The organism is Pseudomonas sp. JY-Q (assembly GCF_001655295.1).
Lineage (GTDB): Bacteria > Pseudomonadota > Gammaproteobacteria > Pseudomonadales > Pseudomonadaceae > Aquipseudomonas > Aquipseudomonas alloputida.
The window spans coordinates 628,941-685,959 of the sequence record NZ_CP011525.1 but is presented as its reverse complement, the minus strand read 5'-3'; the positions used below and the strand labels follow the sequence as shown (position 1 = coordinate 685,959).

Annotated in this window: 54 protein-coding genes and 1 pseudogene (2 of these 55 only partly in view); 35 read left to right on the top strand and 20 right to left on the bottom strand. The window is 62.8% G+C overall.

Features of this window, described 5'->3' with window-relative positions:
• From AA098_RS03005 to AA098_RS02975, 7 genes are all read left to right on the top strand, one after another.
• Positions 1–252, top strand: partial view of a DUF3426 domain-containing protein gene (locus AA098_RS03005; RefSeq protein WP_054889024.1) — the 3' portion only. The gene continues 1,104 nt to the left of window position 1, outside the view; the window shows 252 of its 1,356 coding nt (coding positions 1,105–1,356); its start codon lies beyond the left edge, outside the window; the stop codon is at positions 250–252.
• Between the two features lie 207 nt (positions 253–459).
• Positions 460–1,473: a tRNA dihydrouridine synthase DusB gene (gene dusB / locus AA098_RS03000; protein WP_047604682.1), complete on the top strand. Its 1,014-nt coding sequence runs from the start codon at positions 460–462 to the stop codon at positions 1,471–1,473.
• Positions 1,470–1,790 (top strand): DNA-binding transcriptional regulator Fis, encoded by a 321-nt coding sequence (fis, locus tag AA098_RS02995; RefSeq protein ID WP_064613819.1) that lies wholly within the window; start codon positions 1,470–1,472, stop codon positions 1,788–1,790. Before dusB ends, fis begins: the two co-directional genes overlap by 4 nt.
• An 81-nt stretch (positions 1,791–1,871) precedes the next feature.
• Positions 1,872–3,479, top strand: a complete 1,608-nt coding sequence (gene purH / locus AA098_RS02990; RefSeq protein WP_003249687.1) for a bifunctional phosphoribosylaminoimidazolecarboxamide formyltransferase/IMP cyclohydrolase — start codon at positions 1,872–1,874, stop codon at positions 3,477–3,479.
• 146 nt (positions 3,480–3,625) lie between these two features.
• On the top strand, positions 3,626–4,921 hold the full coding sequence (gene purD, locus AA098_RS02985; protein WP_003249685.1) for a phosphoribosylamine--glycine ligase: 1,296 nt from the start codon (positions 3,626–3,628) through the stop codon (positions 4,919–4,921).
• Positions 4,922–5,056: 135 nt separating this feature from the next.
• Entirely contained in the window at positions 5,057–7,828 is a 2,772-nt protein-coding gene (locus AA098_RS02980) for a hybrid sensor histidine kinase/response regulator (RefSeq protein ID WP_004577053.1), read from the top strand.
• A gap of 75 nt (positions 7,829–7,903) precedes the next feature.
• Entirely contained in the window at positions 7,904–8,500 is a 597-nt protein-coding gene (locus AA098_RS02975) for a MarC family protein (RefSeq protein ID WP_003249681.1), read from the top strand.
• Between the two features lie 18 nt (positions 8,501–8,518).
• Here AA098_RS02975 and AA098_RS02970 read toward each other — a convergent pair whose 3' ends face one another.
• The 7 genes from AA098_RS02970 to cobG form a co-directional block, all read right to left on the bottom strand.
• On the bottom strand, positions 8,519–9,175 hold the full coding sequence (locus AA098_RS02970; protein ID WP_003249679.1) for a hypothetical protein: 657 nt from the start codon (positions 9,173–9,175) through the stop codon (positions 8,519–8,521).
• On the bottom strand, positions 9,168–9,857 hold the full coding sequence (locus AA098_RS02965; RefSeq protein WP_064613818.1) for a hypothetical protein: 690 nt from the start codon (positions 9,855–9,857) through the stop codon (positions 9,168–9,170). Before AA098_RS02965 ends, AA098_RS02970 begins: the two co-directional genes overlap by 8 nt.
• 51 nt (positions 9,858–9,908) lie before the next feature.
• Entirely contained in the window at positions 9,909–10,592 is a 684-nt protein-coding gene (locus tag AA098_RS02960; RefSeq protein WP_003249674.1) for a hypothetical protein, read from the bottom strand.
• Between the two features lie 118 nt (positions 10,593–10,710).
• Positions 10,711–12,408 carry a precorrin-3B C(17)-methyltransferase gene (gene cobJ / locus AA098_RS02955; protein WP_064613817.1) on the bottom strand — a complete coding sequence of 566 codons (1,698 nt, stop codon included), beginning with the start codon at positions 12,406–12,408 and terminating at the stop codon, positions 10,711–10,713.
• Positions 12,396–13,130: a precorrin-2 C(20)-methyltransferase gene (locus tag AA098_RS02950; RefSeq protein WP_176393456.1), complete on the bottom strand. Its 735-nt coding sequence runs from the start codon at positions 13,128–13,130 to the stop codon at positions 12,396–12,398. The genes cobJ and AA098_RS02950 overlap by 13 nt, the downstream gene beginning before the upstream one ends.
• Positions 13,127–13,753: a precorrin-8X methylmutase gene (locus AA098_RS02945; protein ID WP_003249670.1), complete on the bottom strand. Its 627-nt coding sequence runs from the start codon at positions 13,751–13,753 to the stop codon at positions 13,127–13,129. Before AA098_RS02945 ends, AA098_RS02950 begins: the two co-directional genes overlap by 4 nt.
• A complete protein-coding gene (gene cobG / locus AA098_RS02940; protein WP_082916837.1) occupies positions 13,746–15,077 on the bottom strand; it encodes a precorrin-3B synthase in 1,332 nt (443 codons plus the stop codon). Before cobG ends, AA098_RS02945 begins: the two co-directional genes overlap by 8 nt.
• Positions 15,078–15,320: 243 nt before the next feature.
• Between cobG and AA098_RS02935 the strand changes: the two genes are divergently transcribed.
• From AA098_RS02935 to AA098_RS02845, 18 genes are all read left to right on the top strand, one after another.
• The gene (locus tag AA098_RS02935) at positions 15,321–16,532 is read left to right on the top strand and encodes a bifunctional cobalt-precorrin-7 (C(5))-methyltransferase/cobalt-precorrin-6B (C(15))-methyltransferase (protein ID WP_064613815.1); all 1,212 of its coding nucleotides are present in this window, start codon (positions 15,321–15,323) and stop codon (positions 16,530–16,532) included.
• Complete coding sequence (locus tag AA098_RS02930) at positions 16,525–17,619, top strand: cobalt-precorrin-5B (C(1))-methyltransferase (protein ID WP_004577047.1); 1,095 nt, start codon at positions 16,525–16,527, stop codon at positions 17,617–17,619. Before AA098_RS02935 ends, AA098_RS02930 begins: the two co-directional genes overlap by 8 nt.
• The gene (locus tag AA098_RS02925) at positions 17,616–18,335 is read left to right on the top strand and encodes a cobalt-precorrin-6A reductase (protein ID WP_003249661.1); all 720 of its coding nucleotides are present in this window, start codon (positions 17,616–17,618) and stop codon (positions 18,333–18,335) included. The genes AA098_RS02930 and AA098_RS02925 overlap by 4 nt, the downstream gene beginning before the upstream one ends.
• A gap of 128 nt (positions 18,336–18,463) precedes the next feature.
• Positions 18,464–18,901, top strand: a complete 438-nt coding sequence (locus AA098_RS02920) for an NfeD family protein (RefSeq protein ID WP_003249659.1) — start codon at positions 18,464–18,466, stop codon at positions 18,899–18,901.
• Between the two features lie 26 nt (positions 18,902–18,927).
• Positions 18,928–19,782: an SPFH domain-containing protein gene (locus tag AA098_RS02915; protein WP_003249658.1), complete on the top strand. Its 855-nt coding sequence runs from the start codon at positions 18,928–18,930 to the stop codon at positions 19,780–19,782.
• Positions 19,783–20,004: 222 nt separating this feature from the next.
• On the top strand, positions 20,005–20,394 hold the full coding sequence (locus AA098_RS02910) for a DUF2946 domain-containing protein (RefSeq protein WP_003249655.1): 390 nt from the start codon (positions 20,005–20,007) through the stop codon (positions 20,392–20,394).
• A 47-nt stretch (positions 20,395–20,441) separates the two neighbouring features.
• The gene (locus AA098_RS02905) at positions 20,442–20,927 is read left to right on the top strand and encodes a copper chaperone PCu(A)C (RefSeq protein ID WP_003249653.1); all 486 of its coding nucleotides are present in this window, start codon (positions 20,442–20,444) and stop codon (positions 20,925–20,927) included.
• 22 nt (positions 20,928–20,949) lie between these two features.
• Positions 20,950–21,381 carry a DUF2946 domain-containing protein gene (locus AA098_RS02900; protein ID WP_003249651.1) on the top strand — a complete coding sequence of 144 codons (432 nt, stop codon included), beginning with the start codon at positions 20,950–20,952 and terminating at the stop codon, positions 21,379–21,381.
• Between the two features lie 66 nt (positions 21,382–21,447).
• Positions 21,448–23,514: a TonB-dependent copper receptor gene (locus AA098_RS02895; protein WP_064613814.1), complete on the top strand. Its 2,067-nt coding sequence runs from the start codon at positions 21,448–21,450 to the stop codon at positions 23,512–23,514.
• 56 nt (positions 23,515–23,570) lie between these two features.
• On the top strand, positions 23,571–24,938 hold the full coding sequence (locus AA098_RS02890; protein ID WP_064613813.1) for a PepSY domain-containing protein: 1,368 nt from the start codon (positions 23,571–23,573) through the stop codon (positions 24,936–24,938).
• Positions 24,939–25,159: 221 nt separating this feature from the next.
• The gene (gene cycA, locus AA098_RS02885) at positions 25,160–26,566 is read left to right on the top strand and encodes a D-serine/D-alanine/glycine transporter (protein WP_003249645.1); all 1,407 of its coding nucleotides are present in this window, start codon (positions 25,160–25,162) and stop codon (positions 26,564–26,566) included.
• 165 nt (positions 26,567–26,731) lie between these two features.
• Positions 26,732–28,086, top strand: a protein-coding gene (locus AA098_RS27835) for an IS3 family transposase (RefSeq protein ID WP_085983016.1) whose coding sequence is annotated in 2 segments (ribosomal slippage) — positions 26,732–27,205 and positions 27,208–28,086 — 1,353 coding nt in all. Because the reading frame shifts where the segments join, the coding sequence is not laid out codon by codon here.
• Between the two features lie 234 nt (positions 28,087–28,320).
• A complete protein-coding gene (gene urtA, locus AA098_RS02870) occupies positions 28,321–29,586 on the top strand; it encodes an urea ABC transporter substrate-binding protein (RefSeq protein WP_003249642.1) in 1,266 nt (421 codons plus the stop codon).
• 140 nt (positions 29,587–29,726) lie between these two features.
• Positions 29,727–31,214 (top strand): urea ABC transporter permease subunit UrtB, encoded by a 1,488-nt coding sequence (urtB, locus tag AA098_RS02865; RefSeq protein WP_004576469.1) that lies wholly within the window; start codon positions 29,727–29,729, stop codon positions 31,212–31,214.
• Positions 31,214–32,293: an urea ABC transporter permease subunit UrtC gene (gene urtC, locus AA098_RS02860; protein ID WP_004576470.1), complete on the top strand. Its 1,080-nt coding sequence runs from the start codon at positions 31,214–31,216 to the stop codon at positions 32,291–32,293. Before urtB ends, urtC begins: the two co-directional genes overlap by 1 nt.
• Complete coding sequence (urtD, locus tag AA098_RS02855) at positions 32,290–33,147, top strand: urea ABC transporter ATP-binding protein UrtD (RefSeq protein WP_003249637.1); 858 nt, start codon at positions 32,290–32,292, stop codon at positions 33,145–33,147. Before urtC ends, urtD begins: the two co-directional genes overlap by 4 nt.
• A gap of 153 nt (positions 33,148–33,300) precedes the next feature.
• On the top strand, positions 33,301–33,999 hold the full coding sequence (gene urtE / locus AA098_RS02850; protein WP_003249634.1) for an urea ABC transporter ATP-binding subunit UrtE: 699 nt from the start codon (positions 33,301–33,303) through the stop codon (positions 33,997–33,999).
• Between the two features lie 31 nt (positions 34,000–34,030).
• Entirely contained in the window at positions 34,031–34,546 is a 516-nt protein-coding gene (locus AA098_RS02845) for a GNAT family N-acetyltransferase (RefSeq protein ID WP_003249631.1), read from the top strand.
• A gap of 143 nt (positions 34,547–34,689) precedes the next feature.
• Here AA098_RS02845 and AA098_RS02840 read toward each other — a convergent pair whose 3' ends face one another.
• On the bottom strand, positions 34,690–34,995 hold the full coding sequence (locus tag AA098_RS02840) for a chaperone modulator CbpM (protein ID WP_003249630.1): 306 nt from the start codon (positions 34,993–34,995) through the stop codon (positions 34,690–34,692).
• Positions 34,996–34,997: 2 nt separating this feature from the next.
• A complete protein-coding gene (gene cbpA / locus AA098_RS02835; RefSeq protein WP_003249627.1) occupies positions 34,998–35,957 on the bottom strand; it encodes a curved DNA-binding protein in 960 nt (319 codons plus the stop codon).
• A gap of 164 nt (positions 35,958–36,121) precedes the next feature.
• Here cbpA and AA098_RS02830 point away from each other — a divergent pair, with 164 nt between their 5' ends.
• The gene (locus tag AA098_RS02830; protein WP_012053839.1) at positions 36,122–37,393 is read left to right on the top strand and encodes an Hsp70 family protein; all 1,272 of its coding nucleotides are present in this window, start codon (positions 36,122–36,124) and stop codon (positions 37,391–37,393) included.
• Positions 37,394–37,897: 504 nt separating this feature from the next.
• Here the strand turns inward: AA098_RS02830 and AA098_RS02825 are convergent.
• The 3 genes from AA098_RS02825 to AA098_RS02815 all read right to left on the bottom strand — a co-directional run bounded on the left by AA098_RS02825 (position 37,898) and on the right by AA098_RS02815 (position 40,114).
• Positions 37,898–38,905, bottom strand: a complete 1,008-nt coding sequence (locus AA098_RS02825) for an AI-2E family transporter (RefSeq protein WP_064613812.1) — start codon at positions 38,903–38,905, stop codon at positions 37,898–37,900.
• Between the two features lie 69 nt (positions 38,906–38,974).
• The gene (locus AA098_RS02820) at positions 38,975–39,262 is read right to left on the bottom strand and encodes a PsiF family protein (protein ID WP_064613811.1); all 288 of its coding nucleotides are present in this window, start codon (positions 39,260–39,262) and stop codon (positions 38,975–38,977) included.
• A gap of 63 nt (positions 39,263–39,325) precedes the next feature.
• The gene (locus AA098_RS02815) at positions 39,326–40,114 is read right to left on the bottom strand and encodes a helix-turn-helix transcriptional regulator (RefSeq protein ID WP_003249619.1); all 789 of its coding nucleotides are present in this window, start codon (positions 40,112–40,114) and stop codon (positions 39,326–39,328) included.
• Positions 40,115–40,338: 224 nt separating this feature from the next.
• Between AA098_RS02815 and AA098_RS02810 the strand changes: the two genes are divergently transcribed.
• On the top strand, positions 40,339–41,220 hold the full coding sequence (locus AA098_RS02810; RefSeq protein WP_004576960.1) for a DMT family transporter: 882 nt from the start codon (positions 40,339–40,341) through the stop codon (positions 41,218–41,220).
• A gap of 1 nt (position 41,221) precedes the next feature.
• Here the strand turns inward: AA098_RS02810 and AA098_RS02805 are convergent, their stop codons facing one another.
• Positions 41,222–42,112, bottom strand: a complete 891-nt coding sequence (locus AA098_RS02805) for a triacylglycerol lipase (protein WP_003249615.1) — start codon at positions 42,110–42,112, stop codon at positions 41,222–41,224.
• A gap of 123 nt (positions 42,113–42,235) precedes the next feature.
• On the opposite strand from AA098_RS02805, the gene osmE reads away from it, so the two are divergent.
• Together osmE and AA098_RS02795 are read left to right on the top strand one after the other, a co-directional pair.
• Complete coding sequence (osmE, locus tag AA098_RS02800; RefSeq protein WP_003249613.1) at positions 42,236–42,577, top strand: osmotically-inducible lipoprotein OsmE; 342 nt, start codon at positions 42,236–42,238, stop codon at positions 42,575–42,577.
• A 42-nt stretch (positions 42,578–42,619) separates the two neighbouring features.
• Positions 42,620–43,150, top strand: a complete 531-nt coding sequence (locus AA098_RS02795; protein ID WP_004576962.1) for a bacterioferritin — start codon at positions 42,620–42,622, stop codon at positions 43,148–43,150.
• 38 nt (positions 43,151–43,188) lie between these two features.
• Here AA098_RS02795 and AA098_RS02790 read toward each other — a convergent pair whose 3' ends face one another.
• Positions 43,189–45,255, bottom strand: a complete 2,067-nt coding sequence (locus AA098_RS02790) for an AsmA family protein (protein ID WP_060545173.1) — start codon at positions 45,253–45,255, stop codon at positions 43,189–43,191.
• 340 nt (positions 45,256–45,595) lie between these two features.
• Between AA098_RS02790 and AA098_RS02785 the strand changes: the two genes are divergently transcribed.
• The 4 genes from AA098_RS02785 to AA098_RS02770 all read left to right on the top strand — a co-directional run bounded on the left by AA098_RS02785 (position 45,596) and on the right by AA098_RS02770 (position 48,302).
• Positions 45,596–46,048, top strand: a complete 453-nt coding sequence (locus tag AA098_RS02785) for a hypothetical protein (RefSeq protein WP_060538783.1) — start codon at positions 45,596–45,598, stop codon at positions 46,046–46,048.
• Positions 46,049–46,170: 122 nt separating this feature from the next.
• Positions 46,171–46,806: a TetR family transcriptional regulator gene (locus AA098_RS02780; protein WP_003249603.1), complete on the top strand. Its 636-nt coding sequence runs from the start codon at positions 46,171–46,173 to the stop codon at positions 46,804–46,806.
• Between the two features lie 52 nt (positions 46,807–46,858).
• Positions 46,859–47,959: an AGE family epimerase/isomerase gene (locus AA098_RS02775; protein ID WP_004576966.1), complete on the top strand. Its 1,101-nt coding sequence runs from the start codon at positions 46,859–46,861 to the stop codon at positions 47,957–47,959.
• 94 nt (positions 47,960–48,053) lie between these two features.
• On the top strand, positions 48,054–48,302 hold the full coding sequence (locus AA098_RS02770; RefSeq protein WP_004576967.1) for a hypothetical protein: 249 nt from the start codon (positions 48,054–48,056) through the stop codon (positions 48,300–48,302).
• Between the two features lie 49 nt (positions 48,303–48,351).
• Here the strand turns inward: AA098_RS02770 and AA098_RS02765 are convergent, their stop codons facing one another.
• The 6 genes from AA098_RS02765 to AA098_RS02740 all read right to left on the bottom strand — a co-directional run bounded on the left by AA098_RS02765 (position 48,352) and on the right by AA098_RS02740 (position 54,804).
• Positions 48,352–49,116: an SDR family oxidoreductase gene (locus AA098_RS02765; RefSeq protein ID WP_003249597.1), complete on the bottom strand. Its 765-nt coding sequence runs from the start codon at positions 49,114–49,116 to the stop codon at positions 48,352–48,354.
• 593 nt (positions 49,117–49,709) lie between these two features.
• Positions 49,710–50,426: an ABC transporter ATP-binding protein gene (locus tag AA098_RS02760; RefSeq protein ID WP_004576969.1), complete on the bottom strand. Its 717-nt coding sequence runs from the start codon at positions 50,424–50,426 to the stop codon at positions 49,710–49,712.
• Complete coding sequence (locus AA098_RS02755; RefSeq protein ID WP_003249594.1) at positions 50,423–51,298, bottom strand: ATP-binding cassette domain-containing protein; 876 nt, start codon at positions 51,296–51,298, stop codon at positions 50,423–50,425. The genes AA098_RS02760 and AA098_RS02755 overlap by 4 nt, the downstream gene beginning before the upstream one ends.
• Positions 51,295–52,596, bottom strand: a complete 1,302-nt coding sequence (livM, locus tag AA098_RS02750) for a high-affinity branched-chain amino acid ABC transporter permease LivM (RefSeq protein ID WP_003249592.1) — start codon at positions 52,594–52,596, stop codon at positions 51,295–51,297. The genes AA098_RS02755 and livM overlap by 4 nt, the downstream gene beginning before the upstream one ends.
• Before the next feature lie 2 nt (positions 52,597–52,598).
• Positions 52,599–53,513, bottom strand: a complete 915-nt coding sequence (locus AA098_RS02745; protein WP_003249590.1) for a branched-chain amino acid ABC transporter permease — start codon at positions 53,511–53,513, stop codon at positions 52,599–52,601.
• Between the two features lie 154 nt (positions 53,514–53,667).
• Entirely contained in the window at positions 53,668–54,804 is a 1,137-nt protein-coding gene (locus AA098_RS02740; RefSeq protein ID WP_003249588.1) for a branched-chain amino acid ABC transporter substrate-binding protein, read from the bottom strand.
• Between the two features lie 512 nt (positions 54,805–55,316).
• On the opposite strand from AA098_RS02740, the gene pncB reads away from it, so the two are divergent.
• Positions 55,317–56,522, top strand: a complete 1,206-nt coding sequence (gene pncB / locus AA098_RS02735; RefSeq protein ID WP_064613810.1) for a nicotinate phosphoribosyltransferase — start codon at positions 55,317–55,319, stop codon at positions 56,520–56,522.
• A 3-nt stretch (positions 56,523–56,525) separates the two neighbouring features.
• Positions 56,526–57,019: pseudogene (gene nadE / locus AA098_RS02730) on the top strand (NAD(+) synthase); its annotated part runs 31 nt beyond the window's last position; the annotation flags it as partial.

The following is a 57,019-nucleotide window of genomic DNA, read 5'->3' as shown; positions in this document are numbered from 1 at the left end:
CTCATTGTCGACGCGATCATCTACAACCGCGCACCGTTCGCCCAGCCATTCCCATTGCTGGAGCTGCGCTTCGCCGATCTCAATGGCCAACTGATCGCCAGCCGTCGCTTCAAGCCCAGCGAGTACCTGTCGGGGGAACTGGCAGGGCGTGGCGAAATGCCCAGCCAGACGCCAATCCACATTGCCCTGGACATCCTCGACCCTGGGCCGAAGGCCGTGAATTACAGCCTGAGCTTCCGTTCGCCGGAGTAGGCGACAAGCGGCCAGCAGCAAGCGACAAGACAAGAAGCCCCAACCGCGACCGCTTTTTGTCCTGTCGCTTGCTGCTTGAAGCACAAAGGCATAAGCCGACAACTGTTCAGATTTTATCCAAATCCATCTTTATCCAGTCATCGAGAGCGGGTATCATGCCAACCCTTTTTCGAACTCCAAGATTCGGCCCCACAACAGGGATCACCTATGTCGGCGGTACGCATCGGCCAATACACACTACGTAACAACCTGATCCTCGCGCCCATGGCCGGGGTCACGGACCAGCCTTTCCGTACACTTTGCCAGCGCCTGGGCGCCGGCATGGTGGTGTCGGAAATGGTAAGCAGCGACATGAGCCTGTGGAACAGCCGCAAGTCGAGCCTGCGCCGCATCCATGAAGGTGATCCCGAGCCACGCTCGGTGCAGATCGCCGGCGGTGATGCGCAGATGATGGCAGCGGCGGCAAAGGCCAATGTCGAAGCGGGTGCCCAGATCATCGACATCAACATGGGCTGTCCGGCAAAAAAAGTCTGCAACAAAGCCGCAGGCTCTGCTTTATTGAGAGATGAAGCCTTGGTCAGCGAGATCCTCCACGCCGTGGTCAGCGCTGTGGACGTACCGGTGACCCTGAAAATCCGCACCGGCTGGGACCGGGCGAACAAGAACGGCCTGAACGTGGCGAAGATCGCCGAACAGGCTGGCATCCAGGCGCTGGCGGTGCATGGCCGCACACGTGCCGACCTGTACACCGGCGAAGCCGAATACGACACCATCGCGGCCATCAAGCAGGCGGTGTCAATCCCGGTTTTTGCCAACGGCGATATCACCTCGCCAGAAAAGGCCCGGGCGGTGCTGGAAACCACCGGGGTCGATGGCCTGTTGATTGGCCGGGCTGCCCAAGGGCGGCCATGGATCTTTCGCGAGATCGAGCATTACCTGCGCACTGGCGAACATCTGCCAGCGCCGCAACTGGACGAAGTGGAACGCATCCTGCTGGAGCATCTGGCCGCGCTGCATGCCTTCTATGGCGATGTGATGGGCGTACGTATCGCCCGCAAGCACGTTGGCTGGTACCTGGCAACACGACCCGGCGGCAAGGAGTTTCGCTCCCGGTTCAACGCTTTGGAAGACACACAAGCGCAGTGCGCCAACGTTCGCGCGTTTTTCAGCGAACGTCGACAGAGCCTTGAGACAGAGGACGGACAAGGGGTGGCCGCATGATGATGATGACCGAGAATTTTGTGAGTGGAACAACGCCCGTGAGCGACAACGCCAACCTGAAACAGCACCTCAACACGCCGAGCGAAGAGGGCCAGACCCTTCGCGACAGCGTCGAGAAGGCGCTGCACAACTACTTCGCCCACCTGGAAGGCGCGACCGTGACGGACGTGTACAACCTGGTGCTCTCCGAAGTCGAGGCGCCCCTGCTCGAAAGCGTGATGAACTACGTGAAGGGCAACCAGACCAAGGCCAGCGAGATGCTCGGGCTGAACCGAGGCACCCTGCGCAAGAAGCTCAAGCAGTACGACTTGTTGTAAGCCAGAATCCCATCCAGAAAAGGCGACTCCCTGAACAGAGGCGCCTTTTTTGCTGACTCCACCGCGTTATTGGAACCCGAAATGACCGACCAGACTACCCGCCTGCCAGTCCGCCGCGCCCTGATCAGCGTCTCCGACAAGACCGGTATCCTCGAATTCGCCCGTGAGCTGCAGCAGCTCGGTGTCGAGATCCTGTCCACCGGCGGCACCTACAAGCTGCTCAAGGACAACGGCGTAAACGCGGTGGAAGTGGCCGACTACACCGGCTTCGCCGAAATGATGGATGGCCGGGTCAAAACCCTGCACCCGAAGATCCACGGCGGTATCCTCGGCCGTCGTGGCACCGACGACGCCATCATGAACGAGCACGGCATCAAGCCGATCGACCTGGTTGCGGTCAACCTGTACCCGTTCGAAGCCACCATTTCCAAGCCTGGCTGTGACCTGCCGACCGCCATCGAGAACATCGACATCGGCGGCCCGACCATGGTCCGTTCGGCAGCCAAGAACCACAAGGACGTGGCCATCGTGGTCAACGCCAGCGACTACGCCGGCATCGTCGAAGGCCTCAAGGCCGGTGGCCTGACCTATGCCCAGCGCTTCGATCTGATGCTCAAGGCGTTCGAGCACACTGCCGCCTACGACGGCATGATCGCCAACTACATGGGCACCATCGACCAGGCCAAGGACACCCTGAGCACCGAGGCGCGCAGCGAATTCCCGCGCACCTTCAACAGCCAGTTCGTCAAGGCACAGGAAATGCGTTATGGCGAGAACCCGCACCAGAGCGCGGCGTTCTATGTCGAAGCCAAGAAAGGCGAAGCCAGCATTTCCACCGCTGTCCAGCTGCAAGGCAAGGAACTGTCATTCAACAACGTGGCCGACACTGACGCCGCGCTGGAATGCGTAAAGAGCTTCGTCAAGCCGGCCTGCGTCATCGTCAAGCACGCCAACCCGTGCGGCGTGGCGGTAGTACCGGAAGACGAAGGCGGCATCCGCAAAGCCTACGACCTGGCTTACGCGACCGACACCGAATCGGCGTTCGGCGGCATCATCGCATTCAACCGTGAACTGGACGGCGAAACCGCCAAGGCCATTGTCGACCGCCAGTTCGTCGAAGTGATCATCGCCCCGAAAATCTCCCAGGCCGCCCGCGACGTGGTGGCTGCCAAACAGAACGTACGTCTGCTGGAGTGCGGCGAGTGGCCAGCCGAGCGCGCTGCCGGTTGGGACTTCAAGCGCGTCAACGGTGGCCTGCTGGTGCAAAGCCGCGATATCGGCATGATCACCGCCGATGACCTGAAGATCGTCACCAAGCGTGCCCCGACCGAGCAAGAGATCCACGACCTGGTATTCGCCTGGAAAGTGGCCAAGTTCGTCAAGTCCAACGCCATTGTCTACGCCAAGCAGCGCCAGACCATCGGCGTCGGCGCCGGCCAGATGAGCCGCGTCAACTCCGCCCGCATCGCTGCAATCAAGGCCGAGCACGCTGGCCTGCAGGTGCAGGGCGCGGTCATGGCGTCGGATGCATTCTTCCCGTTCCGTGACGGTATCGACAATGCAGCTAAAGTGGGTATCAGCGCCGTGATCCAGCCGGGTGGTTCGATGCGTGATGCTGAAGTCATCGCTGCTGCCGACGAGGCCGGCATCGCGATGGTCTTCACTGGCATGCGCCACTTCCGCCACTAATTACGCGGATCCCGAGGCGAGTCGAGATCCTGTGGGAGCGGGCTTGCCCGCGAATACGATGGTGGATTCACCGCCGCATTCGCGGGCAAGCCCGCTCCCACAGTGTTCGGCGCAAGCCACGGGATCACTTGAATCGAGGTTTTGACATGAAAGTTTTGATCATCGGCAGCGGCGGCCGTGAGCACGCCCTGGCCTGGAAAGTCGCCCAGGACCCACGCGTCGAGAAAGTCTTCGTTGCCCCGGGCAACGCCGGTACCGCCATTGAAGCCAAGTGCGAGAACGTCGCCATCGACGTGTGTGCCCTGGAGCAACTGGCCGACTTCGCCGAGAAAAACGTCGACCTGACCATCGTCGGCCCGGAAGCACCGCTGGTTATCGGCGTGGTCGACCTGTTCCGCAGCCGCGGCCTGGACTGCTTCGGCCCAACCAAGGGCGCGGCCCAGCTGGAAGGCTCCAAGGCCTTCACCAAGGATTTCCTGGCACGTCACAAGATCCCGACCGCCGACTACCAGAATTTCACCGAGATCGAGCCAGCGCTGGCCTATCTGCAGGAAAAAGGCGCGCCAATCGTGATCAAGGCCGATGGCCTGGCGGCCGGCAAGGGCGTGATCGTCGCCATGACGCTGGAAGAAGCCGAAGCCGCCGTGCGTGACATGCTGGCTGGCAACGCCTTCGGTGAAGCAGGTTCGCGTGTCGTGATCGAAGAGTTTCTCGACGGCGAAGAAGCCAGCTTCATCGTCATGGTCGACGGCCACAATGTGCTGCCCATGGCCACCAGCCAGGACCACAAGCGCGTCGGCGACCAGGATACCGGCCCGAACACCGGCGGCATGGGCGCCTACTCCCCTGCCCCGGTGGTTACCGCCGACGTGCACCAGCGCGTGATGGACCAGGTGATCTGGCCAACCGTGCGCGGCATGGCCGAGGAAGGCAACGTCTACACCGGCTTCCTCTACGCCGGCCTGATGATCGACAAGGCGGGCAACCCCAAGGTCATCGAGTTCAACTGCCGCTTCGGCGACCCGGAAACCCAGCCGGTCATGCTGCGCCTGGAGTCGAGCCTGGTACTGCTGGTGGAAGCTGCGTTCGCCAAGGCACTGGACAAGGTCGAAGCACAGTGGGACCCGCGCCCGAGCCTGGGCGTGGTCCTGGCAGCGGGCGGTTACCCGGGCGACTACGCCAAGGGCGACGTGATCAACGGCCTGGACGCTGCCGCCAAGATCGAAGGCAAGGTATTCCATGCCGGTACTGCGCTCAAGGATGGCAAGGTAACCACCAACGGCGGGCGCGTGCTGTGTGCCACCGCCATGGGCAGCACCGTTGCCGACGCGCAGCAGCAGGCTTATCGCCTGGCCAAGGAAGTCAGCTGGAACGGCAGCTTCTACCGTTCCGACATCGGCTATCGGGCCATCGCCCGCGAGCGCGGTGAGCACCAGCAGTAAGTACTACCGGTATGCCGTAGCGGTTTCAGCCTGCGGCATCCGGCTCGTCGACAGGGCCCGGAATGGGCCTTGCCTTCGACTTCGCGCGCCGCGCATAGTGAGTACCCGGCACATCGGCCAAGAAGGGATTTCGTAGTGCGTCGGCTTCGGATTGCCTCAGCTCTGATCGTCAGCTTGCTGACCCTGCTCTGCATGTTTCCGGCTGCGGCCGAACATGACGGAGGCTGGACCGTTCTGCTCGACGAACAGGCCAACCTGCAACTGAGCGATGTGCGCTCCGAGCGCTATCGCAACCAGTTCAGCCCACTGCCTCTCGCCGACCTTGATGCTGCCCCGGCTGGACAGGCCTTGTGGCTGCACTATCGTCTGGCACCAGGTGACCAGGAGCAGCTGCTGCGGGTATTTGCCCCGGACCTTTCTGGCCTGGACCTCTACGCCCTCGAAGGCGAACAACTTCTACGTCAGCTGCACCACGGGCGCCAGGCCGGCAATGCCAGCCCGACCCTGCGTGGCAGCGACCATGTATTGCCCCTGCCCAACAGCAGGCAACCGCTGGACATCTACTTGCGCCTGGCCTCAGAGCACCAGCTGCGTCCGGCCATCAGCCTTGAACCTGCGGCCGAGGCAGCCTCGGATCAACGCCAGCCGCTGTGGTTCGGCATGCTGTTCGGCGGCCTGATCATGCTGATCATGCACAACCTGATCCGCTTCCTCTACACCCGCTCCAGCACCACCCTGATCCTGGCGCTGTACCACGGCCTGATGCTGCTCAGCGGCCTGATCCTGCTGAACCTCAGCGGCCCTTGGTGGCATGTGTGGCACAGTGCGCAAACGCCTGCCGCCTATCTGACGCTGGTCCTGGCCGGCCTGTCCGGGTTGTACTTCACCCAACATTTCTTTTCGCCGTGCAATTCGCCACGGCTTAACCGCCTGCTGCAGGGTGAGATGCTGATTGTCGGGCTCAGTGGCCTGGTGCTGCTGTTCGTCGATACCCTGCCACTGAACCTGATGACCTACGCCCTGATGGCGCTGGGCAGCGTGAGCATGCTGCTGGTCAGCAGCTACCACTGGTACAAGGGCTATGCACCCGGACGCCTGTTCAGCCTGGCCATGGTGGTGTTCAACCTCGGAGGCCTGGTCCTGCTGCCAGCCCTGCTGGGCCTGACACGCACCTCGACACCCTGGCTGCTGTGCATCCTGCTGGGCCTGACCGTGGTCAGTGGCCTGCTGCTCAACCTGGCAGTCAGTGAACGGCTGCGGCGCATAAGCGAGGAGCGTTTCAGCGCCAGCCGTGCACTGGCCGCCAGCGATGCAGAAATCAACGCCAAAGCCGAGTTCCTGGCCAAGATCAGCCACGAAATCCGCACCCCGATGAACGGCGTGCTCGGCATGACTGAACTGCTGCTGGGCACACCGCTGTCGGTGAAGCAACGTGACTATGTGCAGACCATCCACAGCGCGGGCAACGAGCTGCTGACGCTGATCAACGAAATTCTGGACATTTCCAAGCTGGAATCCCGGCAAATCGAGCTGGATGATGTGCAGTTCGACCTTAACGCGCTGATCGAGGATTGCCTGAACATCTTCCGCGCCAAGGCCGAGCAACAGAACATCGAGCTGATCAGCTTCACCCAGCCACAAGTACCGCGGGTTATCAGCGGAGACCCGACGCGCCTGCGCCAGGCCTTGTCGAGCCTGCTGGAAAACGCCCTGAAAAACACCGACCAGGGCGAGATCCTGCTGGTGGTGGCGCTGGATCAACGCGGCGAGGTGCCACGCCTGCGTATCGCCGTGCAGGACAGCGGCGAGCCGTTGCCCGCTGCCGACCGTGAAGCCTTGCTGCAGGCCGAGTTGCACAGCCACCACTTCCTTTCCAGCAACAAGCTGGGCGGCCACCTGGGGCTGGTCATCGCCAAACAGTTGATCGGTCTGATGCAGGGCGAGTTCGGCATCAAGAGCAACACCGGCATGGGCAACACCCTGTGGCTGACCTTGCCGCTGGACCCTTCACGCCTGGAACAGCCACCGGCGGACCTCGACAGCCCGCTGCGCGATGCCCGCGTGCTGGTAGTGGACGACAACGACACGTGCCGCAAGGTGCTTGTACAGCAGTGCAGCGCCTGGGGCATGAACGTCAGCGCAGTGCCGTCGGGCAAGGAGGCTCTGGCCCTTTTGCGCACCAAGGCGCACCTGCGCGACTACTTCGATGCGGTGCTGCTGGACCAGAACATGCCCGGCATGACCGGCATGCAGCTGGCCGCCAAGATCAAGGAAGACCCGAGCCTGAACCACGACATTCTGGTGGTGATGCTCACCGGCATCAGCAATGCGCCGAGCAAAGTCATCGCGCGCAACGCCGGGGTCAAGCGAATACTGGCCAAGCCGGTGGCCGGTTATACGTTGAAGACCACCCTGGCCGAGGAGCTGGCCCAGCGCGGCCGCGAACAGGCGATGCCTGCCAGCCTGCCTGGCATCCCGCAGGCGCTGGACCTGCCAGGCGACTTCCGCGTGCTGGTCGCCGAAGACAACAGCATCTCGACCAAGGTGATCCGCAGCATGCTCGGCAAGCTCAACCTCAAGCCCGATACCGCCTGCAATGGCGAAGAGGCCTTGCAGGCGATGAAAGCGCAGCATTATGACCTGGTGTTGATGGACTGCGAGATGCCGATACTGGACGGTTTCTCGGCCACCCAGCAGTTGCGGGCCTGGGAAGCTGACAACCAGCGCCAGCGCACGCCGGTGGTGGCACTGACAGCGCACATACTGGCCGAACACAAGGAGCGCGCGCGGCTGGCAGGCATGGACGGACACATGGCCAAGCCGGTGGAGTTGTCGCAGTTGCGCGAGCTGATTCAATACTGGGCCAATCACCGGGAAGCCAAGGTGGACCCGGCACATACGTCCTGACCGATATCCAATGCTCTTGCAGGAGCGGCCTCGCAACACAAGGCCGCGCCGGCATAAACCCAAGGAACACTGCTCATGCTCCATGAGTTGTTCAGCGTCTACCTGAAAATGCTCGTGCTCTACAGCCCGTTCTTCGTGCTGTCGTGTTTCATCAGCCTGACCCGCGGCCACTCCAGCAAGGAGCGCAAGCAACTGGCCTGGAAGGTCGCGTTCGCAGCCTTGGTCGCCAGCGTGATGCTGTACCTGTTCGGGCGGGCGATCTTCGGAATTTTCGGCATCACCGCCGATGCCTTTCGCATCGGTGCCGGCAGCGTGCTGTTCATTTCAGCCCTGGGCATGGCCCAGGGCAAGCCGGCGGTACAGGCCGACAACGTGCAGCAGGATGTGACCATCGTACCGCTGACCATTCCGCTGACCGTTGGCCCCGGTACCATCGGTGCCCTGTTGGTGATGGGGGTAAGCCAGCCGCACTGGGATGAAAAACTGCTGGCCATCGTCAGCATTGCCCTGGCCAGCTTTACCGTAGGCCTGGTGCTGTATCTATCGCACCGTATCGAGCGCCTGCTCGGTGACCAGGGTTTGCAAATCGTCAGCCGCCTGATGGGGCTATTCGTCTGTGCCCTGGCAGCACAGATCATCTTTACCGGGATTCGCGGTTACCTGCTGCCCTGAGCTTTCCAAGCCGGGCGCCTACAATTGCAGCTCAAGGATCGCCTTGCCATTTTGCTTGTCGACACTGGCCTGGGCCCGCTTGCGGTAGTCTTCGCGGAACCCCTGCAAGTTGAAGTGGATCACTTCGACACGCATGTCCAGGATTTTTACTTCACTGCTCAACTGCATGAACAGGAAGTCCTTGGCGGTCTTTTTCACCGACATTTCCATGTGGACCAATACCATGTCGATGAAGCCGCTCGACTGCTGAGAGCAAGGCAGCAACTGAAAACGTCCAACAGCTTTCGAGACTGCCCGGGATTCAAACGCGGTCAAGGTCTGGCTGTGATTACGCAGTGCCTGAAGCGACGACTGGGCAGATTGATAATGACCGGCGGAGCCTTTCTGACGAACCTGGGCAAGCGCCTGCTCGGCAAGGCTGGACCTGTCCGGCCCCGGTCGAGTCGCAGTAGGCGCGAGCTTGCCATCAAAGCCCAGAAACGCGAGGTTACGCCAGTAGTTCCTGAACCAGTCCGGCTCCAGGCCTTCGTTATAGTCCCCCCAGGCAACTTGCTGGGCAAACGCATTGGCCAACAGGATATCGTCACGGGCTTCGCGGCTAACACCTGGCAAGAATGACAGCAGGCTGCTGTGGACGAGTTTGCCACTGGCGGCATTTAGATTGAATTCACTCATTGTCGACTCCTGATGATGTCGCAAGTTTTACCTGGCTGCGGTACTGCAATTGCTTGACCTTGATAGCGTCATGCAAGCCTGCACTTATCGAACTGATCACCTTTTCATGGGTGAAATAACTGGCATCGAACTGCTGAGTGGCATGGGCACTTGCAAGTTTCAGCGGCTGCCACAGCCAATCCGTCGCCAGGTTCTCTGCTGTGCTAAAGCCCAACTCGGTACTGAGGACGTCTGAATTGGCCAGTATCAGGCGCAACTCCATACGTACATGGCTCATGCCTTTATCGTCCGGGGGCCGAACACATTCGGCCCATAACAACTGTTCTATGGCACCGTCGGGTTGGGCGGAATAGGCGTCGAGGCATGTGGCTACCGACCCCTGCAGGGCGCTGGGCACACCTGCCAAGAGCTTGGCCCGCAACATGCTCCACGGTTCACAGGCCACTGCGGGTGCAGCAGGCACAGCGCCGGAATGCAAGGTCGCGACAGTGCAGCCGAAGTTACCCTGAATTCGCAGATATTCCTTGTGCCACCCAGCGTCCTGAAGGGCGTGCCCCTTGCTAGCGGTCAGGTAGGCTGCCAGCTGAACATCCAACAGTGCTTCTGCGCGTGAAGCACTGACATTGTTGTCGATCAATACCAGGCTATTGCCGTTCAACCACAACGTGTAATTGGCGTGCATCAGTATGCCCTCCAGGCCCGTCGACGCCGTGTCGACAGGCCAACTTCATCGTCAGAGTTCCAGTGCCAGCAGGACCTGCAGGGCATTGTCGTCAAGTTTGGTTTCTACAATGGCGCGAACTTTGTCGTATTGGCGCTTATCGAAATTCAACACCGCACCACAAGCAAAGTTGGAAGTACCGTTGCTTTCCCACTTGACCAGCAGATAGTTGGCAGCCTTGTCAGGCTTGGCGTCGGTCTGGATCGCACTGACCAGCATCGCCACTTGGCCGCCGTCCGTTTGCTCGCACTTGGCAAGGCTCAGCCCGGTTCGGTCATCTTCGACCGACTTGCGGTCGAGCAACTCGACGTTTTTGGTGCTGGCGGCCAAGGCTGAAACAACCGTTTTGCCGAGATTGTCCAGGGCGGTTGCCACATCGCCAGTGAAAACGCCATATGCCGCCTGCAGGCCCTTGCCCAGCAAGTTGCTGATCTCAAGGCGCATATTGCGTTCAGTGACCTGCTGTACATCGACATTGGTCGGCGCCCAGCCCATCTTCGACATCAGGTAGATGTAGTGTTTGAACCAGAGTTGCGTTTCACGGATAGGGTCATGCTGCTTGTTGGCACCTTGCGTGGCCAGGGCATGACAAGCCTTTGCAGCATCGCGGTTTTGCTCACCCATCAGGTCGGGGAACACGAACAGATTCTTGTCCGGCAGAACCTGAAGCTGCAGCTTCTCTTTATCGGTCGTCATGGGAAAGCTCTCCAGGAAGGGTACGGTTGGAGCCAAATAGCTCCAGCCGCAAACCTACCTGTGACCTTTACCTCAATCTGCCACGAAGCAGTTCCTCATCTGCCCGCGCTGCCGCCGCTTACGGCTTTGCGCCATACCAGCGCGGGGTATAGACCCAAACCCCACCCGCTGCGCGGTCGAAAGTGCAGGTAGTGGAAGACCCAACCAACACCATGGTGCGCATGTCGACCATTTCTGGCAGCAGTTCGGCCAGGGTGACTACCTTCAGTGTCTGCCCCGGCCTACCGATGTCACGGCCAAGGACTACAGGCGTGTTCCCGTCACGGTGGCGGCGCACAACCTCCAGGGCGACACCGAGCTGGTGCGGCCTGGCCTTGGAGATCGGGTTGTAGAAGGCCAGCACCAGGTCGGCCTGGGCAGCCAGGTCCAGGCGCTTTTCAATGATCGACCAGGGCTTGAGGTTGTCCGACAGCGACATCACGCAGAAGTCATGCCCCAGCGGTGCACCTGCCTGGGCGGCGGTTGCCAGCGAGGCTGAAACCCCCGGCAAGATCTGCAGGTCGACGCGATGCCAGGCAGGGTCACTGGATTCGTGCAATGCTTCGAGCACCGCAGCGGCCATGGCGAAAACGCCCGGGTCACCTGACGACACCACCACCACCGAACGGCCTTGGGCCGCCAGTTCGAAGGCATGTCGGGCGCGCTGCATCTCTTCGCGGTTGTCGGTGCAGTGCAGCACCTGGTCGTCGCGGAACGGGCCAGCCATGCGCACGTAGGTTTCGTAACCGAGCACATCTTCGGCCTGCGCCAGTTCGGCCTTGACCGCCGGCACCATCAGTTCCGCCGCACCTGGGCCAAGGCCGATGACCGCCAGGCGACCGCGACGGCGGCCGACCTGCACTACGTCGACCGGGGCAGGCGCCACCGCGACCACGACTTCTTCAAGCGCTATCAACTCGGCATCGGGCACCGCCGCAGCGACCATGCTGGCCACATCGCCAGGGCCGGTGGCAAAGCGCAAGGGGACCCCCAGGGCCTGCGCAGCTTCGTGCAGGGCGCTGTCGGCCATGGTTGCCTCGTCGGCCAGCACGCAGGCTACCGAGGGCTCGGCGATGCCGGCCTGCTGCAGTGCTGCGCGAATACTGTGCAGATTGCCACCTGCAACGCCCACGACCACCTGGCGCGGGTGGATCAGCAGCTCGTCGCGGTTGGCTGGACGCGCCTGATGCCCCACATGGATGGTGCGCTGCGCCGTCTCGCTGGCGGGCAACTGCGCCAGCTGCAGCCACGGTGCGCTACCTTCGATACGCACGGACTCACCTGCCAGCAGGTCGGATACAAAGCGCTTGCCTTGCTCGATATCGGCCAATGCATAGCCCTGCGGCGGGTTCAGCAGGCAAGTACCGAAGCGCAGCTCGCCACTGGTGGTGATGGCCGCGGAAACGCCCAGCGCATCAGCGATTTCCCGCGCCATCACGTTCACCCCACCGAGGCCTCCGAGCAACGGCACTACCGCGCTACCATCCTCGGCCACGGCCAGTACCGGCGGCTCGCTGCCCTTCTCGCAGAGCAGAGCGGCCAGGCTACGGATAACGATACCCGCGGCGCACAACGCAATGATCGGCGTATCTTGCTGGTACAACCCGCGCAGGGTATAGCCGAACGACACGTACGACTGGTCTGCACCCTCGACACGCCCCTCGAGGCCATGGATCGTGGCCTGCGGATAACAGGCCTGGATACGCTGCGCCGTCGCCAGGCTGCCCGGGCCGAGAATGACGATGGCCGGTGCCCTGTGCATGTTCAGCCCTGCCATTTTTCCCCCGGCACGATGATCAGCGAGAAGTACGGCGACGACTGCGGGTCGACCTGGTCCAGCGGCACGATCTTCTGGTTGGCCATGGTCGCCCGTTCCACATACAGCGCACGCCCATCCAGGCCCAGGTCGGCCAGCACTTCGCGCACCTTGGGGAAGTTGCGCCCAAGTTTCATGATCACCGCTGCATCGGCGTCGGCCAGACGGCGCTTGAGCTCTTCAGCGGGCAACACCCCGGACAACACCGACAGGCTCTGGTTGCGGTACACCAGCGGCGCCCCCAGCACCGAAGCGCCACCGAGCATGGAGCAGACACCGGGAATCACTTCTGCCTCGTAGCGCTGCGCCAGGCGGTCATGCAAGTACATGTAGGAGCCATAGAAGAACGGGTCGCCTTCGCAAATCACCGCCACGTCGCGGCCGGCATCCAGGTGCTCGGCCACCTGTACGCTGGCTGCGTCGTAGAAGTCGCTGATCACTTGCTCATAGGACAGCGGCGCCGGCAGCACTTCGGTGGTGACCGGGTAGACCAGCGGCAGCAGGGTCTGCTCGGGCTGCAGGTGCGCCTCGATAATGCCGAAGGCATTGCCACGCTTGCCCTTGGCCACGAAGTAGCCGACCACCGGCGCCTCACGCAACAGGCGCAGGGCTTTGAGGGTAATCAGTTCAGGATCGCCAGGGCCCACGCCCAGGCCAAGCAGTCGTCCGCGCGGGGCCATCATTCCACCTCCGTGGCCAGGGCGTTGACCGCCGCGGCGGCCATCGCGCTGCCGCCCAGGCGGCCTTGCATGATCACGAACGGCACGCCACGGCTGTCGGCGGCGAGCATGGCCTTGGACTCGGCAGCGCCGACGAAACCGACCGGGAACCCGAGGATCAGCGCCGGCTTGGGCGCACCGGCATCGAGCATCTCCAACAGGTAGAACAACGCGGTAGGGGCATTGCCGATGACCACCACGCTGCCCTCCAGGTAAGGGCGCCACAGCTCCAGGGCTACGGCGGAGCGTGTGTTGCCGGCGTCTTTGGCCAGGCCCGGCACGCTGGGGTCACGCAGGGTGCAGATGACTTTGTTGTCAGCTGGCAAGCGCGCCCGGGTGATCCCTTCGGCCACCATGTGCGCATCGCAGAGGATCGGCGCGCCGTTGAGCAGCGCCTCGCGCCCGGCCCGGCCGGCACCGTCTGAGAACTGCAGGCCATCGATGGCGTCGACCATGCCACACGCGTGGATCACACGCACGGCGAGCTTTTCAAGGTCTGCGGGGATCCGCTCGAGTCGGGCTTCCTCACGGATGATCCGGAAGGAGTTGCGATAGATCTCCTGACCATCGCGGATGTAGTCAATCATCAAGGTGCTCCGTCGGCAGGTCGAGCATGGCGCCTGCTTCATTCAAGGTAAGGTCGGTGGCGCGCAGGGCACCGAAACCCGGCTGGCGCGCATCACGCAGGTACAAGTCGTAACGGCCCGGCGAACGGGCCAGCAAGGTGGCCGGGGCAACATGGGCCACAGCACAGGAACGGGGGCAGCCGGACAGGTGCACGCTGGCCGGCACGCCAGGGCCCAGCAGCGCGGCCAGGACAACGGCGTCAGCCTTGGTCTCGGCAAGGGCCTTGGCGCAGCCGCTGGCACCGGTGCAGGCGCTGATACGCGCCAGGGGTTCGCGGTCGTGGCACAGCAACCCCAGCGCAGACAGTTCGGCCAGGGCCTGATCGATGTGCTGCGTTTGCAGGTTGGTCAGCACCAGGCTTTGCCAGGGGCTAAGGCGCATGCTGGCATCGCCCAGTTCACGGGCAATACGTGCGGCGCCACGCAGCATCGCGGGGGTCAGGCGGCCTTGCGGCGGGGTAACGCCAAGGGCAACGCCCTGCGCCTGGGGCAACCTGCCCAACCACGAGGCGCGGTGCTGTTCACGCCGCCACGTGAGCACGGCGGCATCGCGGCGGATGTCCAGGCCGAGCCCAGCGACAAAATCAGCTGGCGGGTACACCTCAAGCAGCTGGCGCATGCGCGTATGCGTCGGGGATGCCAGATCGAGGAAGCGCTCCAGCACGGCGCGCACCAGCATCAGGCCCTGCGCCAGCGGCACCGCACCGAGCGCCTGGCCCTCTGCCGGGCAACCTGCCAGGCCAAATGCCAGCCAGGTCTGCTGATCCAGGTGCAGGGGCGACAGCCACAGGTCATGGGGGTGTTCGAGCATCGCCAGGCGCTCGCCGGCATCCAGCTGCACAGCGAACTTGGCCGACAGCTGGTGAAAGCGCGGGGTGCCTTCCAACAGGTCGAGGATCTGCCCGGCCAGCGGCCGGGCGTCCAGCAGCATGAGCGGGTCATGCCCGGCCAGCGGGCTGAGCATCACGTTGCGCACATCGTCACCCGCGGCATCGCGTGGTCCCAGGCCGGCTGCGAGCAGTGCCTCGACCAAAGCGCGATGCTCGCTGCCAATGCCGCGAATCTGCAGGTTGCCACGGTTGGTGGCCTCGATCACGCCGCCAGCAAAACGCTCCGCCGCCGCCGCCACGGCTTCAGCCTGCTCGGCCAGCAGCAGGCCACCCGGCAGCTTGATGCGGCAGATACCGCCATCACGGGCACTGACAATGCGCCACAACCCCGGGCAGGCCGAGGGGCGGGGCGATACGTGGGGGGCATGGGCCTGCGTCAAAGGGGCATCCGGCAGTCTGTGAAAATGCGCTTGAGTGTAGAAGGCGCGGTATTATGCCTGCTTTGTCCGGCGGCATGAAAAGCCGGTGGTCGAGCATCCTCGGCGATTAAGTAGAAATTCAGGACCGCGTCGCCTTCTTCGCGGGCTCGCCCGCTTCCACAGGATCACTGCAGGCTGCACAGGCTGCCCTGTATCTGTAGGAGCGGGCTTGCCCGCGAAGGGGCGCGAAGCGGCCCCAAAAATGGCGGATCGAAATACATGACACCCTGGCTGACAGTAGTAGGCATCGGCGAAGACGGCTTCAGCGGCCTGGGCAAACAGGCCCGGCGCGCCCTGCTGGGCGCTGGGCGGGTCTTCGGCAGCCCACGCCAGCTGGCCTTGCTGCCACGTTGCGTGACCGCGGAACAGCTGGCCTGGCCCAGCCCGTTCTCGTTGGCCCCGGTGTTGAACCTGCGCGGCGAGCCGGTGTGCGTGCTGGCCAGCGGTGACCCTATGTTCTACGGCGTCGGTGCCAGCCTGGCGCGCCAGGTGCCTGCTGCAGAAATGCGCGTGCTGTCGATGCCCTCTTCCTGCGCCCTGGCCGCTGCCCGCCTGGGCTGGCCGCTGCAGGACCTGCAGGTGGTGTCGCTGGTGGCCCGCCCCCTGGCAGCGCTCAATGCCCACTTGCACAGCGGCATGCGCCTGCTGGTGCTGAGCAACGATGGCGACAGCCCGGCGGCAATTGCCGCGCAGCTGCGCGGGCAAGGCTTCGGCCCAAGCCGCCTGCAGGTGTTCGAGCACTTGGGGGGCGTGGACGAACGTGCACTGGCCGGCACCGCCCAGGACTGGCCGCACACCGGTATCGCGGCGCTCAACCTGGTCGCCATCGAATGCCTGGCTACGCCCGATGCGCCCCGCCTGCACCGGCTGGCCGGGCTGCCAGACGCCGCATACCGGCACGATGGCCAGTTGACCAAGCGCGATGTCCGCGCCATCACCCTGGCGCGCCTGGCACCGCAACCCGGCGAACTTTTGTGGGATGTCGGTGCGGGCTGCGGCTCGATCGGCATCGAATGGATGCGCGCCCACCCGGCATGCCGCGCCCTGGCCATCGAGGCCGACGAAGGTCGCCAGGGTTTGATCGAGCACAACCGCGATGCACTGGGTGTACCCGGCCTGCAACTGATTCGCGGCAAGGCGCCAGCGGCGCTGCAAGGCCTGGAACAACCGGATGCAATCTTCATCGGAGGCGGCGTTACCCGCGCAGGTGTACTGGACCTGTGCTGGGCAAGCCTGCGTCCCGGCGGCCGCCTGGTGGCCAACGCCGTCACCCTGCAAAGCGAACTGGCCCTGGCGCACTTTCGCGAACAGCACGGTGGTGAGCTGACCCGTATCCATGTCGCTCATGCCCAGCCCTTGGGTGCGTTCGACACCTGGCGCCAGGCGCTGCCGATCACCCTTCTGGAAGTACTGAAACCCGCCGATGCGTGAAGAAACCCGCGAACAGCCCGCGCCTCTGCGCAGCGGCCTTACCACCGGCAGCTGCGCCACCGCCACCAGCCTGGCAGCGGCCAAGCTGCTGCTCACCGGGCAGCGTGATGATGCGGTGGACATCACCTTGCCCAAAGGCAAGGTCGTGCAGATGCGCCTGGAATTCTGCCGCCTGATCGGCGAGTGCGCCGAAGCCGGCACCCTCAAGGATGCGGGTGACGACCCGGACGTGACCCACGGTGCCCTGCTCTATAGCCAGGTGCGCCTGCTGGCGGAACCTGGCATTGGTTTTGTCGCTGGCAGCGGCGTGGGCACGGTGACACGCCCGGGGCTGGTGCTGGCGGTGGGTGAACCGGCCATCAACCCGGTGCCTCGGCGCATGATCAGTGAACACCTGCAACGCCTGGCCGACGCGTGCGGCTACCTTGGCGGCTTCGAGGTCACGGTCAATGTGCAAGGTGGTGAGCAACTGGCCCTGAAAACCATGAACCCGCGTCTGGGCATCCTCGGCGGGCTGTCGATCCTCGGCACCAGCGGCATCGTCCGGCCGTTCTCTTGCGCGGCCTACATTGCCTCGATCCACCAAGGCATCGACGTGGCCCACACCAACGGCTACACGCACATAGCCGCGTGCACCGGCAACGCCAGCGAAGACACCATGCGCCGCGTCTACGGTCTGCCGGAAATCGCCCTGATCGAAATGGGCGATTTCGTCGGCGCGGTGCTCAAGCACCTGCGCAAGGTACCGGTGCCGCGCCTGACCCTGTGCGGCGGCTTCGGCAAGATCAGCAAACTGGCCGCCGGGCACATGGACCTGCACAGTCGTCACTCCAGCATCGACTTGCCGCAACTGGCAGGTTGGGCCGCAGACATTGGCGCTGACGAGGCGTTGCAGGCTGCCATCAGCGGCGCCAACACCAGCCAGCAAGCGCTCGCCCTGGCTCATGCGGCCGGCATTGCCCTGGGTGACGCGGTGTGTGCCCACGCCCTGGCCTTCGCCCGTAGCGTCGTGCCGGCGCAGGTGCACGTGGAGGTGTTCGCCATCGACCGCCAAGGCGGCATCGTCGGCCAGGCGGGTGTGCAATGACTGCGCGCATCCTGTTGCTGGGGGGGGTCACTGAAGCCCTGGCGATGGCCCGCCAACTCGGGCCTCGACATGTCTACAGCCTGGCCGGTATCGGCCGCGTGCCGCAGGGCTTGCAATGCCAGGTGCGGGTCGGGGGCTATGGCGGTGTCGAGGGCCTGACCCGCTACCTGCGCGAGGCGGGTATCACCCTGCTGATCGACGCCACCCATCCCTATGCCGCGCAAATCAGCCGCAATGCCGCCAGCGCCGCACGCAACGCCGGCATCCCGTGCTGGGCCTTGCGTCGCCCCGCCTGGCAGGCGCAAGCAGGGGACGACTGGCGAGAAGTCGAGGATTGGGCAGGGTTGATCGAAGCACTGAAGCCGTTCCGCAGACCACTGTTCACGCTAGGACGCGAGCCGCTGCAGCACCTGGACGAGATTCCGCCAGAGCAGTTCTGGACCTTGCGTGCGCTGGAGGCGTGCCCTGGCAACGAGCGCTGTGAAGTGATTGGCGCACGTGGGCCGTTCCATATCGAAGATGAGCGGGCGTTGTTCCAGCGCCGCCACATCGATGTGCTGATCAGCAAGAACAGCGGCAGTGTGGCGACCGAGCCGAAGCTGGAGGTAGCGCGGGAGCTTGGCGTGCCGGTGCTTGTCCTGAAACGTCCGGCACTGCCGGAGGTGGACCGGGCATTCGACTCACTGGCGGACCTGGCAACAGCACTCGCCCTCTAGGCGCTGCCCTTTCGCCACACACAGGCACTCCTACAACGGTTTCAGACTTTTCTTCCAACTAACCCAGTGGCCCGTTGCCGCTCTGCTGCCTTAAACTCGACGCCCCTCCCCCGGAAGGTTTCCCCCATATGGAAATGCAATGGTGGATCTGGCTGGTCTTCGGCATCGCGCTGATCCTGCTTGAACTGGTCCTCCCAACGTTCTTCATACTCTGGTTCGGCATCGGCGCCGTGCTGGTCTCGCTTATCTCGCTCGCCGCACCCAGCCTGCAACTGGACATGCAGGTCCTGCTGTGGGTACTGCTGTCGTCGGCCACCACTGTGCTGTGGTTCAAAGTGTTCCGGCGCAAGCAGCCGGATGTGCGCTGGACCGCCGACAGCGTGATCGGCGAAGTGGGCCTGCTGACCGCTCCCGTGTCGGAGTTCCAGAAAGGCCGCGTACGCTTCCAGAAGCCGATCCTCGGCAACGAAGAATGGACCTGCATCGCCGATAGCCAGATCGCCGCCGGCGAGCGGGTACGCCTGACCGCCATCGAGGGGAACACCGCCCGCGTTATCCGGGCCTGAATCCGCATTAAAAGGAATTTTGCAGCATGACCAGCCTCATCGTCGTCGGCGCCATTGCCCTGTTCGTCCTGATCACCGTGTTCAAGGGGGTGCGCATCGTGCCCCAGGGCGAGGAGTGGATCGTCGAACGCCTGGGTCGCTACCACAGCACCCTCAAGCCGGGCCTGAACATTGTCATCCCCTACATGGACGTGGTCGCCTACCGCCTGCCGACCAAGGACATCATCCTCGATGTGCAGCAGCAGGAAATCATCACCAAGGACAACGCGGTAATCGTCGCCAACGCCCTGTGTTTCGCCAAGGTAGTCGACCCGCAGAAAGCCTCGTATGGCGTGCAGGACTTCTCGTTCGCCGTCACCAGCCTGACCATGACCTCGCTGCGCGCCATCGTCGGTGCAATGGACCTCGACGAGGCGCTGTCCAGCCGCGAGCAGATCAAGGCCCGTCTGCGCGATGCAATGTCCGAGCAGACCGAAGACTGGGGCGTGACCGTGCGCTCGGTGGAAATTCAAGACATCAAACCTTCGGAAAACATGCAGTTGGCCATGGAACGCCAGGCCGCAGCCGAGCGTGAGCGCAAGGCCGACGTCACCCGCGCCGAAGGGGCCAAACAGGCGGCGATCCTCGAAGCAGAGGCGCGCCTGCAGGCGGCCAGGCTGGATGCCGAGGCGCAGATCAGCCTGGCCGAGGCCTCGGCGCGCTCGATTTCGCTGGTGAAGGAAGCGGTGGGCAACGAGACCGTACCGGCGATGTACCTATTGGGCGAACGCTATGTGGGCGCGATGGAGCACCTGGCGGGCAGCAGCAATGCCAAGGTGGTGGTGTTGCCGGCTGACCTGCAAGAGACCGTGCGCGGGTTGATGGGCCGCAACAAGGTTTGAGAGTGTCGGGGGCGCTTTGCGCCCCTATCGCGACACAAGGCCGCTCCCACAGGACAGCGCAGTATTCGAGGCTGCCGCAATTCTGTGGGAGCGGCCTTGTGTCGCGATGGGCTGCACAGCAGCCCCCATTACCAGGCCACCTGCGTCACTTCACCGCACCCCGGCATTTTTACCTATACTCCGCCTTACAATAGCCACCACGATTCCTGACCGGATCTCTCCATGCCCCCACGTCGGCACATTGCCTGGGTAGCCTGCCTTGCAGTGCTATTCAACTTGCTGGCCATGCCGCTGTCTTCTGCTGCGCCCAAGGGCCCGGCCGAGCAGCTGCTGTGGGGGGCTTTCTGTTCCAGCATGGCCAACAAGGCCAACGTCGACGTTCAGGCCCTGGCCAAGATCGACCTCGGCCCGCAAAGTGACGACAGCGCCGGCATGATGAACTGCTGGTGCTGCTCCGGTGCCGTGCCGTTGCTGGCCCTGCCCGGCTACCCGCCACAGTTGCACCACCCGCCGACACTGCTCAGCGGGCTGCTGCCGCCACCTGCCAAGTACACACCCACGCCCCGCCAGCTCTGGCCTGGGCTGAATCCTCGTGCCTCTCCGCTAGCCTGAGTTCATCACGCTGTCTGCCTGAACCAGAACGGAAACGGAGATTCACCATGCTCAAGCACGCCCTCGTCATGGCCGCCCTGCTGCTGCCTGGCGCCTTTGCCAATGCCCACGAATACAGCGTGGGTGACCTGCACATTGCCCACCCGTGGTCGCTGCAATTGCCACCCAACGCGCCTAACGTCGCCGCGTATTTCGTGGTGCACAACAATGGCCAGGCTGATGACCGCCTGCTCAGCGTCGACAGCCCCATCAGCGATGACGCGCAACTGCACGAGCATGCCATGAGCGCCACTGGCGCCATGAAGATGCAACAGGTGCCCAGTGTGGTAGTGCCTGCCGGCAAGGACCTGACCTTTGCCCCTGGCGCCTACCACGTGATGCTGATGCAGCCCAAGGACCGTAGCCTGCTCAGCGACGGCAAACGCTTCCCGTTGACCCTGCACTTCGAAAAGGCCGGCGACATCACTGTCGAAGTGGCCGTGCAGAAGCAGGCGCCAGCGGACCAGCCGCAAGCCCACGAACACGCGCACTGATACCTGCTGACAGGCACGCGCCATGAGCCTGCCGCGCCACAGCATCGGCCGTACCACCCGCCCTGACCTCAGGCGCGCCGGTGGCGGATGGCTGAGCCTGTTCGCCATGTGGATGATCTTCATCGGCCCGCTGATTTCCCAGTCGATGCCGATGGACCACCACGCGGGCATGAACATGCCGATGGACATGCCGATGGCGGCTGCCCATCAGCACGGCGGCGACGCCCATCACGGCCACGGCGGCGATGGCCAGCTGCATGTGATGTGGGAAAAGTGCGGTTACTGCAGCCTGTTGTTCAACTGCCCGGCCCTGCCCCAGGCCCTCAGCCCGCTCAGCGCCGGCAGCATCGTCCCCACCAGCCACCTGCTTGCGCCAACGCACCAGGGCCATGCCCGGCAGGCTGTATTCCCTGGTGCGCGCAGCCGCGCCCCGCCTTCTTCGATCAACGTCTGAAACCACATTTTGCGCACGAAGCCAGGAGGCTTCGCGCTAACTCATGACTGATCGACTGGAATCATTATGTCCGGCTGCACCCCTGTTTTTGCCTTGTCCCTGCGTGGGACCATCGCCGCCCTGTGCGGTTCGCTGCTCGCACCCATGGCCCTGGCCGCCGACCCTGGCCATGAAGGCCATGTGCACGACGCACCCGAGCTGAGCCCGACGGTGATCACCGCCGTGGCCCCGAGTTCACCGCTGACCGTGGTCACCAACCCGAAAGACCCGCGCCAGCCAGTGCCGGCCAGCGACGGCGCCGACTACCTGAAGACCATCCCCGGCTTCTCGGCAATCCGTGCTGGCGGTACCAACGGCGACCCGGTACTGCGCGGCATGTTCGGCTCGCGCCTGAACATCCTCACCAACGGTGGCTTGATGCTTGGCGCCTGCCCCAATCGCATGGACGCGCCCACGTCCTATATTTCGCCAGAAACCTACGACCGCCTGACCGTGATCAAAGGCCCGCAGAGCGTCATCTGGGGGCCCGGCGGCTCGGCCGGCACCATCCTCTTCGAGCGCGAACCGGAGAAATTCGGCACCCTCGGCAGCCGCGTCAACGCAAGCCTGCTGGCCGGCTCCAACGGCCGCTTCGACAAGGTGCTGGATGCCGCGGCTGGCAACAGTCAGGGCTATGCCCGCTTCGTCGGCAACCAGTCACGTTCGGACGACTACCACGACGGCAACAACGACACCGTGCCGTCGCGCTGGGACAAGTGGAACGGCGATGTCGCCCTCGGCTGGACACCCGACCAGGACACCTTGCTGGAACTGACGGCCGGCAAGGGTGATGGCGAAGCCCGCTACGCCGGGCGCGGCATGGACGGCTCGCAGTTCAAGCGCGAAAGCCTGGGCCTGCGCTTTGAAAAGTCCAACCTCGGCGAGGTGCTCGACAAAGTCGAGGCGCAGGTCTACTACAACTACGCCGACCATGTGATGGACAACTACAGCCTGCGCACGCCGTCAGGCACCGGCATGATGGCCGGCCCAATGGCCGCCGCCGTCGACCGCCGCACCATGGGCGCGCGTATCAAAGCCACATGGCGATGGGCTGATGTGCAGCTGATCAGCGGCATCGATGCGCAGACCAACGAACACCGCGAACGCCATGCCATGGGTATCGACACCTACAAGAACAAGCCTTGGGACAAGGACGCCGACTTCCACAACTACGGTGCGTTCGGCGAGTTGACCTGGTACGCCACGGGCACAGATCGGCTGATCACCGGCGCCCGCCTGGACCGCGCCTCGGCCAAGGACTTCCGCGATGACAGCGCCACCAACGGCAACACCCGTGCCGACACCCTGCCCAGCGGCTTCCTGCGCTACGAGCACGACCTGGCGGTGCTGCCCGCCACCACCTACATCGGTCTCGGCCATGCTCAACGGTTCCCTGACTACTGGGAACTGTTCTCCCCGGACCAAGGCCCTGCCGGCTCGGCCAACGCCTTCGACAGCATCAAGCCAGAGAAAACCACCCAGCTCGACTTCGGCATCCAGTACCGCACCGAGCGCCTGGAGGCCTGGGCTTCGGGCTATGTCGGGCAGATTCGCGACTACATCCTGTTCGACTACCGCACCGGCATGATGGGCATGAGCACCTCGCAGGCGCAGAACATCGACGCCCGCATCATGGGTGGCGAACTGGGCGCCGCCTACCAGCTGACTGACAACTGGAAGGCCGACGCCACGCTTGCCTACGCTTGGGGCAAGAACAGCAGTGACGGCAAGGCGCTACCTCAAATGCCTCCCCTGGAAAGCCGCCTGGGCCTGACGTACAGCCGCGATGTGTGGAGCGTCGGCGCACTGTGGCGGCTGGTGGCGGCGCAGAACCGCATTGCCGAAAACCAAGGGAACGTCGTCGGCAAGGACTATGACAAGAGCGCCGGCTTCGGCGTGTTCTCCCTGAACGGCGCCTACAAGGTGAACAACAACCTCAAGCTCAGCGCAGGGGTCGACAACCTGTTCGACAAAACCTACGCCGAGCACTTGAACCTGGCCGGGAACGCCGGGTTCGGCTACCCGGCTACAGATCCACAGCCGGTCAACGAGCCAGGCAGGACCTTCTGGACCAAGGTCGATTTCAGCTTCTGACAACAACGGGCGCAGCTTCGGTTGCGCCTTTCAGCTGGTCAAAAAAGGAGGTTCCCATGAGAGGAACACGCGTCTCTTTCTATAACCTGGCCTGGCGTTGGCATTTCTATGCGGGGCTGTTCGTGGCCCCGTTCATGATCCTGTTGGCAATCACCGGGATCATCTACTTGTTCAAGCCCCAGCTCGACCCGCTGCTGTACCGCGACCTGATGGTGGTCGAGGCCGGCCAGCACCGGCAGGGCGCAGACACGATGCTGGCTGAAGTGCGCCAGGCCTACCCAAAGGGCCACATCGCCCAGTACTTGCCGCCACTGAACGCCGCGCGCAGTGCGCAGTTCGTGGTGCATGACGGCGGGCGTGAACTGAACGTGTTCGTCAACCCATACAGCGGCAAGGTCCTCGGCGAACAGGACGGCAAGCAGAACCTGCAGGCCATCGCCCGCGCCCTGCATGGCGAGCTGATGGTCGGCACGGTCGGTGACCGGCTGGTGGAACTGGCGGCGGGCTGGGGCATCGTGCTGGTGGTATCGGGCCTGTACCTGTGGTGGCCGCGCGGGCGCAGTGGCGCTGGCGTGCTTTGGCCGCGGCTGACGGCACGCGGCCGGCTGTTCTGGCGTGACCTGCACGCGGTAACCGGTTTCTGGGGTTCGGCCTTGCTGTTGTTGATGCTGGTCAGCGGCATGACCTGGACCGGCTTGTGGGGCAAGCAGTACGCTGATTTGTGGAACCGCTTCCCGGCAGCCATGTGGAACGACGTGCCCACGTCGGACCAGCAGGCGCGTGAGCTGAACAGCGCACACCGCCAGACCGTACCCTGGGCCATGGAAAATACGCCGATGCCACAGTCCGGTGCACACGCCGAGCACGGCGGGCACCACATGATGTCGGACCTGCCCGCAGCGCCCCAGGTGAGCGTGCAAAAGGTCGAAGACATTGCCACTTCGCGCCAGGTCGAGCCGGGCTACAGCATTACCCTGCCCACCACTGCCGACGGGGTGTTCACCATTGCCGTGTTCGCCGACGACCCGCGCAACGACGCCACCCTGCATGTCGACCAATACACCGGCAAGGTTCTGGCCGATGTGCGCTGGCAGGACTACAGCCCGGTTGCCCGCGCCACCGAGCTGGGCGTGATGCTGCACGAAGGCAAGATGTTCGGGGCGCTGAACCAGATCATCATCCTGCTGGTGTGCCTGATGATCCTGCTGGGTTCGGTGAGCGGGCTGGTGATGTGGTGGAAGCGCCGGCCTGAAGGCGGCCTGGGCGTACCGCCTTTGCGTCATGACCTGCCACGCTGGAAGGCGGCAGTGGCAGTGATGCTGGTGCTGGGGGTGATGTTCCCGCTGGTGGGGGTGTCGATGGTGGTGATGTGGGGAGTGGATAGTTTGGTGGTGAGGCGCCGCCGGGTCTTGGCCAGCGCTTGAGCCTTGTGTTGCCTGTGCTGGCCTCTTCTCGGGTAAACCCGCTCCTACAGGGGACCGCGTTGCCTTTGTAGGGCCGGGTTTACCCGCGAAGAGGCCGGTCCAGGCCAAATGCTGAGCTGCAAATGGAGAGTCGATCTGTCGCGCCCCGAACTGGAACGCGCGTGTTAGCCTAGCCGGCTACCTCTGACAAGAAGACTGGCCTTTACAAGGGAATGCAGCCTATGACGCAAACCTCACCCATAGCGACAGATGAACCGCACCTGCAACGCAACCTGACCAACCGCCACATCCAGCTGATCGCCATCGGCGGCGCGATCGGTACCGGTCTGTTCATGGGCTCAGGCAAGACCATCAGCCTGGCCGGGCCATCGATCATCTTCGTCTACATGATTATCGGCTTCATGCTGTTCTTCGTCATGCGCGCCATGGGCGAACTGCTGCTGTCGAACCTGAACTACAAATCGTTCATCGACTTTTCCGCCGACCTGCTCGGCCCCTGGGCCGGCTACTTTACTGGCTGGACCTACTGGTTCTGCTGGGTGGTCACCGGCATTGCCGATGTGGTCGCCATCGCCGCCTATACGCAGTTCTGGTTCCCTGACTTGCCGCAGTGGATACCGGCGCTGACCTGCGTAGGGCTGCTGCTGTCGCTGAACCTGGTCACCGTGAAAATGTTCGGCGAAATGGAGTTCTGGTTCGCCCTGGTCAAGATCGTTGCCATCCTCGGTCTGGTCGCGACCGGCCTGTACATGGTCATCACCGGCTTCACCTCGCCCAGCGGGCGCACCGCCCAGCTGGCCAACCTGTGGAATGACGGCGGCATGTTCCCCCATGGCCTGATGGGCTTCTTCGCCGGTTTCCAGATCGCCGTGTTCGCCTTCGTCGGCATCGAGCTGGTGGGTACCACCGCCGCCGAAGCGAAGAACCCGGAACGCACCCTGCCGCGGGCGATCAATTCGATCCCGATCCGCATCATCGTGTTCTATGTGCTGGCGCTGATCGCGATCATGGCCGTGACCCCGTGGCGCGACGTGGTGCCAGGCAAGAGCCCATTCGTTGAGTTGTTCGTGCTGGCAGGCCTGCCGGCGGCAGCGAGCATCATCAACTTCGTGGTGCTGACCTCGGCAGCCTCCTCGGCCAACAGCGGCGTATTCTCCACCAGCCGCATGCTCTACGGCCTGTCGCAGGAAGGTGACGCGCCCAAGGCCTTTGAAAAACTGTCGAGCCGTTCGGTGCCGGCCAACGGCCTGTACTTCTCGTGCACCTGCCTGTTGCTCGGTGCGGTGCTGATCTACCTGGTGCCGAACGTGGTCGAGGCATTCACCCTGGTCACCACCGTGTCGGCGGTACTGTTCATGTTCGTGTGGACGCTGATTCTGCTGTCATACCTGAAGTACCGCAAAGACCGCGCGGCGCTGCACCAGGCATCGAACTACAAGATGCCGGGCGGGCGCTTCATGTGCTACGTGTGCCTGTCGTTCTTCGCTTTCATCCTGGTGTTGCTGAGCCTGGAAGCGGATACCCGTTCAGCGCTGGTGGTGACGCCGATCTGGTTTGTGGTGCTGGCGGTGACCTACCAGCTCGTACGCAGCAGGCGCCATCCCCGCACGGCCGTGCGTAACGGCTGATGGCCTCGGGGGCTGCGTCGCAGCCCTTTCGCGACACGAGGCCGCTCCCACGAAGGCACGGTGTACGCCGTCCGATGTGGGAGCAACTGTCTTGCTCAATTTCTAAAAGCTGGCGCCTGGACTGCCCCCAAGAAGTTGGACACCAATCCAACCCTTGGGGGATCTATGGGTAAGTACACCGAGCAATTCAAGCTCACAGCGATCACAGCCTACCTGGATGGCAGCAACGGTTTCCGAAAGGTGGCTCAACACTTAGGTATCGATTTCAGCCTGCTTCGACGCTGGGTGGCCAGTTATCAGGCCAATAATGGCATTGGTCCAGGCTCGCATGGGCGGCGCTATACCAGTGATTTCAAACAGCAGGTGCTTAGCTATATGCACGAGCATCGGCTTTCGCTGCGCCAGACCGCTGCCCACTTTGGTCTTGGGCAGTCCTCTCAGATAGGCATTTGGCAGCGGCAGTACTACAGTGGCAGTCCTGCACCCTCTACTGCCATCAAGCCAAGAAAGCCAATCGACGTGTCGAAGAAGATCAAGCCTGCCAAACCCACCGATACCAATGATGATCAGAAGTCTCGAGATCAGCTGATGGCTGAACTTGAGTACCTGCGCATGGAGAATGCTGTCCTAAAGGAGCTCAAGGCTCTGCGCGAGGAAAAGGAACGAACACGCGGGAAAAAGTCCTGATCGTTTCCAAACTCAAGCGCAGATTTCCTTTGCCTGACCTCCTTCAACTGGTCGAGCTGGCGCGCAGCACCTTCTACTACCAGCTCAAAGCTCAGCAGAAGCCAGATCGGCATGCTGAGCTCAAGGCATTGGTGCATCGCGTCTACCACGAGCAGAAAGGGCTTTATGGTTATCGCCGTATCGCACTCGTAATCAGGAAGGAAAAGCGGGTGAACAAGAAGGTCATTGAACGGCTGATGGCTGAGCAGGGATTGAAATCAGTAGTGCGCCCCAAGAAATATCGCTCCTATCGAGGTACCGTCGGTAAAGTGGCAGCGAATGTACTGGAGCGAAATTTTATCGCTCAACGCCCAAACCAAAAGTGGGTGACTGACGTAACCGAGTTCAAAGTAGCTCAACAGAAGCTCTATCTGTCGCCCGTGATGGATTTGTACAACGGCGAAATCGTGGCCTACGAAATGGCCAGCCGCCCGTGCTATAGCCTGGTTGGGAACATGCTTGGCAAAGCGCTCGATTGCCTGGGAGAGAAACCGAAGCTCGTGCTGCATTCGGATCAGGGATGGCATTACCAGCAGGCGCAATACCGCCGTAAGCTAAGCGAATGTGGGGTAAAGCAGAGCATGTCTCGAAAAGGCAATTGCCTGGACAACGCGGCCATGGAAAGCTTCTTCGGCACGCTCAAATCCGAGTTTTTCTACCTGAAGCGTTTCGAGAGCATTGATGAGCTGAGAGCGGGTCTGGATGAGTACATTCACTACTACAACCATGATCGCATCAAGCTGAGGCTCAATGGCCTGAGCCCTGTGGAGTACAGGGCTCAGGCTGCAGCTTAAAACTGTCCAACTTTTGGGGGGCAGTCCAGCCTGTGGGAGCGGCCTTGTGTCGCGATGGGCCGCACCGCGGCCCCAATCCTGTGCACACAATTCCATCAGGCACCAACCTGGATCCAACCAACGCCCCAACACCTCGCACAGCCCCTCTAAACCGCACCTTTTGCCACTAGGCACACCCCTTGCAACGCCCTCCCCGCTTGCCCAACACCATAAAAAACTCAGCGGAGAGAGCACATGAAGCGTCGCAGTCTGATCAAGGCCCTTACCCTCAGCGCATCGATTGCGGCGATGGGCCTGAGCTGGAGTATCCAGGCCGCCGAGACCATCAAGGTCGGTATCCTGCATTCGCTTTCCGGGACCATGGCCATTTCCGAGACATCGCTCAAGGACATGGCGCTGATGACCATCGAGCAGATCAACGCTAAGGGTGGCGTGAACGGCAAGATGCTGGAACCGGTGGTGGTCGACCCGGCGTCCAACTGGCCGCTGTTCGCTGAAAAGAGCCGCCAACTGCTGACCCAGGACAAAGTGGCCGTGGTGTTCGGCTGCTGGACCTCCGTGTCGCGCAAGTCCGTTCTACCGGTGTTCGAAGAACTCAACGGCCTGCTGTTCTACCCGGTGCAGTATGAGGGCGAAGAGATGTCGCCGAACGTGTTCTACACGGGCGCCGCCCCGAACCAGCAGGCCATCCCGGCCGTGGAATACCTGATGAGCGAGGACGGCGGCAGCGCCAAGCGCTTCTTCCTGTTGGGCACCGATTACGTCTACCCGCGCACCACCAACAAGATCCTGCGCGCATTCCTGCACAGCAAAGGCGTGGCCGACAAGGACATCGAAGAGGTTTACACGCCCTTTGGCCACGCTGATTACCAGACCATTGTCGCCAGCATCAAAAAGTTCTCCGCCGGCGGCAAGACCGCTGTCATATCCACAGTCAACGGTGACTCCAACGTGCCGTTCTACAAGGAACTGGCCAACCAGGGCCTGAAGGCCACCGACGTGCCGGTGGTGGCCTTCTCGGTGGGCGAGGAGGAACTGCGCGGCATCGATACCAAACCGCTGGTGGGCCACCTGGCGGCATGGAACTACTTCGAATCGGTGGACAACCCGGTCAACCAGAAATTCGTCGCCGACTGGAAGGCCTACGCCAAGGCCAAGGGCCTGCCGGGTGCCGACAAGGCCGTGACCAACGACCCCATGGAAGCCACCTACGTGGGCATCCACATGTGGGCCCAGGCTGTCGAGAAAGCCAAGTCCACTGACGTTGACAAGGTCCGCGAAGCACTGGCCGGGCAGAGCTTCGAGGCGCCGTCGGGCTTCACCCTGACCATGGACAAGACCAACCACCACCTGCACAAGCCGGTGATGATCGGCGAGATTCAGGATGACGGCCAGTTCAGCGTGGTGTGGGAAACCGAGCAGCCGCTAAGGGCGCAGCCTTGGAGCCCGTTCATTCCGGGCAATGACAAGCGGCCAGATTACGCCGTGAAAGGTAACTGAGTGCATGGGGCTGCTTTGCAGCCCATTCGCGGGTGAACCCGCTCCTACAAGGACCGCGTAGGTTTCAAACCTTGCACCGTCTCTGTGTAGGCGCGGGTTCACCCGCGAAGAATCCAACACCGATTTTCAGGATTGCCCGCATGCTCAGACTCCTGCTCACCCTTCTCCTGCTAATGCCCTTGGCAACCCACGCCAGCGAGGGCGAATTCTTTCTCACCGCCAAGCCCGCCGAGCAAGGCCGCCTGCTCGAAGGTTGGGCAGCACAACCCGATGCTGCGCGCCTGCCGCTGCTGGAAAATCTGCGCCAAGGCCGCATCGCTGCCGACGACACCCGCAAGGTGCGCCTGAACAACCGCCTGCGCGGCCTGATCGACAACGCCCTGGCCAGCCATCAGTTGCTCAGCGACAACAGCGACACCCGCCTGGCCGCGGCCCAGCAATTACAGAAAAGCGCACAACCCGCGCAAATGGCCTTCCTCGACCGGCGCTTCGCCGCCGAGCCGGACGCCGCTGTACAGGCCGCCCTCGGCCTGGCCCTGGCCAACCTGCAACTGGGCGCCAGCGAGCCCGCAGTGCGCCTGGCCGCCGTGCGCCTGCTGGGTGAAACCGGCGACCCGCTGGCCCGCACCCGCCTCGAAGCCCTGCTGCAGCCCGATGCGGAACGCGACCCGGGCGTGCGCACAGCCGCCGAAACGAGCCTGGCCCAGGTCAAGCGCAAACTGCTGGTAGGCGAACTGCTCGGCCAGGCCTTCAGCGGCCTGTCGCTGGGTTCTGTCCTGCTGCTGGCAGCGCTGGGCCTTGCGATCACCTTCGGCCTGCTTGGGGTGATCAACATGGCCCATGGCGAGATGTTGATGCTCGGCGCCTACAGCACCTACATGGTCCAGGTACTGCTGCAGCGCTTCGCCCCAGGCGCCATCGAGTTCTACCCGCTGATTGCCCTGCCGGTGGCGTTCGCCGTCAGTGCCGGGGTAGGCATGGCGCTGGAGCGCACGGTGATCCGCCACCTGTACGGCCGGCCACTGGAAACCCTGCTGGCCACCTGGGGCATCAGCCTGATCCTGATCCAGGCCATCCGCCTGCTGTTCGGCGCGCAGAACGTCGAGGTGAGCAACCCAGCCTGGCTGTCTGGCGGCATCCAGCTGCTGCCCAACCTGGTGCTGCCATACAACCGCCTGGTCATCATCGGCTTCGCCCTGGCCGTGGTGCTGCTCACCTGGCTGCTGCTCAACCGTACCCGGTTGGGCCTGAACGTGCGCGCAGTCACCCAGAACCGCAACATGGCCGCCTGCTGCGGCGTGTCCACCGGGCGCGTCGACATGCTCGCCTTTGGCCTCGGCTCGGGCATCGCAGGGCTCGGTGGCGTGGCCTTGAGCCAGGTGGGCAATGTCGGCCCGGACCTGGGCCAAAGCTACATCATCGATTCATTCCTGGTGGTGGTGCTCGGCGGCGTCGGGCAACTGGCCGGTAGCCTCTGGGCCGCGTTCGGCCTGGGCATCGCCAACAAGCTGCTGGAGCCGCAGATCGGTGCCGTACTCGGCAAGATCCTCATCCTTGCGTTGATCATTCTGTTCATCCAGAAACGCCCGCAAGGCCTGTTCGCCCTCAAGGGACGGGTAATCGACTGATGAACCAGCCACTGCTTGTCACTGCTACGCAAAAGGCCGGCCCACGCCTGACCCTTACCCTCGGTGCCGTCGTCGTCCTGCTGCTGGTGGCTTTGCCACTGTGCTCACTGCTGCCGGCAGACCATACCCTGCACGTGTCGGCCTACACCCTGACCCTGGTCGGCAAGATTCTTTGTTACGCCATCGTCGCCTTGGCCCTGGACCTGGTTTGGGGCTATGCCGGGCTGCTGTCACTGGGCCATGGCCTGTTCTTCGCCCTGGGCGGCTATGCCATGGGCATGTACCTGATGCGGCAGGCCGCCGGCGACGGCCTGCCCGGGTTCATGACCTTCCTGTCGTGGACCGAGCTGCCCTGGTACTGGGCCGGTACCCAGCATTTCGCCTGGGCCCTGTGCCTGGTGGTGCTGGCGCCCGGGCTGCTGGCGCTGGTGTTCGGCTGGTTCGCTTTCCGCTCGCGGATCAAAGGCGTGTACTTCTCGATCATGACCCAGGCCCTGACCTTTGCCGGCATGCTGCTGTTCTTCCGCAACGAAACCGGCTTCGGTGGCAACAACGGCTTCACCAGCTTCCGCACCATCCTCGGCTTCGACATTGCAGCCCAGGGCACCCGCGCGGTGTTGTTCCTGCTGACCGTGGCCCTGCTGCTGGCCAGCCTGTACCTGTGCTGGCGCCTGACCCGCAGCAAGTTCGGCCGCCTGCTTACCGCGGTGCGTGACGCTGAAAACCGCATGATGTTCTGTGGCTACGACCCGCGCGGCTTCAAGTTGCTGGTGTGGGTACTGAGCGCCGTGCTGTGCGGCCTGGCCGGTGCGCTGTACGTGCCGCAGGTGGGCATCATCAACCCCAGCGAGATGTCGCCGACCAACTCGATCGAAGCCGCCGTCTGGGTAGCCTTGGGCGGGCGCGGCACGCTGATCGGCCCGCTGCTCGGTGCCGGCCTGGTCAACGGTATGAAAAGCTGGTTCACCGTGGCCTTCCCCGAGTTCTGGCTGTTCTTCCTCGGCGCGTTGTTCATCCTCGTTACCCTGTACCTGCCCAAGGGCGTGGTCGGCCTGTTGAAGAAAAGGAGCCAGCCATGAGAGGCGTGCCCCCAGTCCACCCGGAGTTCATGCTGGAACCGGTATTCGACAACCTCGGCGCCGGGCGCGATGCCATCGGCCTGGGCCACAGCCGCAAGGCCGGCCTGGATACCCGCCACGGTACGGTGCTGAGCCTGGAAGACATCAGCGTCAGCTTCGATGGTTTCAAGGCGCTCAACGCGCTGAACCTGTACATCGGGGTGGGCGAGCTGCGCTGCATCATCGGCCCCAACGGTGCCGGCAAGACCACGATGATGGACGTAATCACCGGCAAGACCCGCCCCGACAGCGGTACGGCTTACTTCGGCGATACCCTCGACCTGACCCGCATGAGCGAATACCAGATCGCCCAGGCCGGCATTGGCCGCAAGTTCCAGAAGCCCACAGTGTTCGAAGCGCTGACCGTGTTCGAGAACCTGGAACTGGCGCTGAAGACCGACAAGTCGGTGTGGGCCAGCCTGGCCGCGCGCCTGAGCGGTGACCAGCGCCAGCGTATCGAGGACGTGCTGACCACCTTGCGCCTGCTGCCGCTGGCCCAGCGCCAGGCCGGCTTGCTGTCGCATGGGCAGAAGCAGTTTCTGGAGATCGGCATGCTGTTGGTGCAGGAGCCGCAACTGCTGCTGCTCGATGAACCGGTGGCCGGCATGACCGATGCCGAGACCGAATTTACCGCCGAGCTGTTCAAGGGCCTGGCTGGCAAGCATTCGCTGATGGTCGTGGAGCATGACATGGGCTTCGTCGGCAGCATTGCCGACCATGTGACCGTGCTGCACCAGGGGAGCGTGCTGGCGGAAGGCTCGCTGGAGCAGGTGCAGGCAGATGAGCGGGTGGTCGAGGTGTATCTGGGCCGGTGACCGGATTTGAATTTTTGGCGCCTGTGCCGGCCTCTTCGCGGGTAAACCCGCTCCTACAGGGGGCGTAATGCCATGGGGCGGTTCCCGTCGTAGGAGCGGGCTTGCCCGCGAAGAGGCCGGCACAGGCACAGTATCCCTTTCAGGAACTCTCACATGCTCAAGATCGACACCCTGCACCAGTACTACGGCGGCAGCCACATCCTGCGCGGCCTGTCCTTCGAAGCCAAGGTCGGCGAAGTGACCTGCCTGCTGGGCCGCAACGGCGTGGGCAAGACCACCTTGCTGCGCTGCCTGATGGGCCTGGTGCCCGCCCGCGACGGCAGCATCGAATGGGAAGGCAAGCCGATCACCGCGTTCAAACCACAGCAACGGGTGCAGGCCGGCATCGCCTACGTACCCCAGGGCCGCGAGATCTTCCCGCGCCTGACCGTCGAGGAAAACCTGCTGATGGGCCTGTCGCGCTTCCCCGCCCGCGAAGCCCGCGAGGTACCAGCCTTCATCTACGAGCTGTTCCCTGTGCTGGAGCAGATGAAACAACGCCGCGGTGGCGACCTGTCTGGCGGCCAGCAGCAACAGCTGGCCATCGGCCGCGCCCTGGCCAGCCGCCCGCGCCTGCTGATTCTCGACGAGCCGACCGAGGGCATCCAGCCGTCGGTGATCAAGGAGATCGGCGCGGTCATCCGCCGCTTGGCCGAGCGTGGCGACATGGCAATTTTGCTGGTGGAGCAGTTCTACGACTTTGCCGAAGCGCTGGCTGACCAGTACCTGGTCATGGCCCGCGGCGAAATCATCCAGCGCGGCCGCGGCGAAAACATGCAAGCCGAAGGTGTACGCGGGCTGGTAACCATTTAATCTGCGAGCAACGACCTTGCGAGACGCTGTCATGAGCTACGAAATCCGCGATGCCCGGCCCACCGATGTGCCGGGCATACTGGACATCTACAACGACGCGGTGCTCAACACCACGGCGATCTGGAACGAAACCCCGGTGGACCTCGGCAACCGCCAGGCCTGGTTTGAAGCGCGGGCGCAGCAGGGCTACCCGATTTTGGTAGCTACAGATGAGACGGGCGTGCTGGGGTATGCCTCGTTTGGCGACTGGCGGCCGTTCGAGGGCTTTCGCCTGACTGTGGAGCACTCGGTGTATGTCCGTGGCGACCAACGGGGCAAGGGATTGGGGCCGGTGTTGATGGCCGCGCTGATCGAGCGTGCGAAGGGGTGCGGCAAGCATGTGATGGTGGCGGCCATCGAGAGTGGCAATGCGGCGTCGGTTCGCCTGCATGAGCGGCTGGGCTTCGTGGTGACCGGCCAGATGCCGCAGGTGGGGGTAAAGTTTGGCCGCTGGCTTGATCTGACCTTCATGCAACTGGTGCTGAACCCGGGCGCCGAACCGACCTGAAATACGGTCCATTGTGGGAGCGGCCTTGGGTCGCGAACGGGCTGCAAAGCAGCCCTGGCAATGTTGCGGTGGAGCAAAGATCTGGGGCTGCTGCGCAGCCCATCGCGACACAAGGCCGCTCCCACAGATGCCGGCAAGGGAACCTACATCTGAATAAACCGGCCCAGCCGCTGCTTCAGCATGTTGTTCTCACTGCGCAACTGCTGCACTTCCTGCAGTAACTCCAGCGCCAGCGCCACCCCTTCCCACTCCAGTTCCAGCTCCTGATGCAGCTTCACCGCTCGTTTGGTCACCAGCGGCGCCTGATCGTCAAACAGCCAGTCCTCCGGCGTTCGCCCGGAAGGTTCGACAATGCCATGTTCGACGATTTCGATCACGCATTCAGCCGTGACATCGGCTTCCTGACACAGGGTACGCATGTCCAGTTGAACGATCAGGGTGCTGCTCATGATCACTTACTCCATTGTGTCCTCGGGTTGAACGCAGCTTTCTCGGAAAGCTTGGTCCAGAGTTCGCGGGCAGATTCGTCCGACGCAGGCGGCATCACCACCTTGAGCTGCGCATAAAGGTTGCCGCGCTCTCCCTGCTTGTTGACCAGGCCCTTGCCCGGTACACGCAGGCGCTGGCCGCTCTGGCTGTCAGGACGGATGGTCAGGTTGATCTTGCCATCCAGGGTCGGAACCGCCACCTTGGCGCCCAGGGCCGCCTCCCACGGTGCCAACGGCACAGTGATGATCAGGTCATGACCTTCGACATCGAACAGCGGGTGCGGTGCCATGCGAATGGTCAGGAACAGGTCACCATTGGCCCCGCCACCGCTGCCCGGCGCACCCTGGCCCTTGAGGCGGATGCGCTCGCCGTCGGTCACCCCAGCCGGAATCCTCACGTTCAAGGTCTTGGTGGTGAAGCCGGTGCGCTGGCCCATGGCATTGGTTTGCGGCACCTGGAAGCTGATCTGCTTGGACTCCTTGCTCAGGGTCTCTTCAAGGAACACTGCCAGTTCAAGCTCCACGTCCTGCCCCCGCCTGCCGGCACTGCGTTGCTGCTGCCGGGCGCCACCGAAGGGGTTGCCACCCGCACTGCGCCCACCGAAGATCGAGCTGAAGAAGTCGGAGAAGTCGCCGCCTTCGAAGCCGCCGCCACCGCCACGGTTTTCCCAACCCGGTGGGGCCTGGAACGGCCGGCCATGCTGGCCGCCGTACTTGCGGATTTCGTCGAACTCGGCACGTTTCTGCGCGTCGCCCAGCACCTCATAGGCCTCGTTGGCCTCCTTGAATTTCTCCTCGGCGTCGCGCTCCTTACTGACATCGGGGTGATACTTGCGCGCCAGTTTGCGGTACGCGGCCTTGATCGCCTTTTCGTCCGCAGTGGGCTCTACGCCGAGTATCTTGTAATAGTCTTTGAAGTCCATTTGTGGATCACCAATGTGAATGTGCGTGTTGCAACTGAAGATAGGGGTCAAGCATAGCCTTTCAAGACCGACTTGGGTTTGCCTCAAGGCAGACGACTGGTCTTGATTCTGTAGCCAACTGGCATACACTGCGCGGCCGTTTTGCCTCCGGAAGCCCATTTCCCATGTCTGACGTATCCCCGGCCCGCGCCCTGGGCATCGACTTTGGCACCTCCAACTCCACGGTCGGTTGGCACCGGCCTGGCGTCGAGTCGCTGATTGCCCTGGAAGACGGCAAGATCACCTTGCCCTCGGTGGTGTTCTTCAATATCGAAGAGCGGCGCCCGGTGTATGGCCGCCTGGCGCTGCACGAGTACCTGGAAGGCTACGAAGGCCGCCTGATGCGCTCGCTGAAAAGCCTGCTGGGCTCGAAGCTGATCAAGCACGACACCAGCGTGCTGGGCAGCGCCCTGCCGTTCAAGGACTTGCTGGGCATGTTCATCGGCGAGCTCAAGAAGCGCGCTGAAGCGGCCGCTGGCCGTGAATTCGACCAGGTGGTGCTGGGCCGCCCGGTGTTCTTCGTCGACGAAGACCCGGCTGCCGACCAGGAGGCCGAGGACACCTTGGCCGAAGTGGCGCGCAAAATCGGCTTCAAGGACGTGTCGTTCCAGTACGAGCCGATTGCCGCGGCTTTCGACTATGAGTCGAGCATCAGCCGCGAAGAGCTGGTGCTGATCGTCGACATCGGCGGTGGTACCTCGGACTTCACCCTGATCCGCCTGTCGCCCGAGCGCCACCTGGTCGCCGAGCGCCAAAGCGACATCCTCGCCACGGGCGGTGTGCACATTGGCGGTACCGACTTCGACAAGCAACTGAGCCTTCAGGGCGTGATGCCGTTGTTTGGCTACGGCAGCCGCATGAAGAGCGGTGCGCTGATGCCGACCAGCTACCACCTCAACCTGGCCACCTGGCACACCATCAACGCCTTGTATTCGCAGAAATCACAGTTGGCGCTGGGTAGCATGCGCTATGACATCGAGGACAGCTTCGGCATCGATCGCCTGTTCAAACTGATCGAGCAGCGCGCTGGGCACTGGCTGGCGATGGAAGTAGAAGCCAGCAAGATCGAGCTGACCGAGCATGACAGCCGCCACATCGACCTGCGGCGCGTCGAGCCCGAGCTGACTGCGGAACTGACCCGCGCGCTGTTCGAAGAGGCGATCGAAGGCCTGCTGGAGCGCGTGCGCGGTAGCGTGACCGAGCTGCTGGCCAAGGCTGGGGTAAGCGAAGACCAGGTCGATACGGTGTTCTTCACCGGTGGTTCAAGCGGCATTCCGGCGCTGCGCAACAGTGTTTCGGCGATGCTGCCGAATGCGCGGCATGTGGAAGGCAACATCTTTGGCAGCATTGGTAGCGGGCTGGCCATCGAGGCGCGCAAGCGTTACGGCGCGGCCTGATTTGTCGTTTAGCCTGTAGCCGCGAACGGGCGGGCCCTGCTGGCCAATCTCCACCCGCCGTTCACCGTTGCCGCCGCTACCGTATTCGCGGGTAAACCCGCTCCTACGCACCGATCGGGGGTGGACACACATCTGTGATTGGCCGCAGGCCCCTGTAGGAGCGGGTTTACCCGCGAAGAGGCCGGCCCTGCTGGCCAATCTCCACCCGCCTTTCACCGTTGCCGCCGCTACCGCATTCGCGGGTAAACCCGCTCCTACGCACCGATCGGGGGTGGACACACGTCGGTGATTGGCCACAGGCCCCTGTAGGAGCGGGTTTACCCGCGAAAGGGCCGGCCCTGCTGGCCAATCTCCACCCGCCTTTCACCGTTGCCGCCGCTACTGCATTCGCGGGTAAACCCGCTCCTACGCACCGATCGGGGGTGGACACACATCTGTGATTGGCCGCAGGCCGCTGTAGGAGCGGGTTTACCCGCGAAAGGGCCAGTACAGGCCACTACATGATCAGACCAGCTCCGCCCGCTTCAGCTCACTCTTCAGATAGGCATAGTAGATGGGCCCCGCCACGACACCGGGCAGCCCGAACGCCGCCTCGAATACCAGCATCGCCAGCAGCAATTCCCACGCCTTGGCACTGATCTGCCCACCCACGATCCGCGCGTTGAGGAAGTACTCGACCTTGTGGATGACGATCAGGTAACCCAGCGCCGCCGCCGCCACCCAGATCGACAGCGACAGGCCGACGATGGTGATCAAGGTGTTGGACATCAAGTTGCCGATCACCGGCAGCAAGCCCAGCAGGAAGGTCAGCACGATCAGCGTCTTGGTCAGCGGCAGGTGCACGTCGAACAGTGGCATCACCACGGCCAGGAAAATGCCGGTGAAGATCGTGTTGAGCAGCGAGATCTTGATTTGCGCGAACACGATGTTGCGAAACGCCTTCACCAGCAGGCTAAGACGTTCGAACAGCGCCGCCGCAAGGGGCTTGCGCCGGGAGATATCGGGAATACGCTGCAAAGCGATGATGGCGCCGAGGATCATGCCGATCAGCATCGTCACGAACATGTGGGCCATACCCTTGCCCACCAGCTGCAAATCGCTCAGGTGGCTCTTGATCCAGTCACCGATGGCCACCTTGAACTCTGCGGCACTGGCAGGCAGGTAGCCCTCGATGAAGGGTGGCAGCTGACCGCGAGCACGCTCGACCAAGGCCATGAACTTGTCCAGCGAGGCGCCGAGGTTTTCCGCCTCGTGCAGCAGGAAGCTGAAGGCACCGGCAATCAGCAGTGTCAGGGTGCTGACCACCAGCGTGCCGAGCAGCGCCACGGCCAGCCAGCGCGCGCGTTGGCCAGCAAGCAGCGGTTGCAGGCGCGGGGTCAGCATGTTGACCAGTTCGAACACCAGCAGACCGGCCAGCAGGCTGGGCAGCAACTTCAGGGGCAAAGCCAGCAGCAGCCCAGCCATGACGATGATCAGGCTGGCCAGGGTGATCTGACGGGGAGTAAAGGTCATACAGCCTCGACGGCAGACAGCGGGAATGCCGCAGTCTGCCAGCCTTGGCGGCGCAGGCATAGGCGCAGGTCATTTCTTCTTCAGGCAATCGCTCATAAAGGCCTTGCGCTCATCCCCCTTCAGGGCTTTGGCGGTGGCGTCAGCATTGCAGGTCTTCATTTTGTCTTGCTGGGTTTGTGGCACATCCTTTTTCAGGCAGGTGCTCATGAACGCTTTGCGTTCATCGCCCTTGAGGGCCTTGGCGGTGGCGTCAGCGTTGCAGGTTTTCATCTTTTCCTGCTGCGCGGTATTGGCAGCGAAACCTTGGGCACTGAACAACACCGCCAGGGCCAGTAACGGGATTTGCAGCACTTTCATGGAGTGGTCTCCTTGGCTCCGCGCCCGATGCACGGGGATCGAGCTGAGTGTAGCCAAGAATGTTCAGTGCCCCGCCCGCGCCTGCCGGCGGTACTGCTCGGGCGTACACCGGGCCTGACGCTGGAACATGGCGATGAACGCCGAAGCGCTGCTGTAGCCAAGGTCGAAGGCGATGGCCTGAATCGGCAGGCCGGCTTCCAGCGCTTCGATGGCACGCAGAAAACGCAGGCGCAGGCGCCATTCGCCAAAGCTGATGCCCAGCTCGCGCAGAAACTGGCGGGCCAGGGTGCGTTCGCTGACGTGCACGCGGGCGGCCCAGTCGGCCAGCGGGCGGTTGTCCCCCGGCTCGGCGCTGAGCGCGTCGAGCACCTGGCGCAAGCCATCGCTGTGGGCAAACGGCAAGTAGCAGGCCAGAGTGGGCGCCAGCAGCAACTGGTCAAGCAGTACCTGTACCAGGCGCTGGTCACGCTCGTCCTCGGCCACCTTGAGATTGCGCCGGGCGAAGTCACCGAGGATAGCCTTGAGGATGTCACTGATCATCAGGCTGCACGGGTGCGATGGCAGCGCTGCGCACAGGCTGCGGTCGAGGTAGATGGAACGGTAGACGATGGCCTGGGGGTTGTAGCAGCCATGCTCGGTGTCGGGCGGCACCCAAACGGCGTAGTGCGGCGGCGACAGGAAGCGCTGGCCGGCCACATCCAGATGCATTACGCCGTGGGCGGTGTAGTTCAGTTGGCCCCAGCCGTGTTGGTGCACGGCGCTGTGGGTGTCGGCAACGAACTCGTCGTGGCGGAAGTACACCGAGGCCGGCAGTTGGGTGAACTGGGGGATATCAAGGTATTTGCGCGGCATGCTGTCTGCTTTGCAGGGTCGATTGTCTGGATAGAAGTATAGGCTTGTTAACAGACATTCGATAATACAGGCCTATCGAGGGCCTGCCTTGCAGGCCTTCGCGGGCTCGCCCGCTCCCACAGGATCTGCGCCAGCCTCCAGGCCTGTGTATCCCCATGGGAACGGGCAAGCCCGCGAGGGCGGCAAGGCAGCCCCAATCCAGGCCCCAATGAGTGACCCGCTACATGAATTACCTGTTCCCCCTCACCGCCATCCTCATCTGGGCCGGCAACACCGTGGTCACCAAGATGTCCGCCGGCGCCATCCACCCTGCGGAGATCGGTTTCTACCGCTGGTTGCTGGCCGCCTTGCTGTTCACGCCGTTCATGCTGCCCGCCGTGTGGCGCAACCGCGCAGCCATCCGCCCGCACCTGACCCAGGTGTTCGTGCTCGGCGTGCTGGGCATGGCGATGTACCAGAGCCTGGCCTACTTCGCCGCCGGCATCACCAGTGCCACCAATATGGGCATCATCCTCTCGCTGATGCCGCTGATGTCACTGGCGCTGTCCATCGCCTGGCTGGGCCAGCGCCTGAGCTACGGTGCCCTGCTGGGCGCAGTGGTGTCATTCTTTGGCGTGCTTGAAGTGGTCAGTGCCGGCCACCCCGCCAGCCTGCTGCAGCATGGGCTGAACAGCGGCGACCTGTTGATGCTGGTGGCTACATTGGCCTATGCGCTGTACAGCTTCCTGCTGAAGAAATGGCAGCTGCGCCTGCCGCCGATGCAGCTGCTGTACCTGCAGGTTCTGGTGGCCATCGTCGTGTTGCTACCGCTGTTCTTGCTGTCGGACAAGACCGGCCTGAACAGCCACAACATCGGCCTGGTCCTGTATGCCTGCGTACTGGCCTCGATGATCGCGCCACTGGTGTGGATGCAGGCCGTGCACCGCCTGGGGCCCAGCCGCACCACACTATTCTTCAACTTGCTGCCGCTGGTCACCGCGCTGATCGCCGCCGTGGTGCTCGATGAGCAACTGGCCAGTTACCACCTGGTCGGCGGCCTGCTGACCCTGGCCGGGGTAGTGCTGGCCGAACGCTGGACCACGCCGATCCGCCGCCAACGCACTTGAGCTAAAGCCCCGCCGCCTTGAGCCGGGCGGCATGTTCGGTGAACAGCCGCACCGGCTCCGCGCCTTTGCCCACGGCACCGAGCGACTGGTTGACGATGTCCAGGTGATCGAGCGGGTAATCGTCGCCGATCACCTGCCCCAGGTGCGAACTGAAACGCCCGACCATGCCGTCGCAATGGCCCTTTTCCTTGATGAAACTGCGTGCGAACAGGCGGCAGAAGCGGCTGCTGCCGTCAAAGCGGTTGCGCCCCTGGTCTGTCAGGCCGGGTTGCAACGTGCCGGACCAGGAGTAATAGCGGACGCCATTGACCTCATAGGCCCCTTCCCCACCCCAGGTTTGCGGCAGGCCCTGTGGATAAGCCTGGTTGAACAGCGCCACCCCGGCGCTGGTCAGCGACTGGTGCGAGGCGTGCACATCTACCGGCAGCGGGTCACGACGCCAGCCGGTTTCCAGCCACACCAGCAGCACGGCAAACCCATGCAGCACGGCCTTGAGGACGCGCCCCTGGGGTGAATGGCCCGGTGCCGTGCGTTCCAGGTGGTCGGCCAGCTCGGAGCCATGGTTGGGCCCCGCCACCGAGGTGACCGACGCCACCCGCTCCGGCCGTTTGGCCGCTGCGTAACGCGCGCTCAGGGCGCCCTGGCTGTGGCCGATGAGGTTGACCTTGTCGACGCCGGTACGTTGGCAGATATCGTCGATGATCGCCAGCAACTGCTCGCCGCGCACCTCGCTGGAATGCAGCGGCGAAACCTGCACCGGAAACACCTGCGCCCCGCCCTTGCGCAAGGCCGGCACAATGCCGAACCAGTAGGGGTAGAGCACCATCCGGACAAACCCGAGCATGCCTGGCACCAGCACCAGCGGGTATCGCGTTGCCAAATCCTGCTGCATTGCCGCAGCTCCTTTGCGTGTACGACGGGCCAACACTACAGCGGCCATCATGACCATCGCAATCGAACTCCTGGCGCGCGCTGTGGTTCAAAACCACACAGACCCTTTGCAAGGAGCGGGACCATGTACAAGCAGACCCTGGCAATCCTTCTGGCAAGCGCCACCCTGGCCGCCTGCGGCAGCCGCCCGGAAAACCCGGTGGATTACGTCACCTACCGCGATGAGCCGCTGGTCAAGCAGGTGGAGAACGGTATGACCATGCAGAAGGTCATCGCCATTGGCGGCAGCCCGTCGAGCGTGATCGACCTGCCACACGGGGGCACCTGCAACGACTACATCCTCAACCACGACGGCAAGCAGCAGCCCTATTACGTGCGCTTCGATGCCACCGGCCATGTGGATGCCAAAGGCTTCAAGACCTGCAAGCAACGCCAGGAGGACAGCGACGCCCTGCATGGCGCGTAAGCCTGTGTTCCGACCCGACCCTGACCCCTGCTGGAGATAACCATGAGCAATGTTGAACTGACCGATGTGAAAACCCTGCGCGAGCGTGCACGCCAGCATGTGGAGCAGGGCGCGGTGACCGAGGGTTACCACGCTGACCGTGAGCAGATCCTGCGCCTGCTTAATGAATCGCTGGCCACCGAGCTGGTCTGTGTTCTTCGCTACAAGCGCCATTACTTCATGGCCAGCGGCATCAAAGCCAGTGTGGCTGCCGAGGAGTTTCTGGAACATGCCAACCAGGAAGCCGAACATGCCGACAAGCTGGCCGAACGCATCGTGCAACTGGGCGGGGAGCCGGACTTCAACCCCGACAACCTGACCAAGCACTCGCATGCCCAGTACGTGGCTGGCAATTCGTTGAAAGAGATGGTGCTGGAAGACCTGGTGGCAGAGCGGATTGCCATCGACAGCTACCGCGAGATCATTCAGTACATCGGGGATAAAGACCCGACTACCCGTCGTATCTTCGAAGACATCCTGGCGCAGGAAGAAGAGCACGCGGACGATATGTCCGACCTGTTGCAAGGCCTTTGATTTCTGACACCCTCATGGGGCCGCTTTGCGGCCCCTTGCTATTTCCGCGCTTTCACCGCTGCCGGTGCCTTGCCTGCCTTCATCTGCTGCAACAACGGTGTGCACTGGTTCGGGTCATCCCCGCTGCTGGGCGCAATCAGCGCCAGCAACCCCGCCGCCGGCCCAGCCACCACACCCAGCGCCACCATCCCTGCGCCACGCAACGCCAGTGGCAATGCCTGCACACCGGCGTTCGGTTTGGCAAACGGTCCGCGCACATACAGGGGTGAACGCAGCGAGAACAACCGCAGCCCTTTCGATTCCGGGGTGATGTTCAAATCCAGTTGCTCGGAAGCGAAATTCGCCGTGCCGTCGATGTAGATGATCGCGTTCTCGGTATCGAAGATGAACAGCCGCGTAGTCGCCAGGCCATCCTTGATGCCCACATCGGCCGCCGCACAGTTGATCTTCACGTCCTCATCACCAAACAGCTTGCCGACCACATAGTTGCCCACGTTCAAGCCGGCAATTTCCATCAGGCTGCGGCTGATGGCGCCATCGTTGATCAGCATGCGCAAGTCGCCATTGGCTGTACCCAGCAAGGCGGCTACCGAGTTGCCACGGCCGCTGATGTCGGCGTCGCCATTGAGCTCACCAAAGCTGGTCTGCATTGGCGCGAAGGTAGGGAACAGTTGCTTGAGCTTGAAGCCACGCGCAGTCAACTTCGCGCGCCCCTGCAAGGGCACGCTGCGCCCGTCCAGGCGGATGTTGGAGGCCAGGCTGCCGCCGGCCACGCCAAAGCGCAGGGGCTCCAGGCGTAACAGGCCGTCTTCGAGCACCACATGGGCCGACAGGTCAGTGAACGGCAGTTGCGCGCTGTGCACGATGCGCTTGCCAGCAAAGGTGACATCAGCGTCCATTGCCCGCCAACGCTCGGTGCGAAACGCCTCCACTGGCAGCACCTTGCCTGCAGGCTGCTTGCTGGCACCGCCGCGGGCCTTCTGTTCGGCATTGGAGTCGGCACCGATCAGCGGCGCCAGGTCCTTGAACAGCAACTGGTTCGATACCAGGTTGCCGGACAGTCTGGGCCGTGGCTGGCTGGCAACGAAGGCCAGGTCCCCATGGATATCGCTGTCGCCGATCTTGCCGTTGAAGCCCTGGTAATTGAACGACGCCCCTTGCGCCGCCTGCAGGTTGGCGCTTAGGCGGCCGTCGGTGGAATAGGCCGGGGTGTCAGGCAAGGTGACGCCGGTCAATGGGTAGAGGTTGCCCAGGCTGGCACCCGACAAACGCAGGCGCAGGTCGAGGGCACCAAGGTTGCGCGGGTCGGTGAGGGTGCCGGCGAGCACCACATGGGTGTCGGCGATGCGCACGTCGGCCTGCAGCGGGAACGGCTGGCTGGCGTCCTGCAGGGCCAGCAGGCCGCCGATCTTGCCGGTGCCGGACACTGGCTGGCCTTTGTAGCGGCCCTGGGCCTTGAGGCCGAAGGCATAGTCCTGCGCACCACCGGCCTTCTCGGCGCTGGCCTTGCCGACAATCTCACTGAACGGGATTGGCTTGCCAAGCGGGTCAATCTGCACCTTCATGCTGGTTTTGAGGGTCTGGTCGTCGAAGCTGACGTTGCCTTGGTCAAAGCCGATGGCGCCGATGTCCAGCTGCCATTTGGAAGGTTCAGCGTTTTCATCCTTGGGGCCGAAGTCGAAGACCCAGTTGGCGCGGCCATCGGCCAGGCGAGTGAGGCTGGCAGTGGGCTTGGTGAGGTTGATGCGGGGTATGCTGATCTGCTGGAAAACCAGCGGCAGCGGCGCCAGGCGAAACTCCACGCGCTCAAGACCGACCATCTTCGGCTCCTTGAGCCACTCGGGGTTGCCCAGCGTCAGGTCTTCGGCAATAAAGTGCGGCCAAGGCACCCAGGCACGCCAACCGCCCTCTTCGGGCTCGGTACGCCAGTGCACGGCGAGGTTGCCGTTGATCGCGAAGGGCCGATGCAAGGCTTCGGAGACCTTCTCGTTGAGCAGTGGCTTGACGCGGTTCCAGTCGAAGGTGGCAATCACTACCACCAGGATCGCCAGCACGGTAAGCAGGCTGGCGAGGGTCCAGACGAGGATTCTGGCGGGACGCGTCATTGCGTATTTCTCCTTGCGGCATGACAGAAAACAGGCGCAGCGATGGCCTCAATAACTCCGACTGATGAAAACCCGTGAGGTTTTATCGGTGGCGCCATGATAGCGAAGTTTTTCCTGGCCTCTTGCTCAGAAATTTGTCTTACCAGACTGCACATGTTACCCACCGCCAACCGGGCAAGGGGATTGCCTGCATGGCTGCAATGGCCGGAATAGACGCCCTGAAAACCTCTATCAATATGGTCGATTGTTACCATTACCCGTATGAACTTCTCTCTGGCGTTACGCGGCGTAGCATTGGCTTCGTACCCACTTTCCAGCCCCCGAGAGGAGCACCGAAATCATGAAACGCCATCTGCTGACCCTGACCCTGTCCCTTCTGGCCGCCAACGCTTTCGCCCTGCCAGCGTCCGAGCAACACCTGACGTCCGAAGCGCGCTCCAGCGCTGCCGAAATCGCCCAGCCGCTGAAAACCGTCGCTGAAGGCGGCTCCGATCGCCTGATCGAACGTTCTGGCCGTGTTGCCGAAGGTGGCGCTGATCGCCTGATCGAACGTTCTGGCCGTGTTGCCGAAGGTGGCTCCGATCGCCTGATCGAACGTACTGGCCGCGTTGCCGAAGGTGGCTCCGATCGCCTGATCGAACGTTCTGGCCGCGTTGCCGAAGGTGGCTCCGATCGCCTGATCGAACGTTCCGGCCGTGTTGCCGAAGGTGGCTCTGATCGCCTGATCGAACGTTCTGGCCGCGTTGCCGAAGGTGGCTCGGATCGCCTGGTTGAACTCAGCCGTGTGAGCTGATCGCCATGGCCGAAAAGAACAACTTCTGTCACAACGCTTGCTCCCCTCCAGGCCCGGTCCATTGACCGGGCTTTGTTTTTTTATCTAGAGTGCCCAGCCTGACCGTTACAGAAGCCCGCATCATGCTGCCGCGCGCCGAACAGAAGCTACAGACCCGCCAGGCCCTGCTCGATGCCGCCTGCCTGCTCATGGAGAGTGGCCGTGGTTTCGGCAGTATCAGCCTGCGCGAAGTGGCGAAGACAGCTGGCATCGTGCCGACCGGCTTCTATCGGCATTTCTCCGACATGGACGCTCTGGGCCTGGCCCTTGTCGCCGAAATCGACACCACCTTCCGCCAGACCATCCGCCTGGTGCGCCAGAACGAATTCGAACTGGGCGGCATCACCGACGCTTCGGTGCGCATCTTCCTCGACGTGGTCGCCGCCCATCGCGCGCAGTTCCTCTTCCTGGCCCGCGAGCAATACGGCGGTGCACAGGCCGTGCGCCAGGCCATTGCCCGCCTGCGCCAGGATATCAGCGACGACCTTGCCACCGACCTTGCACGGATGAAGCGCTGGCAACACCTGGACAGCGCCGCACTTGCGGTGATGGCCGACCTGGTGGTGAAGACCGTGTTCGCCACCCTGCCCGAGCTTATCGACAACCCGGAAGCGGGTTATCCACAGGCCCTGACGCCCCAGGAAAAGATCACCCAGCAGTTGCGCTTCATCTTTGTCGGGGCGCGGCATTGGCAGGGGCTCGGCAACCCAGGCTACTGAAAACCCCACTTCTGCTACCATGGCGCCCTGCCCGACAGCGACGAGCGCCGAAATGTCCGACCCCCGCCCCACCCTGCCCGAACTGGCCCGCTTCAACCAGCACTTCGCCGAACGCATCGTGCCGCTGTGGCAAGGCCCGGGCTGGAACGCCGACATGGCTCTGCCCTACGAAGCGCTGGACGCCCAGCACCATCCGTTGCCGGTGCAGCGCTACCGCGCCATGGCCTGTGCACGCCAGCTGTATGTGTTCAGCAGCCGTATCGGGCAACCGGGCGCTGCGGAGCGTGCCGCAGCCCTGTTTCGCTCGCTGCAAAAGCACTTCCACGATGCCGAGCACGGTGGCTGGTTCTACAGCATCGACGCCCAAGGCAAGCCGCTGGACCGGCGCAAGGACCTGTATACCCACGCCTTCATCGTGTTCGCCTGCGCGCACTACTGGGGCAAAGTGCGCGAAAGCCTGGTGGAGTCCACGTTGAATGCCGCGCTGGACATCATCGACCAACAGTTCGCCCGTGACGATGGCCTGTACGAAGCCTGCCTGGGCGAAGACTGGGCCGACCTCGGCAGTGGCCCGCTGCAGAACCCGCAGATGCACCTGGCCGAAGCGTTCCTGCAAGTACTGGCAGTGCGTGGCGACGAACATGTCCGCCAGTCGCTGCTGCAATTGTGTCAGGCGCTCGAGGCGCATTTCATTGAACCGGCCCATGGCCTGATGCTGGAAAAGCCACACGGGGCTGTGGATAACTGGTTCGAGCCTGGGCACCAGTTCGAGTGGTTCTATCTGCTGCATACCTCCCCGCTGCTGCGTGACACGCCGCTGCATGCGTCGATAGACCGGGCCTTCGGCTTTGCCGAGCAATTCGGGGTGAAGGATGCGGCCGTACTGGCCATGCTGAATGTGGATGGCCGGGTGCTTGATGCCTCCCAGCGTATCTGGGCGCAGGCCGAGTACCTGCGGGCGCTTACATTGCGTGAAGGCAGTGAAGCAAAGCTCGCGGGGCAGTTGGGCGCCCTTTCAGCGCGGTTCCTGCGTGACGCCGGCTGGTATGAGTGCCGAGGGGGTGACGGCGCGGTGAGCAGGGATGACATGCCATCGACCACGCCTTATCACTTGGCTACCTGCCTGGAAGGGCTGAATCAGTTGAACACCTAAAGAATCTGTCAGGGGGGAACGTTTCCTGCTGCCGGCAGCATCTCCCCCACACCTATGTTGGTGCTCCTTTCTCGAACGTTCAGGAGTTATCAACATGGAAGCAGAAGCCTTCAAGGCATTTGTTGAAGAGCAGATCAACCGAGCGGCACAAAAGATCATCGATAGCGGCCACCGCTATGATGAGCACTCCCATGGCAAACTCAGCTACCTGCTAAGCCTGCGCCGCGTCATCAATAGCAAAGCATCGGCCGAGGACCTAGGCCGGCATGACGGCATCAATGATGTCCTTCAAGCGTTAGGCATCATCCCTGAAGACAGAACGTACTTGTCCTATATCAACTAAGCCATCCAGCTGCACCGCGAACCGGGCCTTCCCGGTTCGCGCCTCGTGCTTAGCCTTTTGATCGGTCGATCGAGAACCCTGCCCAGTCCTGGCTCACCGGCATCAGTTCCAGGCTGTTGATATTGATGTGCGCCGGCTGGTTGAGGATCCAGAAGATGGTCTCGGCAATATCCTGTGGCTGGATCGGCTCCGCACCCGCGTAGGTAGCATCGTACTTGGCCTGGTCACCCCCGAAGCGCACCAGCGAGAACTCGCTCTCGCACAGACCCGGCTCGATGTTGCTCACACGCACACCGGTACCGCGCAGGTCGCAACGCAGGCTCAGCGAGAACTGGCCGACGAAGGCCTTGGTGCCGCCATACACGTTGCTGCCCGGGTACGGGTAGTTGCCCGCCACCGACCCGACGTTCAGGATCGACGCGCCGCGGCCATGGGCGATGAGCCGTGGCAGCAGCAGGCGAGTGGTGTACATCAGGCCCTTGATGTTGGTGTCGACCATGGTTTCCCAGTCGTCCAGGCTGCAGTTCTGCGCAGCATCCACACCCAGCGCCAAGCCGGCGTTGTTGACCAGACCGCGAATTTTTTCAAAGCCGGCCGGCAGATTGGCAATAGCCTGCTCCATGGCTTTGCGGTCACGCACGTCCAGCACCAGGCCATGCACTTCGGTCTTGGCCGACAGTTCAGCGCACAGGGCGTCCAGGCGCTCTTTGCGGCGCCCAGTGAGTACCAGCTTCCAGCCGGCTTCTGCGAAGCGGCGGGCAGTGGCCTCGCCGAAACCGGAAGTCGCGCCAGTGATGAATACGGTGGACGTCATGCTGTGTTCCTCACGGTAGGTTGTCATGGCAGCTTTGCAGCATGCCCGCGCCTGGCCTTGGCAGCAAGCCGTTCAGGGGCTGTTCATTTTTTGTTCATATTCTGCAAACCCTTGCGGCAGAGGGCTCGCCGCCAGGTATACGCATGTTATCCACAAGGCTTTCCCCACGGATTGGGGGCAACTTGTCCACCGCACGGAACCCTTTCAGCGGGTCGTGGTCGGTGGATATCTTGGCGGTGATGGCGCAAGGCTTTCAAACATGCCGCCTGCAGCGGTCTGTCCAAGGTTTTTACACAGAGTTATCCACAGGATTATCGCGACACTTCAAGTGCACGCAGAGATTTTGAACGCTTGGGGAAATCATCCACAACGGGGATATGAACAAAAAATGATCAAATCGCTACAGGGCTTGATACTCAAGGGCTTGAGCGATATGCCACCATGTTTTCCACAGGCGGCTCCACACTATCCGTGGAAAAGAGTTGGCCTGTGGAAACAATGGCTTGCGAAGGAATATGGGTGTGTTTCGGGAGAAGGGAACGACAAGTTTTCCACATTGAGAAGGGGGCTGCATTGCAGCCCCTGCATACAACTCAGTGCCCGCCCAGATAAGCGTTACGCACTTCCTCATTGACCAACAGTTCCTGCCCGGTCCCGGTCATGCGAATCTGCCCGTTGACCATCACATAGGCCCGGTCCGACAGTTTCAGCGCATGGTTGGCGTTCTGTTCCACGAGGAAGATGGTCATCCCGGTCTTGGCCAGTTCTCGCAGGGTCGAGAAAATCTGCTTGACCACAATCGGCGCCAGCCCCAACGAGGGCTCGTCCAGCAGCAGCAACTTCGGCCGGCTCATCAGCGCCCGGGCAATCGCCAGCATTTGCTGCTCGCCACCCGACATGGTCATGGCCCGCTGGTTACGCCGCTCCTTCAACCGCGGGAACAGCTCATACATGCGCTGCATGTCTTCGTCGGCATGCTTGTCGCCGATGGGGATGGTACCCATCATCAGGTTTTCCTCGACGGTCATGTCGGGAAACACCCGGCGCCCCTCCGGCGACTGGGCAATGCCGTTGGAGGCGATGTAGTGCGAGGATTTGCGGGTAATGTCGGTGCCGCGGTACACGATATGCCCGGATGCCGCCCGCGGCTGGCCGAAAATCGACATCAGCAGGGTCGACTTGCCGGCACCGTTGGCGCCGATCAGGCTTACCGTCTCGCCCTCGTTGATGTGCATCGAGACTTTCTTCAGTGCCTGGATCGGCCCATAGAACACGTCCAGGTCTTTCAGCTCGAGAATGGGTGCACTCATACCAGTTCCTCTTCGTCTGCACCCAGGTAGGCGGCAATCACCGTCGGGTTGTGGCGGATGTCCTGCGGCGCACCTTCGGCAATCACATTGCCGTGGTCCAGCACCACGATATGGTCGGAGATGCTCATGACCATGCCCATGTCGTGCTCGATCAGCACCACAGTGATGTCGTGCTCGTCACGCAGCACACGGATCATGCGGCTGAGTGCTTCGGTTTCCTGCGGGTTCAGGCCCGCCGCCGGTTCGTCCAGGCAGATGATCTTCGGCCGCGTGCACATGGCCCGGGCAATTTCCAGGCGGCGCTGCTGGCCGTACGACAGTTCGCCGGCCAAGCGGTTGGCACAATCGACCAGGTCGACCACTTCCAGCCAGTAGAAGGCGTGGTCCAGCGCATCGCTCTCCGCCTTGCGATAGGCCTTGGTGTTGAACACACCTGCCAGCAGGTTTCGGTTGACCCACATGTGCTGCGCCACCAGCAGGTTCTCCACCACCGACATTTCCTTGAACAGCCGGATGTTCTGGAAGGTGCGTGCCAGGCCGGCGCGGTTGACCAAATGGGTACCGCCGAACATCTTGTAGTACATGCGGTTGGCAAAGCGCGCAGGCGAAACGAAGTCGGCCGGCTGGAAGCGCTCACCGAGCAGCTGGATCACGTTGGTATGGCTGCCGCGCACGTTCAGCTCGATGCGCCCGCCACTGGCCTTGTAAAAGCCGGTCAGGCAGTTGAACACCGTAGTCTTGCCGGCGCCATTGGGGCCGATCAGGGCGAAGATCTGGTTGCGCCGGACCTTCAGGCTGACATCGCTGAGCGCCTTGATGCCACCGAACTGCATCATCAGGTTGTCGACCGAGAGAATGATATCGTCGCTCATGGCGCCACTCCTTTACGCGGGGTCACACCGGTACGGCTGATGCGGATCAGCCCACGCGGTCGCCAGATCATCATCAGCACCATCAGCACGCCGAACAGCAGCACCCGGTATTCGGAGAAGCTGCGCAGCAGCTCTGGCGCCACGGTCAGCACGAACGCCGCAATGACCACGCCCACGGTCGAGCCCATACCCCCCAGTACGACAATGGCGAGGATCAACGCCGACTCGAAGAAGGTGAATGAAGACGGGTTGACGAAACCCTGGTAGGTGGCAAAGAACACCCCGGCCAGGCCGGCGGTAGAGGCGCCAAGGGTAAACGCCGAGAGCTTGACCAATACGTGGTTCAGGCCCATCGAACGGCAAGCGATCTCGTCTTCGCGCAGCGCTTCCCAGGCCCGGCCGACCGGCATGCGGGTCAGGCGGTGCTTGATGTACAGCACCGCCAGCACGACCATGAACAGCACCGCATAGATGAACACGAACTTGAGGTTGGCGTTGTATTCGAAGCCGAAGAACTCATGGATCGGCACCCCACCGTCCTTGGCGCGGCGGCCGAACTCCAGGCCGAAGAAGGTTGGCGATGGCGCCGGCATGCCGTTGGGGCCACCGGTGAACGACAGCCAGTTGTTCAGCACCAGGCGAATGATTTCGCCAAAGCCCAGGGTCACGATCGCCAGGTAGTCACCGTGCATCCGGAGCACCGGGAAGCCCAGGATGCACCCCGCCAACGCCGCCGCGATGGCCGCCAGCGGCAGCACGCTCCAGAAGCCCAGGCCAAGGTATTGGTACCCCAGCGCCAGGCCGTAGGCACCGATGGCGTAGAACGCTACATAACCCAGGTCGAGCAGGCCGGCCAGGCCCACCACGATGTTCAGGCCCAGGCCCAGCAGTACGTAGATCAGGCCAAGAATGACCACAGTCAGCAGGTACTTGTTGGCGAAAATCGGGAAGACGATGGCAATCACCACCAGCGCCGGGATGATGTAGCGTAGCCGCGACACATAGTTCGGCGCGCGCACATGCACGCCCGAGCCGCCACTGTCGAAGCCCTCGAGCATGCGCCGCCCGGCAGCGGTCTGCACGTACAGGCTGAGCAGGAAACGCCCGAGCATCACCCCGCCGACCAGCCAGGCAACCCGACGAGGTTCGGCGTTGAAGGTATAACCGTCGAGCACCACGCCGACGATCGGGCCGAAGACAATCAGCGCCAGCAAGCCGGCAACGATGGTCTCGAGCAGGCTGCGCTTGATATCGAAACCTTTGGTTTCAGAGGCAGAGGCAATTTTGGCAATCGACATGTTCACACCTTAGCCACGAGCGGGCGACCCAGCAGGCCTTGTGGGCGGAAGATAAGGATCATCACCAGCAGCGAGAAGCTGAACACGTCCTTGTAGTCGGAGTTGATCAGGCCGGAGAACAGCGACTCGGAAATACCCAGGATGATCCCGCCGAGCATCGCGCCAGGCAGCGAGCCGATGCCACCGAGCACAGCAGCAGTGAACGCCTTGATACCGATGATGAAGCCGGCGTAGAAGTCGAAGGTGCCGTAGTTCATGGTGATGAGCACGCCGGCCAGGGCGGCCATCACTGCACCGATGACGAACACGTAGGAGATTACCCGGTCGGTGTTGATACCCAGGATCGAGGCCATCTTGCGGTCTTGCTGGGTAGCACGGCACATGCGGCCGAGCTTGGTGTACTTGATCACGTAGGTCAGCAGGCCCATGCCGACAAAGGCCGCCACCAGGATGAAGATCTTGGTATAAGTCAGTTGCACGAAGCCGGACCCGACTTCGACACGCATAGCACCTTCCAGCAGGGTTGGCACGCCTTGCTGGCGGGCGCCCTGGCTGATCTGTGCGTAGTTCTGCAGGATCAGCGAAATGCCGATGGCACTGATCAGCGGTGCCAGGCGGGTGGAGTTACGCAGCGGTTTGTAGGCGATGCGCTCGATGGTGAAACCATAAACGCCGGTGACGACGATGGTGAACAACAAGGTGCCCAGCATCAGCAGGGGGAACGATTCGACACCGAAGTAAGCCAGCAATGCCAGGCTGATCGCCGCGAGGTAAGCGGAGATCATGTACACCTCGCCGTGCGCGAAGTTGATCATGCCGATAATGCCATAGACCATTGTGTAGCCGATGGCGATCAGGCCATAGACCGACCCGAGGGTCAGGCCGTTGACCAGTTGCTGCAGGAAAATACCATCCATAACGCAATCTCACCTGATTGAGATTGCACGAGCGCCGACCACGGCGCGGGCCACCTGTGCGGGGCCCTCGCAGCGCAGAACTGTGCAGATCTACGAATAAAGACAGGTACCGCGGGGCTTGGGCCCGAGCAACCGCCCGGGCCGCGGGCCGTTGTTATTTTTGTTTTTCCAGCTGGTGGTATTTACCGGTCTTGTCCCACTGGTAGACCACGTAGTCGGACACGGTCAGGTCGCCCTTGCTGTCCCACTTCTTCTCACCCATGACGGTCTGCACCGGGTTGGCCTTGAGCCACTTGGCAGCGTCTTCGCCCTTGTTCGACTTCGCGCCATTGAACGCGGCAGCCAGAGCCTGCAGCGAAGCGTAGGCGTACAGGGTGTAGCCCTCAGGTTCGGTGCCCGCCTTGCGGAACTCCTCCACCACCGCCTTGCTGTCTGGCAGCAGGCGCGGGTCGGCACCGAAGGTCATGTACACGCCGTCAACGTATTGCGCGCCGCCGGCGGTAGACACCAGTTCGTCGGTGACGATGCCATCATCGGACATGAACTTGACGTCCTTCAGGCCCTGCTCGCGCAACTGGCGTACCAGCGGGCCGGCTTCCGGGTGCAGGCCGCCGAAATAGACCACGTCGGCACCGGTAGAGCGGATCTTGGTGACCACAGCGCTGAAGTCTTTCTCGCCACGGGTCAGGCCTTCGTACAGCACAGGCTTCACGCCGCGTTTTTCCAGCTGCGCCTTGGTCGCGTCGGCCAGGCCCTGACCGTAGGTGTCCTTGTCGTGCAACACCGCGACCTTCTTGCCCTTGAGCACGTCGACGATGTAGTCGCCAGCGACGATACCCTGCTGGTCGTCACGGCCGCACATGCGGAACATGGCGCTCAGGCCGCGCTCCGTGACCTGTGGGTTGGTGGAGCCTGGGGTGATGGCGATCACGCCCGCCTCGTCATATACCTCGGACGCCGGGATCGTGTTGGAGGAACAGAAGTGGCCCACTACGCCGATCACCTTGTCCTGGTCGACCAGTCGGTTGGCCACGGCCACGGCTTGCTTCGGCTCACAGGCGTCATCGCCTTTGACCAGGACGATTTTCTCGCCATTCACGCCACCGGCGGCGTTGATCTTGTCGGCCGCTGCCTGCGCACCTTTCATGTACTGCTCGCCAAACGCTGCGTTGGCACCGGTCATTGGGCCCGCTACACCGATCTTGACGTCGGCCTGAACATACGAAGAAACACCCAGTGCCGTAGCTACGGCCAGAGCCAGGAAACCTTTCTTGTAAAACGTCTGCGACATGAGGTGGTGCTCCTAGAGTTTTTTTGGTTGGCACTACAACTACTCAGCCCTGTGCTCAGAGCAAGGGCCGTGCCATCGGTTTTGTCTTCCGGGAAAACACACTGTGCAGGGTGCCTGTAGGCGACGGGCGGCCTCTTCTTTATTGAGCGTGCAACCGTCTGCCACGCGGCAGGCGCCACCACACGTACAGACAAGGAGCAACCGTCGAGTGCCATCATTGCAACCCTGGCAAGTGTTTACGTGCAACCGCCCTGTAACAGCGGACGTCACCGAACTGCACACCGCTGGTGCGCGACTGCTACAGGCGGCACCGTTTCAAGGCTAGCTGGTGCACGGAAAAACACCTCTGTTTTGGCTGTTTCGGCCTCTTCGCGGGCACGCCCGCGCCTAAAATAGGAACAAGGCCGCGCACCGTGTAGGGGCGGGCTTGCCCGTGAAGAGGCCGGAACAGCCACACAAGGGGTAAAAGGCTGGCACAATGGCCGCCAATCGCCGCTTCCGGAGCCCCCTTGATGAGCGAAAGCGCATTCGCCGAGCGCATCGTGCACAACTTGCTCGACACCGACTTCTACAAACTCACCATGATGCAGGGAGTGCTGCACAACTACCCGGACGCCGACGTCGAATGGGAATTCCGCTGCCGCAACGGTGAGGATCTGCGCCCCTACCTCGGCGAAATTCGCAATGAGCTCGAGCGGCTTGGCGACCTCACCCTGGACGATGGCCAGCTGGCCTTCCTCGAACGCATCAGCTTCCTCAAGCCCGACTTTTTACGCTTTCTGCGACTGTTCCGCTTCAACCTGCGCTACGTGCACGTCGGCATCGAAAACGACCAGCTGTTCCTGCGCCTGAAAGGTCCGTGGCTGCATGTGATCCTGTTCGAAGTGCCGCTGCTGGCCATCATCAGCGAAGTACGCAACCGCAATCTGCACCCGCACATGCGCCTGGCCGAGGCGCGGGATCAGTTGTACCGCAAGTTTGACTGGCTGCGTGCACATGCCAGCGACGACGAGCTGGCCGAACTGCAGGTGGCCGACTTCGGCACCCGCCGGCGCTTTTCCAGCCGCGTGCAGGAGGAAGTGGTAAGGGTGCTGCGCGACGACTTCCCCGGCCGTTTTGTCGGCACCAGCAACGTCGACCTGGCATGGAAACTGGATATCAAACCGCTGGGCACCATGGCCCACGAATGGATCATGGCCCACCAGCAGCTCGGCCCCCGGCTGATCGACAGCCAGATCGCCGCGCTGGACTGCTGGGTACGCGAGTACCGCGGCTTGCTCGGCATCGCCCTGACCGACTGCATCACCATGGATGCCTTCCTCGGCGATTTCGACCTGTACTTCGCCAAGCTGTTCGACGGCCTGCGCCATGATTCGGGCGAGCCGGTAGCCTGGGCGGAAAAGGCCATTGCCCATTACCAGAAACTGGGTATCGACCCGATGACCAAGACCCTGGTGTTTTCCGACGGCCTCAACCTGACCCGCTCGCTGGAAATTTTCCGCGCCCTGCGCGGCCGCATCAACGTCAGCTTTGGCATCGGCACCAACCTGACCTGCGACATCCCTGGTGTGGCACCCATGAGCATCGTGCTTAAAATGACCGACTGCAACGGCGCGCCGGTGGCCAAGATCTCTGACGAAGCCGCCAAGACCCAGTGCCGCGACGAGAACTTCGTCGCCTACATGCGTCACGTATTCAAAGTCCCCAGCAAGGAGTAACCCATGCAAGCGGTTCAGCAAGAGATTGCCCAGGCGCTGAAGGTACAGCCGCCGTTCGCCGACGCGGCAGCGCTTGAGGCCGAAGTCGCCCGACGGGTGGCGTTCATCAAGGACTGTCTGGCCAATGCTCGACTCAAGACCTTGGTGCTGGGCATCAGCGGTGGCGTCGACTCACTGACTGCCGCCCTGCTCGCCCAGCGCGCCATCAACGAGCTGCGCGCCGAGACCGGCGACAAGGCCTACACCTTCATTGCCGTGCGCCTGCCGTACCAGGTACAGCATGACGAGCATGACGCCCAGGCATGCCTGGATGTGATCAAGGCAGATGAAGTTCACACGGTGGATATCGCCCCGGCAGTGCGTGCATTGGCAGCTGAAGTGGCGGCGTTGAAGAATGGCTCGCCGACGTTGGTGGACTTCGTGGTTGGCAACGTCAAGGCACGTACCCGAATGGTCGCCCAGTACACCATCGCTGGCGCCCGCGCAGGTCTGGTGAT

Coding starts and splice junctions, on each gene's coding strand:
- AA098_RS02780 (WP_003249603.1), top strand. CDS start 46,171: ATGCTGCCGCGCGCCGAACAGAAGCTACAGACCCGCCAGGCCCTGCTC.
- osmE (WP_003249613.1), top strand. CDS start 42,236: ATGTACAAGCAGACCCTGGCAATCCTTCTGGCAAGCGCCACCCTGGCC.
- AA098_RS02810 (WP_004576960.1), top strand. CDS start 40,339: ATGAATTACCTGTTCCCCCTCACCGCCATCCTCATCTGGGCCGGCAAC.
- purD (WP_003249685.1), top strand. CDS start 3,626: ATGAAAGTTTTGATCATCGGCAGCGGCGGCCGTGAGCACGCCCTGGCC.
- AA098_RS02905 (WP_003249653.1), top strand. CDS start 20,442: ATGCTCAAGCACGCCCTCGTCATGGCCGCCCTGCTGCTGCCTGGCGCC.
- fis (WP_064613819.1), top strand. CDS start 1,470: ATGATGATGATGACCGAGAATTTTGTGAGTGGAACAACGCCCGTGAGC.
- dusB (WP_047604682.1), top strand. CDS start 460: ATGTCGGCGGTACGCATCGGCCAATACACACTACGTAACAACCTGATC.
- pncB (WP_064613810.1), top strand. CDS start 55,317: ATGAGCGAAAGCGCATTCGCCGAGCGCATCGTGCACAACTTGCTCGAC.
- AA098_RS02945 (WP_003249670.1), bottom strand. CDS start 13,753: ATGATTGACTACATCCGCGATGGTCAGGAGATCTATCGCAACTCCTTC.
- AA098_RS02830 (WP_012053839.1), top strand. CDS start 36,122: ATGTCTGACGTATCCCCGGCCCGCGCCCTGGGCATCGACTTTGGCACC.
- AA098_RS02805 (WP_003249615.1), bottom strand. CDS start 42,112: ATGCAGCAGGATTTGGCAACGCGATACCCGCTGGTGCTGGTGCCAGGC.
- AA098_RS02915 (WP_003249658.1), top strand. CDS start 18,928: ATGACCAGCCTCATCGTCGTCGGCGCCATTGCCCTGTTCGTCCTGATC.
- AA098_RS02740 (WP_003249588.1), bottom strand. CDS start 54,804: ATGTCGCAGACGTTTTACAAGAAAGGTTTCCTGGCTCTGGCCGTAGCT.
- urtB (WP_004576469.1), top strand. CDS start 29,727: ATGCTCAGACTCCTGCTCACCCTTCTCCTGCTAATGCCCTTGGCAACC.
- AA098_RS02825 (WP_064613812.1), bottom strand. CDS start 38,905: ATGACCTTTACTCCCCGTCAGATCACCCTGGCCAGCCTGATCATCGTC.
- AA098_RS02760 (WP_004576969.1), bottom strand. CDS start 50,426: ATGAGTGCACCCATTCTCGAGCTGAAAGACCTGGACGTGTTCTATGGG.
- AA098_RS02765 (WP_003249597.1), bottom strand. CDS start 49,116: ATGACGTCCACCGTATTCATCACTGGCGCGACTTCCGGTTTCGGCGAG.
- AA098_RS02775 (WP_004576966.1), top strand. CDS start 46,859: ATGTCCGACCCCCGCCCCACCCTGCCCGAACTGGCCCGCTTCAACCAG.
- AA098_RS02950 (WP_176393456.1), bottom strand. CDS start 13,130: ATGATGGCCCCGCGCGGACGACTGCTTGGCCTGGGCGTGGGCCCTGGC.
- cobJ (WP_064613817.1), bottom strand. CDS start 12,408: ATGGCAGGGCTGAACATGCACAGGGCACCGGCCATCGTCATTCTCGGC.
- cycA (WP_003249645.1), top strand. CDS start 25,160: ATGACGCAAACCTCACCCATAGCGACAGATGAACCGCACCTGCAACGC.
- AA098_RS02785 (WP_060538783.1), top strand. CDS start 45,596: ATGAAACGCCATCTGCTGACCCTGACCCTGTCCCTTCTGGCCGCCAAC.
- AA098_RS02770 (WP_004576967.1), top strand. CDS start 48,054: ATGGAAGCAGAAGCCTTCAAGGCATTTGTTGAAGAGCAGATCAACCGA.
- AA098_RS02795 (WP_004576962.1), top strand. CDS start 42,620: ATGAGCAATGTTGAACTGACCGATGTGAAAACCCTGCGCGAGCGTGCA.
- AA098_RS02890 (WP_064613813.1), top strand. CDS start 23,571: ATGAGAGGAACACGCGTCTCTTTCTATAACCTGGCCTGGCGTTGGCAT.
- AA098_RS02755 (WP_003249594.1), bottom strand. CDS start 51,298: ATGAGCGACGATATCATTCTCTCGGTCGACAACCTGATGATGCAGTTC.
- AA098_RS02845 (WP_003249631.1), top strand. CDS start 34,031: ATGAGCTACGAAATCCGCGATGCCCGGCCCACCGATGTGCCGGGCATA.
- AA098_RS02745 (WP_003249590.1), bottom strand. CDS start 53,513: ATGGATGGTATTTTCCTGCAGCAACTGGTCAACGGCCTGACCCTCGGG.
- urtC (WP_004576470.1), top strand. CDS start 31,214: ATGAACCAGCCACTGCTTGTCACTGCTACGCAAAAGGCCGGCCCACGC.
- urtD (WP_003249637.1), top strand. CDS start 32,290: ATGAGAGGCGTGCCCCCAGTCCACCCGGAGTTCATGCTGGAACCGGTA.
- AA098_RS02965 (WP_064613818.1), bottom strand. CDS start 9,857: ATGCACGCCAATTACACGTTGTGGTTGAACGGCAATAGCCTGGTATTG.
- AA098_RS02895 (WP_064613814.1), top strand. CDS start 21,448: ATGTCCGGCTGCACCCCTGTTTTTGCCTTGTCCCTGCGTGGGACCATC.
- AA098_RS02840 (WP_003249630.1), bottom strand. CDS start 34,995: ATGAGCAGCACCCTGATCGTTCAACTGGACATGCGTACCCTGTGTCAG.
- AA098_RS02920 (WP_003249659.1), top strand. CDS start 18,464: ATGGAAATGCAATGGTGGATCTGGCTGGTCTTCGGCATCGCGCTGATC.
- AA098_RS02820 (WP_064613811.1), bottom strand. CDS start 39,262: ATGAAAGTGCTGCAAATCCCGTTACTGGCCCTGGCGGTGTTGTTCAGT.
- AA098_RS02935 (WP_064613815.1), top strand. CDS start 15,321: ATGACACCCTGGCTGACAGTAGTAGGCATCGGCGAAGACGGCTTCAGC.
- cbpA (WP_003249627.1), bottom strand. CDS start 35,957: ATGGACTTCAAAGACTATTACAAGATACTCGGCGTAGAGCCCACTGCG.
- AA098_RS02975 (WP_003249681.1), top strand. CDS start 7,904: ATGCTCCATGAGTTGTTCAGCGTCTACCTGAAAATGCTCGTGCTCTAC.
- purH (WP_003249687.1), top strand. CDS start 1,872: ATGACCGACCAGACTACCCGCCTGCCAGTCCGCCGCGCCCTGATCAGC.
- AA098_RS02970 (WP_003249679.1), bottom strand. CDS start 9,175: ATGAGTGAATTCAATCTAAATGCCGCCAGTGGCAAACTCGTCCACAGC.
- AA098_RS02900 (WP_003249651.1), top strand. CDS start 20,950: ATGAGCCTGCCGCGCCACAGCATCGGCCGTACCACCCGCCCTGACCTC.
- AA098_RS02790 (WP_060545173.1), bottom strand. CDS start 45,255: ATGACGCGTCCCGCCAGAATCCTCGTCTGGACCCTCGCCAGCCTGCTT.
- urtA (WP_003249642.1), top strand. CDS start 28,321: ATGAAGCGTCGCAGTCTGATCAAGGCCCTTACCCTCAGCGCATCGATT.
- livM (WP_003249592.1), bottom strand. CDS start 52,596: ATGTCGATTGCCAAAATTGCCTCTGCCTCTGAAACCAAAGGTTTCGAT.
- AA098_RS02815 (WP_003249619.1), bottom strand. CDS start 40,114: ATGCCGCGCAAATACCTTGATATCCCCCAGTTCACCCAACTGCCGGCC.
- AA098_RS02925 (WP_003249661.1), top strand. CDS start 17,616: ATGACTGCGCGCATCCTGTTGCTGGGGGGGGTCACTGAAGCCCTGGCG.
- AA098_RS02960 (WP_003249674.1), bottom strand. CDS start 10,592: ATGACGACCGATAAAGAGAAGCTGCAGCTTCAGGTTCTGCCGGACAAG.
- AA098_RS02910 (WP_003249655.1), top strand. CDS start 20,005: ATGCCCCCACGTCGGCACATTGCCTGGGTAGCCTGCCTTGCAGTGCTA.
- AA098_RS02930 (WP_004577047.1), top strand. CDS start 16,525: ATGCGTGAAGAAACCCGCGAACAGCCCGCGCCTCTGCGCAGCGGCCTT.
- urtE (WP_003249634.1), top strand. CDS start 33,301: ATGCTCAAGATCGACACCCTGCACCAGTACTACGGCGGCAGCCACATC.